This window comes from Geobacillus sp. G4 (genome assembly GCF_040327975.1).
In the GTDB taxonomy this organism is placed as follows: domain Bacteria; phylum Bacillota; class Bacilli; order Bacillales; family Anoxybacillaceae; genus Geobacillus; species Geobacillus thermoleovorans.
On record NZ_JBEPJY010000010.1, the window covers coordinates 1 to 57,671 of the forward strand.

The 57,671-nt window shown below is 50.3% G+C and carries 52 protein-coding genes and 1 CRISPR repeat array; of the genes, 10 read left to right on the forward strand and 42 right to left on the reverse strand.

Annotated elements, in window-relative coordinates; translation table 11 throughout:
* Window positions 1-399: 399 nt before the first annotated feature.
* From ABS784_RS12505 to ABS784_RS12660, 32 genes are all read right to left on the reverse strand, one after another.
* Window positions 400-1,317 carry an Rpn family recombination-promoting nuclease/putative transposase gene (locus ABS784_RS12505; RefSeq protein ID WP_352512681.1) on the reverse strand — a complete coding sequence of 306 codons (918 nt, stop codon included), beginning with the start codon at window positions 1,315-1,317 and terminating at the stop codon, window positions 400-402.
* Between the two features lie 100 nt (window positions 1,318-1,417).
* Window positions 1,418-2,245: direct repeats of the CRISPR family, unit length 30 nt; unit sequence GTTTCAATCCCTCATAGGTACGATAAAAAC.
* Window positions 2,246-2,425: 180 nt separating this feature from the next.
* Entirely contained in the window at window positions 2,426-3,586 is a 1,161-nt protein-coding gene (locus ABS784_RS12510; RefSeq protein ID WP_014196024.1) for a mannitol-1-phosphate 5-dehydrogenase, read from the reverse strand.
* The gene (locus tag ABS784_RS12515; RefSeq protein ID WP_020279061.1) at window positions 3,586-4,029 is read right to left on the reverse strand and encodes a PTS mannitol transporter subunit IIA; all 444 of its coding nucleotides are present in this window, start codon (window positions 4,027-4,029) and stop codon (window positions 3,586-3,588) included. The genes ABS784_RS12510 and ABS784_RS12515 overlap by 1 nt, the downstream gene beginning before the upstream one ends.
* A 5-nt stretch (window positions 4,030-4,034) precedes the next feature.
* A complete protein-coding gene (locus tag ABS784_RS12520; RefSeq protein ID WP_020279060.1) occupies window positions 4,035-6,125 on the reverse strand; it encodes a BglG family transcription antiterminator in 2,091 nt (696 codons plus the stop codon).
* Between the two features lie 311 nt (window positions 6,126-6,436).
* Window positions 6,437-7,885 (reverse strand): PTS mannitol transporter subunit IIBC, encoded by a 1,449-nt coding sequence (locus ABS784_RS12525; protein WP_352512684.1) that lies wholly within the window; start codon window positions 7,883-7,885, stop codon window positions 6,437-6,439.
* Between the two features lie 142 nt (window positions 7,886-8,027).
* Window positions 8,028-8,531, reverse strand: coding sequence for a PIN domain-containing protein (locus ABS784_RS12530; RefSeq protein ID WP_021322439.1), 504 nt, complete (start codon window positions 8,529-8,531; stop codon window positions 8,028-8,030).
* The gene (locus ABS784_RS12535; RefSeq protein ID WP_223813678.1) at window positions 8,524-8,799 is read right to left on the reverse strand and encodes a UPF0175 family protein; all 276 of its coding nucleotides are present in this window, start codon (window positions 8,797-8,799) and stop codon (window positions 8,524-8,526) included. The genes ABS784_RS12530 and ABS784_RS12535 overlap by 8 nt, the downstream gene beginning before the upstream one ends.
* Window positions 8,800-9,308: 509 nt before the next feature.
* Window positions 9,309-10,769 (reverse strand): CoA-acylating methylmalonate-semialdehyde dehydrogenase, encoded by a 1,461-nt coding sequence (locus ABS784_RS12540; RefSeq protein WP_069304306.1) that lies wholly within the window; start codon window positions 10,767-10,769, stop codon window positions 9,309-9,311.
* A gap of 201 nt (window positions 10,770-10,970) precedes the next feature.
* Window positions 10,971-12,158 (reverse strand): iron-containing alcohol dehydrogenase, encoded by a 1,188-nt coding sequence (locus tag ABS784_RS12545; protein ID WP_131872279.1) that lies wholly within the window; start codon window positions 12,156-12,158, stop codon window positions 10,971-10,973.
* Between the two features lie 194 nt (window positions 12,159-12,352).
* Window positions 12,353-14,068, reverse strand: coding sequence for a sigma-54 interaction domain-containing protein (locus ABS784_RS12550; protein WP_352512720.1), 1,716 nt, complete (start codon window positions 14,066-14,068; stop codon window positions 12,353-12,355).
* A gap of 241 nt (window positions 14,069-14,309) precedes the next feature.
* A complete protein-coding gene (locus ABS784_RS12555) occupies window positions 14,310-15,314 on the reverse strand; it encodes a C-terminal binding protein (RefSeq protein WP_144329576.1) in 1,005 nt (334 codons plus the stop codon).
* A gap of 217 nt (window positions 15,315-15,531) precedes the next feature.
* The gene (gene dgoD, locus ABS784_RS12560) at window positions 15,532-16,680 is read right to left on the reverse strand and encodes a galactonate dehydratase (RefSeq protein WP_131872275.1); all 1,149 of its coding nucleotides are present in this window, start codon (window positions 16,678-16,680) and stop codon (window positions 15,532-15,534) included.
* A gap of 2 nt (window positions 16,681-16,682) precedes the next feature.
* Complete coding sequence (locus tag ABS784_RS12565; protein WP_013145108.1) at window positions 16,683-17,339, reverse strand: bifunctional 4-hydroxy-2-oxoglutarate aldolase/2-dehydro-3-deoxy-phosphogluconate aldolase; 657 nt, start codon at window positions 17,337-17,339, stop codon at window positions 16,683-16,685.
* 16 nt (window positions 17,340-17,355) lie between these two features.
* The gene (locus tag ABS784_RS12570) at window positions 17,356-18,315 is read right to left on the reverse strand and encodes a sugar kinase (RefSeq protein ID WP_013145107.1); all 960 of its coding nucleotides are present in this window, start codon (window positions 18,313-18,315) and stop codon (window positions 17,356-17,358) included.
* A 47-nt stretch (window positions 18,316-18,362) separates the two neighbouring features.
* Window positions 18,363-19,529 carry a UxaA family hydrolase gene (locus tag ABS784_RS12575; RefSeq protein ID WP_096225105.1) on the reverse strand — a complete coding sequence of 389 codons (1,167 nt, stop codon included), beginning with the start codon at window positions 19,527-19,529 and terminating at the stop codon, window positions 18,363-18,365.
* Window positions 19,501-19,821, reverse strand: a complete 321-nt coding sequence (locus ABS784_RS12580; RefSeq protein WP_063192768.1) for a UxaA family hydrolase — start codon at window positions 19,819-19,821, stop codon at window positions 19,501-19,503. The genes ABS784_RS12575 and ABS784_RS12580 overlap by 29 nt, the downstream gene beginning before the upstream one ends.
* Window positions 19,822-19,869: 48 nt before the next feature.
* Window positions 19,870-20,826: a U32 family peptidase gene (locus tag ABS784_RS12585; RefSeq protein ID WP_013145105.1), complete on the reverse strand. Its 957-nt coding sequence runs from the start codon at window positions 20,824-20,826 to the stop codon at window positions 19,870-19,872.
* A gap of 49 nt (window positions 20,827-20,875) precedes the next feature.
* Window positions 20,876-21,790 carry a dihydrodipicolinate synthase family protein gene (locus tag ABS784_RS12590; RefSeq protein ID WP_100659007.1) on the reverse strand — a complete coding sequence of 305 codons (915 nt, stop codon included), beginning with the start codon at window positions 21,788-21,790 and terminating at the stop codon, window positions 20,876-20,878.
* A gap of 14 nt (window positions 21,791-21,804) precedes the next feature.
* Window positions 21,805-22,425, reverse strand: a complete 621-nt coding sequence (locus tag ABS784_RS12595; RefSeq protein ID WP_063192770.1) for an urease accessory protein — start codon at window positions 22,423-22,425, stop codon at window positions 21,805-21,807.
* A 3-nt stretch (window positions 22,426-22,428) separates the two neighbouring features.
* Window positions 22,429-23,664 carry a nickel pincer cofactor biosynthesis protein LarC gene (gene larC, locus ABS784_RS12600; protein WP_013145102.1) on the reverse strand — a complete coding sequence of 412 codons (1,236 nt, stop codon included), beginning with the start codon at window positions 23,662-23,664 and terminating at the stop codon, window positions 22,429-22,431.
* On the reverse strand, window positions 23,661-24,470 hold the full coding sequence (gene larB, locus ABS784_RS12605) for a nickel pincer cofactor biosynthesis protein LarB (RefSeq protein ID WP_096225100.1): 810 nt from the start codon (window positions 24,468-24,470) through the stop codon (window positions 23,661-23,663). The genes larC and larB overlap by 4 nt, the downstream gene beginning before the upstream one ends.
* Window positions 24,467-25,291 (reverse strand): ATP-dependent sacrificial sulfur transferase LarE, encoded by an 825-nt coding sequence (gene larE, locus ABS784_RS12610; protein ID WP_011231451.1) that lies wholly within the window; start codon window positions 25,289-25,291, stop codon window positions 24,467-24,469. The genes larB and larE overlap by 4 nt, the downstream gene beginning before the upstream one ends.
* Window positions 25,292-25,397: 106 nt before the next feature.
* Complete coding sequence (gene gucD / locus ABS784_RS12615; protein WP_013145100.1) at window positions 25,398-26,864, reverse strand: alpha-ketoglutaric semialdehyde dehydrogenase GucD; 1,467 nt, start codon at window positions 26,862-26,864, stop codon at window positions 25,398-25,400.
* A 20-nt stretch (window positions 26,865-26,884) separates the two neighbouring features.
* Window positions 26,885-27,784, reverse strand: coding sequence for a fumarylacetoacetate hydrolase family protein (locus ABS784_RS12620; RefSeq protein WP_096225098.1), 900 nt, complete (start codon window positions 27,782-27,784; stop codon window positions 26,885-26,887).
* A 70-nt stretch (window positions 27,785-27,854) separates the two neighbouring features.
* Window positions 27,855-28,631 carry an IclR family transcriptional regulator gene (locus ABS784_RS12625; protein ID WP_063192772.1) on the reverse strand — a complete coding sequence of 259 codons (777 nt, stop codon included), beginning with the start codon at window positions 28,629-28,631 and terminating at the stop codon, window positions 27,855-27,857.
* A 107-nt stretch (window positions 28,632-28,738) separates the two neighbouring features.
* Window positions 28,739-30,940, reverse strand: a complete 2,202-nt coding sequence (locus tag ABS784_RS12630; protein WP_013145097.1) for a dihydroxy-acid dehydratase domain-containing protein — start codon at window positions 30,938-30,940, stop codon at window positions 28,739-28,741.
* 13 nt (window positions 30,941-30,953) lie between these two features.
* On the reverse strand, window positions 30,954-32,222 hold the full coding sequence (locus tag ABS784_RS12635; protein WP_013145096.1) for a nickel pincer cofactor-dependent isomerase, group 22: 1,269 nt from the start codon (window positions 32,220-32,222) through the stop codon (window positions 30,954-30,956).
* Window positions 32,223-32,329: 107 nt separating this feature from the next.
* Window positions 32,330-33,388, reverse strand: coding sequence for a TRAP transporter substrate-binding protein (locus tag ABS784_RS12640; protein ID WP_013145095.1), 1,059 nt, complete (start codon window positions 33,386-33,388; stop codon window positions 32,330-32,332).
* Window positions 33,389-33,427: 39 nt separating this feature from the next.
* Complete coding sequence (locus ABS784_RS12645) at window positions 33,428-34,711, reverse strand: TRAP transporter large permease subunit (RefSeq protein WP_352512694.1); 1,284 nt, start codon at window positions 34,709-34,711, stop codon at window positions 33,428-33,430.
* The gene (locus ABS784_RS12650) at window positions 34,712-35,257 is read right to left on the reverse strand and encodes a TRAP transporter small permease (RefSeq protein WP_352512722.1); all 546 of its coding nucleotides are present in this window, start codon (window positions 35,255-35,257) and stop codon (window positions 34,712-34,714) included. It abuts the gene before it with no gap.
* Between the two features lie 80 nt (window positions 35,258-35,337).
* Window positions 35,338-36,366 carry a TRAP transporter substrate-binding protein gene (locus ABS784_RS12655; protein ID WP_352512696.1) on the reverse strand — a complete coding sequence of 343 codons (1,029 nt, stop codon included), beginning with the start codon at window positions 36,364-36,366 and terminating at the stop codon, window positions 35,338-35,340.
* 470 nt (window positions 36,367-36,836) lie between these two features.
* Window positions 36,837-37,784, reverse strand: a complete 948-nt coding sequence (locus ABS784_RS12660; RefSeq protein ID WP_138187401.1) for an aldo/keto reductase family protein — start codon at window positions 37,782-37,784, stop codon at window positions 36,837-36,839.
* Between the two features lie 248 nt (window positions 37,785-38,032).
* On the opposite strand from ABS784_RS12660, the gene ABS784_RS12665 reads away from it, so the two are divergent.
* The 6 genes from ABS784_RS12665 to ABS784_RS12690 all read left to right on the forward strand — a co-directional run bounded on the left by ABS784_RS12665 (window position 38,033) and on the right by ABS784_RS12690 (window position 43,470).
* Window positions 38,033-38,761, forward strand: coding sequence for an amino acid ABC transporter ATP-binding protein (locus ABS784_RS12665; protein WP_352512698.1), 729 nt, complete (start codon window positions 38,033-38,035; stop codon window positions 38,759-38,761).
* Between the two features lie 28 nt (window positions 38,762-38,789).
* Window positions 38,790-39,635 carry a glutamate ABC transporter substrate-binding protein gene (locus ABS784_RS12670; RefSeq protein ID WP_011231463.1) on the forward strand — a complete coding sequence of 282 codons (846 nt, stop codon included), beginning with the start codon at window positions 38,790-38,792 and terminating at the stop codon, window positions 39,633-39,635.
* Between the two features lie 88 nt (window positions 39,636-39,723).
* The gene (locus ABS784_RS12675) at window positions 39,724-40,377 is read left to right on the forward strand and encodes an amino acid ABC transporter permease (protein ID WP_352512701.1); all 654 of its coding nucleotides are present in this window, start codon (window positions 39,724-39,726) and stop codon (window positions 40,375-40,377) included.
* A 16-nt stretch (window positions 40,378-40,393) separates the two neighbouring features.
* A complete protein-coding gene (locus ABS784_RS12680) occupies window positions 40,394-41,044 on the forward strand; it encodes an amino acid ABC transporter permease (RefSeq protein ID WP_119877365.1) in 651 nt (216 codons plus the stop codon).
* Window positions 41,045-41,267: 223 nt separating this feature from the next.
* Window positions 41,268-42,521, forward strand: a complete 1,254-nt coding sequence (locus ABS784_RS12685; protein ID WP_352512703.1) for a sensor histidine kinase — start codon at window positions 41,268-41,270, stop codon at window positions 42,519-42,521.
* Window positions 42,522-42,570: 49 nt separating this feature from the next.
* Window positions 42,571-43,470, forward strand: coding sequence for a response regulator (locus ABS784_RS12690; protein ID WP_014196040.1), 900 nt, complete (start codon window positions 42,571-42,573; stop codon window positions 43,468-43,470).
* Window positions 43,471-43,780: 310 nt separating this feature from the next.
* Here the strand turns inward: ABS784_RS12690 and ABS784_RS12695 are convergent, their stop codons facing one another.
* The 4 genes from ABS784_RS12695 to ABS784_RS12710 all read right to left on the reverse strand — a co-directional run bounded on the left by ABS784_RS12695 (window position 43,781) and on the right by ABS784_RS12710 (window position 48,125).
* On the reverse strand, window positions 43,781-44,845 hold the full coding sequence (locus ABS784_RS12695; protein WP_144329755.1) for a MupG family TIM beta-alpha barrel fold protein: 1,065 nt from the start codon (window positions 44,843-44,845) through the stop codon (window positions 43,781-43,783).
* Between the two features lie 12 nt (window positions 44,846-44,857).
* A complete protein-coding gene (locus ABS784_RS12700; protein ID WP_014196042.1) occupies window positions 44,858-46,222 on the reverse strand; it encodes a PTS transporter subunit EIIC in 1,365 nt (454 codons plus the stop codon).
* 24 nt (window positions 46,223-46,246) lie between these two features.
* Window positions 46,247-47,134 (reverse strand): N-acetylmuramic acid 6-phosphate etherase, encoded by an 888-nt coding sequence (gene murQ, locus ABS784_RS12705; protein ID WP_014196043.1) that lies wholly within the window; start codon window positions 47,132-47,134, stop codon window positions 46,247-46,249.
* A gap of 133 nt (window positions 47,135-47,267) precedes the next feature.
* Complete coding sequence (locus ABS784_RS12710) at window positions 47,268-48,125, reverse strand: MurR/RpiR family transcriptional regulator (RefSeq protein ID WP_025039049.1); 858 nt, start codon at window positions 48,123-48,125, stop codon at window positions 47,268-47,270.
* A 163-nt stretch (window positions 48,126-48,288) separates the two neighbouring features.
* Here ABS784_RS12710 and ABS784_RS12715 point away from each other — a divergent pair, with 163 nt between their 5' ends.
* Window positions 48,289-48,816, forward strand: a complete 528-nt coding sequence (locus ABS784_RS12715) for a YceI family protein (protein WP_014196045.1) — start codon at window positions 48,289-48,291, stop codon at window positions 48,814-48,816.
* A 53-nt stretch (window positions 48,817-48,869) separates the two neighbouring features.
* Here ABS784_RS12715 and ABS784_RS12720 read toward each other — a convergent pair whose 3' ends face one another.
* From ABS784_RS12720 to shc, 5 genes are all read right to left on the reverse strand, one after another.
* Window positions 48,870-49,646 (reverse strand): 3-hydroxybutyrate dehydrogenase, encoded by a 777-nt coding sequence (locus tag ABS784_RS12720; protein WP_021322426.1) that lies wholly within the window; start codon window positions 49,644-49,646, stop codon window positions 48,870-48,872.
* The gene (locus ABS784_RS12725) at window positions 49,643-49,948 is read right to left on the reverse strand and encodes a 4a-hydroxytetrahydrobiopterin dehydratase (RefSeq protein WP_014196047.1); all 306 of its coding nucleotides are present in this window, start codon (window positions 49,946-49,948) and stop codon (window positions 49,643-49,645) included. The genes ABS784_RS12720 and ABS784_RS12725 overlap by 4 nt, the downstream gene beginning before the upstream one ends.
* 2 nt (window positions 49,949-49,950) lie before the next feature.
* Window positions 49,951-50,538: a Uma2 family endonuclease gene (locus ABS784_RS12730; protein ID WP_023633585.1), complete on the reverse strand. Its 588-nt coding sequence runs from the start codon at window positions 50,536-50,538 to the stop codon at window positions 49,951-49,953.
* Window positions 50,539-50,662: 124 nt separating this feature from the next.
* Window positions 50,663-51,913 (reverse strand): esterase/lipase family protein, encoded by a 1,251-nt coding sequence (locus ABS784_RS12735; protein WP_352512724.1) that lies wholly within the window; start codon window positions 51,911-51,913, stop codon window positions 50,663-50,665.
* A gap of 230 nt (window positions 51,914-52,143) precedes the next feature.
* Window positions 52,144-54,000 (reverse strand): squalene--hopene cyclase, encoded by a 1,857-nt coding sequence (gene shc, locus ABS784_RS12740; RefSeq protein ID WP_020279584.1) that lies wholly within the window; start codon window positions 53,998-54,000, stop codon window positions 52,144-52,146.
* Between the two features lie 84 nt (window positions 54,001-54,084).
* On the opposite strand from shc, the gene ABS784_RS12745 reads away from it, so the two are divergent.
* The 3 genes from ABS784_RS12745 (at window position 54,085) to ABS784_RS12755 (ending at window position 56,539) form a co-directional block, all read left to right on the forward strand.
* Window positions 54,085-55,236, forward strand: a complete 1,152-nt coding sequence (locus ABS784_RS12745; protein ID WP_062898682.1) for a DUF2515 domain-containing protein — start codon at window positions 54,085-54,087, stop codon at window positions 55,234-55,236.
* On the forward strand, window positions 55,163-55,618 hold the full coding sequence (locus tag ABS784_RS12750; RefSeq protein ID WP_033012777.1) for a CBO0543 family protein: 456 nt from the start codon (window positions 55,163-55,165) through the stop codon (window positions 55,616-55,618). The genes ABS784_RS12745 and ABS784_RS12750 overlap by 74 nt, the downstream gene beginning before the upstream one ends.
* Before the next feature lie 99 nt (window positions 55,619-55,717).
* The gene (locus ABS784_RS12755) at window positions 55,718-56,539 is read left to right on the forward strand and encodes a rhamnogalacturonan acetylesterase (RefSeq protein WP_023633580.1); all 822 of its coding nucleotides are present in this window, start codon (window positions 55,718-55,720) and stop codon (window positions 56,537-56,539) included.
* Window positions 56,540-56,678: 139 nt separating this feature from the next.
* Here ABS784_RS12755 and ABS784_RS12760 read toward each other — a convergent pair whose 3' ends face one another.
* A complete protein-coding gene (locus ABS784_RS12760) occupies window positions 56,679-57,656 on the reverse strand; it encodes a bile acid:sodium symporter family protein (RefSeq protein ID WP_352512709.1) in 978 nt (325 codons plus the stop codon).
* Between the last annotated feature and the right edge of the window lie 15 nt (window positions 57,657-57,671).

Below are 57,671 nucleotides of genomic sequence, written 5' to 3' on the forward strand. Positions count from 1 at the left end.
GAAGCAAGATATTCCCATTGATGTGATCAAAAAACAGCTCCGTATCGCGTAAGGGGTACCCTGTTTGTCTCTCTAACAATGGAAATTATTGTAATGAAAAATGCTCATCTACAGAAAATAAAATGAATTTTGTGCATTTTGTTCATGGAGGTATAATCAGACCTGATATCAAGCACCTAGCGGAACGCTGGAGTCTCAAAACAAAAAAAGACCGCCAGCCTTCAAAGCAGACGGTACATAAAACTTTGGTACAGTACATACTTTCTGACTTTCGTTCCTCATCTTTTATGCGACAGGACAATCATCCGTTTTTTTACAATCTATCACTTACGAATCAATGATTTCATCTGCCTCTTTTGTCGCCGCCAACCGTCCTCGTTAGATAGCCGCCTCTTGTGTTTAATTTCCCTGCTCTTCAAGCAATTCCCAAACATCTTGCTCTGGAAGATCCACCAACCGAGCAATATCTTCCACCTTCATTCCTTTGCGCGCCATGTTGCGGATCAGTTGTTTCATTCCTTGCTTCATTCCTTGTTTCATTCCCTGTTTGATCCCTTGTTCAATCCCGCGTTTAATTCCTTCTTCCAACCCCTGTTTTCTTCCCCTTTGCTCATAGGAAATGATCAGCTCCAACATTTTCTCTTTTTCTGTCGTTTCCATCTCCTTCACCTCTCTTTGCAGTTGTTGCTCTTCCTCCTCCGACAGCTTCACATACGTTTCAAAAAAGCCCAACAAGAGCCGTTGCCTCGCTTCATCCAGCTCCAATCGCACCAACATGCGCAAAAACTCTTTTTTCAACTCAATTTTCTCACTTTCAGTATACCCCATTTTGCCAAGGAGGGCAGCCGCAATCGGATTGTCATGCCGGATATAGTCTCTCCAATGTTTCTTGCGCAACTCCACCGGGAAAAAGCGAAACTGCAGCACGTCGCCAAAGGGAAACTCGATTGAGAACACGGACGGTTCTTCGCGGAGGGTGTCATGGCTGAAGACAGCGATCGGAACGATGCGGGTGCGGTATTTTTCAAACAAACGGCTGAAATAGATAAACATGCGCTCTGGAAACGATGGTTGCACGTAGCTTTGATTCTCCACATGAACGATGATCAGCCCATCCTCCCCTTTCAGCTTCGTCTCGACTAATAGATCGACGCGGTATTTTTCACCTGCCGTGACATCGGTAAACAGTTCTTCGGACAGAAAGGACAAATGGCTGAAATCAATGTGTTCATGCATGTCGGGAAAAAAGAGGAGAAGAAACTCTTCGAAGAACGTTTGGATCAGTTCTTTAAACAACCGGTCGTGGTCAATAGCCATTCCATCACCCCTCTTTGAACGTGTTCAATTCTATCCATTCGCAAGCAGGGGGTGAAAATCCTGCATCGGGGACAGAAAAAGTTGTACCGTACTGTATAGCGCTTCAGTCCCCCACAGGTACGATAAAAACGTATTCCTGTACCACGTGATTTAACTGTTGAACAGATGTTTCAATCCCTCATAGGTACGATAAAAACGGGGAGGGAGGAGCGCCAGCGTGAGAAAGCGGTCTAGTTTCAATCCCTCATAGGTACGATAAAAACTGGGTGTCCGACAGTGTCGGACTTGTGGCAGAAAATGGTTTCAATCCCTCATAGGTACGATAAAAACACAATCGCTAGACGGCTAAACGCCGCGACGTCGGACTGTTTCAATCCCTCATAGGTACGATAAAAACGGCATGGAAAACATGCTTGTAGGAGACGTGACGATGTTTCAATCCCTCATAGGTACGATAAAAACGCTCTTTTTTTATCCATATCTCATTGATCGGCATTTTGTTTCAATCCCTCATAGGTACGATAAAAACGGTGGGCTAGAGTTCGGGAGATACAAAAACCTAAAAGTTTCAATCCCTCATAGGTACGATAAAAACGGTCTGAAAGCCGTTCTAAACCAGTTTATCAGCTTGTTGTTTCAATCCCTCATAGGTACGATAAAAACTTACGCGCTTTTGTCACCATTTTGGTGACTACGAGGGTTTCAATCCCTCATAGGTACGATAAAAACCGACTTGCTCCTCATCCGCCGCCAGGATGATGTCGAGTTTCAATCCCTCACAGGTACGATAAAAACACTTTTTCGTTCATTGGCGTTCCTCCTTTCGCTTGATGTTTCAATCCCTCATAGGTACGATAAAAACGTATAGAATGGTTGTTCCGTCGGCACTTCTCACTTTGTTTCAATCCCTCATAGGTACGATAAAAACCCAAACCATTCGCATAAAATCAAGCTTTTCCCCTTTTGGCTGTTTTCAGAATATCACGTTTCAAAAATTCTGTCAATACTGTTGAGCCGTGTTGGTTGTAGGATTTTGACGCAAAAAAATATTGTCGTCGATCCCCCGGGGTTTTTGCACGATTGGAGGTCGACGACATTTGAAAGGCGGTCAGCTTTTGTTTTTCTCCATTCTCCCGTACTCTTCCCTCACCGCGGCCACAAGCGGGTGCGCACTCTCAAGCCCCGCGTATTGCCGAAGCGCTCCTTCGATTCCGTGGTGTGCGATCGTTTGTTGCAGAGCGGCGGCTTCTGCATCGCTCGCATCATCAAAGCGCAACAGCGCGGCAATTCCTTTGGCGAGACCAGCAGGAACGCTGCCAAATAGTGTGCAGTATTGCGTCGCCGGAGCGATGAGCCGGTCGTTCGGCCCGAGCTTGCGGATCGGCGAACGGGCGACACGGACGATATCGTCGGAAAGGGACGGGTTGGTGAAACGCCCGATCGTCGTTTTGATATAGGAACGGTGCTCTTCCTCATGCCATCCGTGCTTTTTCAATAAGACGGCTCCCGACTCACTGAGCGCTTGCTCGACATTCAATCGAATACCTTCATCGTTCATCGCTTCCTGGACGGTTTTGTAGTTTCGCAGATACCCTAAGTAAGCGGCCAACGCATGGCCGGTATTGACCGTAAACAATTTGCGCTCGATATACGGCTCTAAGTCAGCGACAAAATGAGCCCCTTGAATCGGCGGAACAGTGCCGATGACGTTTCGCGTTTCAATCGTCCATTCGAAAAACGGTTCCACCGTGACAGCGAGTGGATCGTCATTCGTCTGATTCGGCACGATGCGGTCGACCGCGCAGTTGAGAAAACCAACGTTTTCATCTGCCAGCTGCTGCCCAGCCGTGGAAAGATGGGCAAAGACGTGCATTTTCAGCGTTTCCGTGCCGCCGATCATGTTTTCACAGGCAATGACGTGAAGCGGCTTCTGATGAACCGTGAAGCGCCGCTCAAGCCCAGCGGCGATGACTGGCGCAATAGCCGGCAAAATGTGCGGGCCGACCGCGGTCGTCACCAAATCAGCGTCTGCGATCGCCTCGATGACCGCTTCCCGCTCCGTTTGGCTGTTCAGGGCCGAAACGCCGCGCACCCATTGTTCTTCGCGCCGCTCGCCGGCAACAATGACGCGATACTCCCCCCGCTCTTTCAGCAAACGGACGATTTGTTCATTGACATCAACGAACACGACGTCATATCCCGACGCCGCCAGCAGGCTGCCGATAAAGCCGCGGCCGATGTTGCCGGCGCCAAAGTGGACGGCCCTCATCAGCCGTTCACCTCATGGAGCAGCGCAAGAATTTCCTCGGCCGTTTTGGCGTTCGCCATGGCGGCCACATTGTCTGCTTCGGCGCAGACGAGTGCGAGTTTCGAAAGAATATCCAAATGTTTCCCGTCTTTGCCGGCAATGCCGATGACGATCGTGGCCATGTTGCCGCCTCCAAAATCGACGCCGTCCGGAACTTGCACGATCGAAATGCCGGACTGTTTCACGAGCGCTTTTGCCGCTTCCGTTCCGTGCGGAATGGCGACGTTGTTGCCGATATACGTTGATGTCAGTTCTTCCCGTTCAAGCATCGCATCAACATATGCCGGGGCGACATATCCTTGCTTGACCAACACCTCGCCGGCGAGGCGGATCGCCTCTTCTTTCGTTTTTGGTTGCGCATTGAGCACAATGTTTTCTTTGTTTAAAATCGAATGGGTCAACATCCGTGTCACTCCTTCATCGATATCCAATAATCATCGAAAAATTGTTCCAAATGGCCGCTAATAAGCGAATACACTTCGTCTTCGCCGCCATAAGCCAACGTGGCCGCGCTTTGCTCGTTCTTTACGAGCAACGTGCTCACATGGCTTAATACTGAAAGCACCTCTTCATCCGCATCAGCAGGACCGAGAAGCAACACGACCGTGTTGATCTCCATCGGCTCCCCGTCCATCCCCGCCACCGTTTGCGGCGAATCAAGTCGGTACATCGTCAGAGACGGACGAAGGACAGCGAAGCTTCGAGCGTGGTAAAGCGCCAGCGTCGTGCCAGGGACGCCAAGCCCGCCAAGCGACTCGCGGCGCCGCAGCTCCTCGATGACGACATCGGCATCGACAATGACGCCACTTCGTTCGAGGCGGCGGCACGCGTCCGTCAATATTTCATGAACAGAGCGCCTCTTGACCACCTCGAGGGAAAAACCGTCCAAAATGTGGACGATCGTCTCGCTGATGCGCCGAACCGCCTTCATCGTGTCGATGGCTGGCCTGTTTCGCCGTGCGGTTGACTCTTTCCTCATCCGCTTTTCAGCGGCCGATTTTCGCTCTAAACACTCGCGAATCTTCCGCGCTTCCTCCTCGGTCAGCATCGGGCTGACGACGATATGCGGCCCATACTCCTCAGGAAGCGGCACGGTCGAGATGACGAGATCGTACGCGCTGACATCTTTTCCTTTCCATTCAAACGCGGAAGCTTGTTCCAGCGAAACAATGTCCGGAATCTCTTTTTTCAGCCTCGTCGCTAAAATTTTCGCCGTCCCAAGCCCGCTCGAACAAATGACTAACACCCGCCAGCCTTTTTTCTCCCGCATGAGCGCGGCCGCAAAATGGAGCACCAAATAGCCAATCTCCTCATCCGGGATCGGAATGCCGCCAAACAGCTGCCGCGCCCCATCTGAGACAATGGCGAACAGCTCCGCATAGTCTTGTTTGATTGGATCAAGCAGCGGATTGGCGACCCCCATTCCGTGTTCGAGGCGATACAGAGCCGGCTTTAAATGGACGACAAGGTCTTCGTATAACGTACGGTCGGCGGATAAATCAACGCCGAGCTTATCACTGACAAAGCGGATGAGTTGTTGCGCCTTCATGCCGACGGCCAAGCTTGGCTCTTCCATCATTGCTCCTTGACGGCTGCGCCATTTCGCTCCCATCAAGTGCATCGTCATATAGCCGACTTCTTCGTTAGGGATGTCAACGTCAAAGACTTTTTCTAACGATTCAGCGAGCTCATGCGCGATCTCATATTCTTTCGTCGCTTGCAACGCCTGCAGATCCCGCGGATCGAAGTGGATCGCTTCTCCCCGCTTGATGCGCTCCATGGCGAGCGCCAAATGGACGACGAAGGCGATGTACGAACTGTCGGCCATCGTAAACGGAAGCTTTTCTTTCACTTGCTCGATTTGCTGCTCAATGACAGCGAGCTTTTTTCTGTCCACAAGCCCGAGCAGCTTCTCCGCCACGGTGTCAAGCGGAGCGTCCGTCCGTTTTTGGATCGTCTCTTTCATCAATGCCAAAAATTCGTGTTCATCAACATGGCGGAACAACAAGTCGCTCATCAAGCGCCGTTTCGCTGATTCCGAACCGGCAAGCTCCACCCCGTATCCGCGCTTGCGAATGAGCGAAAGCCCGTACGCTTCTACCGTTTGTTCCAATTTGTCCAAATCCAAGCTGACAGTGGCGACCGTGACGTTCAAGTCATGGGCCAATGTGACAAGTTTCACTGGCTCGTTGGCTTCCAACAGCGCAATTAAAATCATGAGCTGCCGCTCTTCGGGGGTGTATTCATGATGAGAAAGGCGAAACAGCTCTACGGCCAGCGCCTGCTTCTTTTCCTCTTCCCCGACGAGGCGGACGCCGACTCCTGCTCTTTTCGCGAGCTTAAGCCCATAGCGGCGGAAGACCGATTCCAAACCTTGCAAATCACGATGAACCGTGCGGGCGCTGACATTCAGTTCCTCCGCCAATTCGCCGACTGTTATGTCCCTATCGTCCGCCAACAACCGTTCAAGCAACTTCCGCTCCCGTGCCGATACGTACATCGCCGTTCACCTCCCATCACGGAACAGCATTGTTGACATTTTTGAAATAAATCTTTGCCTCTTCCATTCTTATTTTAAGGGCTTTTTTCTTGATTTGACAATGAATAGATGTTTCGTTTTCGTCATTGTTATTGTTGACAGATTTTAATTTTGCATGTACTTTTCTCTTTCGTCGTTTGACGAAGTTCACCGCGGTCGGGCACATCTATGCGGATGGGAGCGGAGGAAAGTGCCCCTAGCCGTCGAGGTAAACGGGAAATCACAAAGCAAAACGCAGGGGGAACGCCATTTCCCCTGCGTCTCATGCCGATTTACGCGTTCTTTTTCAATTGCTCGATCAATTCATCGTATTTCGGGCTGTTTAAGAAGTTTTCGACCGATACATGGTACGCATTGGGCAACTTCGCCTTCGCCCGGTCGGTCAAGTTTTGATGGGTGACGACGATGTCGGCGTCGGCCGGAAGCTGGTTGATCGCTGTATTCGTCACTTCGATATCGAGCCCGGCCTTTTGTACTTTGTTGCGCAAAATCGATGCTCCCATCGCGCTCGAGCCCATTCCCGCATCACACGCGAACACAATTTTCTTCACGCGGCCAGGAACCGCTTGGGCCACAGCTGCCGAAGCGGCTTCTTTCTGTTGCAATGCGGCAGCCACTTGGCTCTTTTTTCCTTTCAGCTGTTCCATTTTTTCCGTTGCTTTCGTCAACTCTTCTTCCTCTTCGGATTGTTTCGCCGCTTTTAAGAAAATCAAAGCGACGAGGAACGACACCGCTGCAGCGACGAACACGCCGGCTAGCACGCCGAAATAATTCCCTTTCGGCGTCATCGCCAGCAAGGCGAAAATGCTTCCCGGCGACGGCACCGCCACCAGCCCGGCATGGAGCACCGTAAACGTGAACACGCCGCTCACGCCGCCCGCCATGGCTGCCAAAATCAAAATCGGTCGCATGAGAATGTACGGGAAGTAAATTTCATGAATCCCGCCAAGGAAGTGGATAATGACTGCCCCCGGCGCCGATTGTTTCGCCATCCCCTTGCCAAACAGCCAATACGCCAGCAAAATCCCCAACCCTGGACCAGGGTTCGTTTCCAGCAAGAACAAAATCGATTTTCCGGTTTTCGCCGCTTGTTCGACGCCAAGCGGGCTTAAAATTCCATGGTTGATCGCATTGTTCAAGAACAGCACTTTCCCCGGCTCGATGAACAAGTTCGCCAGCGGCAACAAGTGCCAATCAATGATTTTTTCCACTCCTGCCGCTAACGTTTTACTGATCACAGAAATGACCGGGCCGACTCCTTTAAAGGCGAGCAGCGTCAACACGCCGCCGACGATCCCGGCCGAAAAGTTGTTGACGAGCATCTCAAACCCTTGTTTCACTTTTCCTTGGAAGAGCCCGTCTACCTTTTTGATCACATAACCGCCAAGCGGCCCCATGATCATCGCGCCTAAAAACATCGGGATTTCCGAACCGACGACCACGCCCATCGTCGCCGTCGCCCCGACGACACCGCCGCGGACGTCGTACACCATTTTGCCGCCCGTATAGCCAATCAACAGCGGCAGCAAATACGTAATCATCGGACCGACGAGCTTCGCAAACGTCTCGTTCGGCAGCCAGCCGGTCGGGATAAACAGGGCGGTAATCAGCCCCCAGGCGATAAACGCCCCGATATTCGGCATAATCATGCCGCTCAAATAACCGCCAAACCGCTGAATCTTCACACGGAAGCCTGTTTCGTTTCCGGTTGTATGCGTCATAAAGCTGTTCCTCCTTTTTGGCTTGACTGTACCTTTATCTTAAAACGCTTACAACCGGCCCTTCAATGATAAGTAAACGCGATTTTGTCAAGGGGGTTGTTGACAGGTTTTAAAAAGGAAAAGCCGAGCGCGGCGGGCGGGGTTACGGCGTTTCTTCTGCCAACGACAACGCCTCTCGATAGAGACGTTGGGAGAGATAAAATCCATTTTCAAGCAAAGTGTCTAACAGCGGCTTGACTTCCGCTATTTTCCTGTTTTTCTTTCCCAGAATCAAAACTCCGATTGTACCGATAGGCCGTAAAAGGAATTGTTTCGACAATGATCTGGCAGCATGCTCATCAATCACAACGACTTGAGCACCAAGTTCTTTCGCTCCAATAATAACTTCTAACTCCCCGGCATGGAATTTTCCATATAAACTTTCAACAAGGCTGCGATTTTTTACATGGTATAGCCTAAACACCCCCTCGCTGACCAATCGTTTGAGCTCCTCTTTTCCATAATGGCGTGGGGCATGGTTATGAACAATTTCTTGATAGACAGCTTCCGGAACATATACTTCATCAAATAGTTCAGACAAAAGAGTCAATTGACCAACGATCGACAGACCTATAATCGGTGTAGAATTAACCGTAACCCTACTCATTGTGATCCCTATTTTCTTTGCTCAATTTTTGCACCGTGTCCCAATCATCTTTGATGTGTTCCTCCGTATATTCCATCCAAGGAATCGCCTTCGAACGCAATACATCGATAAATTCCCCTAAGGATTTTCCTGCCAATTCAGCCGCTTTCGCCAGCGTCACCTGTTTTCCAACAAACAAACCAATCGCCAATGAAAGCTTTATTTTTGCCTCAACTGTGTTGCCTTCCAATTCATTAATGGCGGGCAAAAACTCTTTCGGCAAGTTCACCTGAAAGTAGTCCATGGCCATTGAACTCACACCCTTTTTTATTTTATTCTATCACACTTCGCGCCTTTTGGATGCTGTCACGGAACGAATAGCATTTCCAAATTTTTTACTACACGCTCAACACGATAGAAATGAAACCGACTCAATTGAACACTCCCCACCCGCGCTCACGTAGAGAAGTAGGGGATTCTCGGGAACACCCTAACATACGGTAAGCTGTCAGCTAAGCCATCCCTGTGCATCCCACCGTTGAGCTTCCTCAAAAAGATCGCAATCGAAGCCCTTCCTTTGTTCTTTTGGTGCAAGGGGAAGATCGTTGGTGGAAGACGCCGGTTCATCCCCCACTTACGCTCATGCTTGGAAGTTGAGGCCTTCTCGGTTCGAGGTGATAAAAAGGGGACTGACCCAAAAGGGTAATTTTCCTTAACAAAACACAACATATTGTCTATATACGGTAATAAGAAAGGGTGTCCCGATCCTTTTGGGACACCCTCTTACAGCCTATTTTACTAATATCTCGCCGTCACCATTTTCTTTCTCGTGTAAAATTCGACGCCGTCGCGGCCGTTGGCATGGAGGTCGCCGTAAAACGAGTTTTTGTAGCCCGAGAACGGGAAAAACGCCATGGGCGCCGGGACGGCGACGTTGACGCCAAGCATGCCGGCGTCGATTTCTTCGCGGAACTGGCGGATCGCTTTGGCGCTGTCGGTGTAGATGCAGGCGCCGTTGGCAAATTCCGATCGGTTGGCGATCTCAATCGCTTCGTCCAGATCGCGGGCGCGGACGACCGACAAGACCGGGGCGAAAATTTCATCCGTCCAAATCGCCATGCCTGGTTTGACATGGTCAAAAATCGTTGGACCGATGAAATACCCTTTTCCGCTTGTCGCCGAGTCGCGGCGTCCGTCGCGGACAAGGAGCGCCCCCTCTTTTTCGCCGATTTCGATGTATTTGATCGTCCGCTCTTTATGCGACTCGCGGATGACCGGGCCTAAAAAGACGCCTTTGTCGAGCCCATTGCCAATTTGGATGCGGTCGGCGGCTTCTTTGAGCCGTTCGACCAACTCATCGGCGATATCGCCGACTGCAACGACGACCGAGCACGCCATGCACCGCTCGCCCGCCGAACCGAACGCGGCGTTGATGATGTTCGTCACCGCCATATCGAGGTCGGCGTCCGGCATGACAATCGAATGGTTTTTCGCACCGGCGAGCGCCTGCACCCGCTTGCCGTGGGCGGCGGCTGTTTTGTATACATACTCGGCGACCGGCTGCGAGCCGACGAACGAAACGGCTTTAATATCTTTATGTTCTAAAATGCCGTTCACGACCTCGTGCGCTCCGTGAACAATATTCAACACTCCTGCAGGCAGTCCGGCTTCGGTGAACAGTTCAGCCAAGCGGTTGGCCAGCATGGGCGTCCGCTCAGACGGCTTCAACACAAACGTGTTGCCGCAGGCGATCGCGAGCGGGAACATCCAGCACGGCACCATCATCGGGAAGTTAAACGGCGTAATCCCGGCGACGACACCGAGCGGGTAGCGGTACATCCCCGATTCGATATCGGTCGCGATATCCGGCAGCTGTTGGCCCATCATGAGCGTCGGAATCCCGGCCGCAAACTCCACGCATTCAATGCCGCGCTGCACTTCACCGTAGGCGTCCTCATAGACTTTGCCATTTTCTAGCGTCACAAGTCTAGCGAGTTCGTCCCAATGTTCGACCAACAGCTGCTGATAGCGAAACAAAATGCGGGCACGGCGTGGAACCGGGACTTTGCGCCATTCGCGGAACGCTTCTTTCGCGGCCGCCACCGCTGCATCCAGCTCCTCGCGCGAGGAAAGCGGCACTTTCGCCAATACTTCCCCCGTTGCCGGGTTCGGCACGATTTCTTCTTTTCCGGATGTCGAGGCGACCCATTGGCCGCCAATAAAGTTTTTCAATGTTTTTGTTTCGGTTACAGAGCTCATGAATGAAACCACCTTTCTAGTCGATCTTTCAAAAGATTGGTTCATGAACGCACACAAGAGCTATGGATGATCGGCGAGCGCTTCCTTTCGCGGAAACGGCCGGCGGGCTGAACGCTTCCAAAAAGCGGCATTCTTTGCTGTCTGTTTGCTGCTGGTCGCTGTCATGCGTCCTGCAATCGCCATCCCAGCCGCCGGACTCATTTACGAACTTACGGTTTTGGTGTCGTACTGATAGTCGTAACAATAATGGTACAATGCCACAATTTCCTCATGCGTCGGCACTTTCGGGTTGTTGGCGGGGCTGCCGCTCGCAAGCGCGTCAGCCGCCATTTTGTCCACCACCTTGTCAAACGCTGTTTTGTCAATGCCCCACGTTTTCATATTCGGGATGTGCAAATCGCGGCAAAGCTGTTTCACTTCCTCAACGAGCGCCTCAGCCGCTTCCGTATCGGAAACGTCTTTGAGCGGCGGCTTGATGATTCGGGCGATCACCGCCAATCGTTCGATGGCGCTGTCTTTTGTAAACTCAAGCACCCCCGGCAGCAACATCGCGTTCGATACGCCGTGCGGCACGTGGAAAAGCGCTCCGATCGGCCGCGACATGCCGTGCACGAGCGTCACCGAGGCGTTGGAAAAGGCCATGCCGGCCTTCATGGCCGCGATCGCCATTTTCTCCCGCGCTTCGATGTCTTGACCGTTTTCGTACGCCCGGCGCAAATGGCCGATGATCGCCTCAATGGCGGATAGAGCTAACACATCGGTCACCGGATGGGCGCGTCGGGAAATATACGCCTCAATCGCGTGACAAAGCGCATCGACACCGGTCGCCGCGGTAACGGATGGCGGGCATGAGATGGTGAGAAGCGGATCAACGATCGCCACGGCCGGAAGCAGCGCCGGCTGGGAAATCATCATTTTGACGTCCGTCTTTGTATTGATAATGACCGTTACTTTCGTCACTTCTGAACCCGTTCCGGCTGTCGTCGGGATGGCGATGAGCGGCAGCGGTTTTTCGGTAAACCGTTTCTGATTGCCGACATAGTCGCTGATCGTTCCTTCGTTCGTGATCATCACCGCCACCGCTTTGGCGGCGTCGATGCTGCTGCCGCCGCCAAGAGCGATAATGACATCGCACTGCTCGCTCCGGCAGACGTCAAGCGCTTCCTTCACATGGACATCCGTCGGCTCCGTGTCAACCCCTGTGTACTTGGCAAACGTCATCCCCACCTGTTGCAAGTATTGCTCGCAACGGGCGACAAGGCCGATTTTCTCCATCACCGGGTCGCTGACGATCAGCGCTTTCGTCCCGAGCGCTTTTGCCTGTGGGCCGACTTCGGCGAACGTATTGCGCCCATACACAACCCGGCTGGGCACCAACAATTCGTACATTGTTTCCCCTCCTTTTTTGACAACGGTTTCATTTCCTTATGAAGCAAATTCCGTGCCAACATACAAAAGACGCCATGATAAGGGGGCTGTTTCGAAACAAAAACGCGTTCACCGACAGTAAGCAGACATTTCTCCTACAATACCAGACACTTATCCAACAGAGCAACAAAAAACAACGGCTTTGCCGCCGTTGCCTACAATCCGTATTTTTTCAGCTTCTCATATAACGTCGAGCGGTGAATGCCGAGCCTCCTTGCCGCTTCCGCCTTGTTTCCGCCCGCCGCCACCAGCGCCGCAGCGATGCGCTCACGTTCCGATTGATAGACCATTTCTTTCCACCGATCAGCCATCTTCACACCACCGTTTGGCAAAGACGAGGCTGCCGGTTGAACGGTCGACAAGTAAGACGGCAAGTGTTCGCGTTCTACTTTTTCCCCTTCGCCCATGCTGATCAGCCATTCGACGACGTTGACCAGCTCGCGGACGTTCCCCGGCCATGAATAGTGGACAAGCACTTCCATGGCCTCTTTGGTAAACGACTTCAACGCGACGCCAAACTGCCGGCACATCCGATCCATATGGTAAGCCAACAGCGCGGGAATATCCGTTTTCCGCTCGCGCAATGGCGGAAGATGAATGCGAATGATATTCAACCGATAAAACAAATCTTCGCGAAAGGTTCCATTCCGCACCATCTCCTCGAGCGGCTTGTTCGTCGCGGCAATAATGCGCACGTCCACCTTGGTTTCGTATAGTCCGCCGACTTTTTCCACTTTCTTTTCTTCCAAGACGCGCAAAATTTTCGCCTGCATGGCAAGCGGCATATCGCCGATTTCATCCAAAAACAGCGTCCCTCCATGGGCGAGTTGAAACTTGCCGGGCTTGCCCCCTTTTTTCGCACCGGTGAACGCCCCATCTTCATAGCCGAACAGTTCCGCTTCCAACAACGACTCAGGAATGGCGGCGCAATTCACGCTGACAAACGGTCCATCCGCATGCGGCCCAGCTTCATGGATCGCCCGCGCCACCACTTCTTTTCCTGTCCCGCTTTCACCGGTAATCAAGACCGTCGATGGCACGCGCGCCGCCCGACGAATCATCTGCTTCACAGCGGCGATCGCCGGGTGGCGGCCGATGATGCGCTCGATTCCTTTCGGGGCGGAGGCGATCTCCTCCTGCTTTTTCGCTCCCGTCTCTTGCTTCTCCTTCCGGCTTGCCTCGCGCGACAGTTCCTGCAGGCGCCGAAAAATTTCATACACTTCCGATACTCCTTGGAAAATAAGCATCCCGACCGCCCCGATCACTTTACCATCACGCCAAATCGGAATGCGGTGCACGACCATCGGCTGGCCGTAAATTTTTTGAATATATCCTCTTTCTGGAATGCCCGATTGAACGCAAATGTGCAGACGGGTGTTTTCGATCACTTCCGTCACATGTTTGCCGATTGCCTCTTCCCGGCGGATGCCAAGAAACTGGCAATACGCCCGATTGATTTCACGAACCACGCCGTCCTCATCGACAACGACCACCCCTTCGTACGCCGCATCCAACACCGTTTTCATCGTCTCAGCCAGACGGTGCGTTTCCTCCAACTCACGCCGCAGTCGCTCGAGCTCATTCGTTGCTTTGGAATCGCTTTCGGACATTGGCATTGCAGCGCAGACGCCTTCCTGTTTCGTTTCCCCCTCGTCAGAAAGCACCGTCAATGCCTCGCCGATCGTCATAGAACGATCGAGCCCATCCGCTGCCGCCCACAGCATCAGCCGCCACGTGCACCGCCCCACCGTCCGGCCGTGCTCATCGATCACGTTCACCGACCCAAGCCCAAGAGCCGCCATCCGTTGCATGACTTCTTGCAACGTTTGGCAGCGGCTGACCATCGGCGAGGTGTCGCCATTGCTCGTCATCGTCATCCCCCTTTTCGCCATCTTTTCCTTTTCGTATCGTTCGTCGTTGGCATGGAAAAATCCTTCTGTTTGCTTTTGCTTGAAAATCATCCATGGGAGCATACGTATATTCCAAAGTACAGTGCGTGTTGACGCCCGCAAAAATAAAGGTAGGCCTTCGCCTACCTTGATCGTACCGTGTTATCAACATCTTTTTATCATATACACCAAATGGTCCCAAACGCGGACTCCCCAAGACTGTTTATACATAAAGCCCTTTCTCTTTCAAATGCATCTTTTCCTTGACGTTATGGTTGACAAGATAGGTGGGATAATATCCCGACAATACATCGGCAACGTTTTGAGCGGTTTTCCGTTTTAATTCTTTTTCCGATTCCTCAGAATACCAGGCTACATGAGGAGTAATGACCACGTTTTCCATTTTCAGGAGAGGGTTGTCCGGTTGGATTGGCTCACATTCCGTCACATCGAGCCCAGCGCCGCTGATTTTTCCCTCTTGTAAAGCGCGAATTAAAGCGGATTCATCAATGACCGGGCCACGAGCCGTGTTGACGATGATCAATTCCTTTTTCGCCAAGTTAAATTGTTCGTCGCTGATCATTCCTTTTGTTTCTTTAGTCAACGGGGCATGAACGGAAATGTAGTCCGACTGTCGGAACACATCGTTCAGTCCAAGCAGTTGAACATTGAGCTCGTCAGCCACCTTAGCGGGGACGTACGGGTCATAGGCAATAACGCGCAGTCCAAAAGCTTGGGCCTTTTTTGCCAACGCTTGCGGAATTCTTCCCAATCCCACAAGACCGAGCGTTCTCCCCCGCAGCCGGTAAATCGGCTTGCCGACATTAAAATTCCATGTACCACTCTTTACTTCGTGATTCAATTTGACGATTTTGCGAGCTAGCGAAAGCAACAGCGCCAGCGCGTGATCCGAGACCTCATCGATCGAATAGTCCGTTACATTGGCTACAATAATACCCTTTTCGGTGGCAGCGTCTACATCAACTGTATTGACACCGACTCCATATCGGGAAATGATTTTGCACTTTTCCAGTTGTGCGATTACCTCTGCAGATATTGGAGCATACTGGTTGATAATGGCGTCGGCGTCCCTGCACGCGGAAATGACTTCCTTCTCTGTACGACACTGAGTGGCGACAAACTCCACATTGAGAGATGAAAGCACTTCTTGTTCAGGTGCCAACGTTTGAAATTCGTAGTCTGTCACCACAACTTTAAATCTATCCATATCGTTCTTCCTCCATTTCGTGAAAAATTCGGATTTATCGCTGAAAGACGTGCTTGGTTTTTAGACAATCATGATTGCAATGTTGCTCCAAACAAGATAGATGGAACAAAAAGGAGAAAATCCATTTTGATTTTCTCTATCATCGAGTCTTTGAGTCTGTTTTTGTTAAGCATATTTTGTGGGTGAAGAGCCGAAATCCCAAAAAACTGCTTTATATCTACCATTCAGCAACGGAACCGTCAGCATGACGCCAAACGGGATTTTTCCAATTATGTCCAACTTTTGCCATTTCTCTCACATACTCTTCGTTAATCTCTATTCCTAAACCGGGGCCCTGTGGAATTTTGACATACCCGTTTCGATACTCAAACACAGAGGGGTCCACTAAATAGTCAAGAAGATCATTCCCTTGATTATAATGAATGCCAAGGCTTTGTTCTTGGATAAAAGCGTTGTACGACACAGCATCCACTTGTAAAGAGGCTGCCAATGCAATCGGCCCCAACGGACAATGGGGAGCTAAAGCAACATCATACGCCTCAGCCATTGCAGCAATTTTTCTTACCTCGGTAATACCGCCGGCATGAGAAAGATCAGGCTGAATGATATCGACGTACCCGTCAGATAAAACCGTTTTGAAGTCCCAGCGTGAAAACATTCGTTCGCCGGTTGCGATCGGAATATTGGAATGTCTAGCAATTTCTTTTAACGCTTCATTATGTTCGGGTAATACTGGTTCCTCAATAAACATTGGGTGATATGGTTCAAGCTCTTTCGCTAAAATTTTCGCCATCGGCTTGTGAACACGCCCATGGAAATCGATTCCAACCCCAAATTCGTCACCTGTCACTTGACGTACCGCGGCCACCCTTTCGACCGCTTCCTCAATCTTTTTAAACGAATCAATATATTGAAGCTCCTCTGTTGCATTCATTTTTACTGCCGTAAACCCTGTTTCTTTCGCTTTTTTAGCCGCTTCGGCAACGTCGCTTGGACGATCGCCACCAATCCAACTGTAAACCCGAATAGAATCGCGAACCGGGCCGCCAAGCAATTCATGAACCGGGGCGTTGAAGTATTTCCCTTTAATATCCCAAAGCGCTTGATCAATTCCCGAGATGGCGCTCATTAAAATGGGGCCTCCACGGTAAAACCCCCCCCTGTAAAGAACGGTCCAATGCTCCTCAATTGCCAGTGGATCTTTGCCGATCAAGTAGTCGCTGAGCTCCTCCACCGCTGCTCGTACGGTACCGGCTCTTCCTTCGACAATCGGCTCCCCCCACCCCGAGATTCCTTCATCCGTGCTGATTTTTAAAAACAGCCACCGCGGCGGGACAAGAAACGTCTCGAACTTCGTTATTTTCATGTTCATTCTCCCTCTCTTGATAAAGCGTTTCTGACCGTTTCAACAAATTTTTGCGCTGTTTCCCTAATTACATCAAATCTCTCTTCTTCAATAGCCCGTTTATCTAATAAAGCGCTTCCTACCCCTACAGCGACCACACCGTTGCGGATAAACTCCGCCGCATTATCCAACGTTACACCACCTGTCGGCATCAGTGGAATATGTTCCAGCGGACCGCTTAGCTCCTTAAAATATTTCGGGCCTAAAGAACCGGCTGGAAATACTTTCAACAGGTCAGCTCCCATTTGATACGCCTTAACGATTTCCGTCGGGGTCATCACGCCAGGAATAGAGATTTTCCCGTATCGATTGGTTAAAGAGACCATTTCTTGATCGAAAATAGGCGAAAAAATGAAGTCTGAACCAGCTTCTATCGCCCGTTTGGCTGTCTCCGCATCGAGGACAGTCCCCGCGCCAACGATCGCCTTGTCTCCGAACGTTTCCTTCAGTGCAGCGATCATCTCAAAACTGCCAGGGCTATCCACCGTCACTTCGAGCACCTCGACTCCCCCGTCGATAAGAGCCTCAGCAATCTGAAAAATTTGCGACCGTTTCGGTTTTCGAATTACCGCGACCAATTTAGATTGCTTCAGCCGGTTTAAATGCTCAAGCTTATCCATACTTGTCTCTCCCCCTTTATCGTTTTACATCTCGTTGGTACGCGGCACCTTGCAAAAATTCATCGAGTTCTTCTCTAGTTGGCAACCCTTCAACATCTCCATTCGTCCCCACCACGATCGCACCGACTGCATTCCCTCGCCTAACCGCCTCAGAGATTGGCACGTTCTGCAAAAGTCCACTAATAACCCCAGCAGCGAAGCCGTCGCCCGCTCCCACCGGATCCACGATCTGTGTCACAGCAAATCCTTTGACATATCCTTCTTCGCAGCCAAACTGATAATACGCCCCACGCTCTCCCAGCTTAATGATGACCAGTTTTTCCTCTCCAAAAAAACGGGCAATATCCTCGGGGGTATTTCGACCGGACAGCAATTCTCCTTCATCAAGACCCGGCAAGATAATATCTGCCTCTGCCGCGATTTCCATAAGCACCTGTCTTGCCTTTTCAATCGTCCATAGCTTCAGTCGAATGTTCGGGTCAAACACAATTTTGACACGATGCCGTTTCGCTATTTCTATAGCTTTGAACACCGTCTCTCGGCACGACGTGCTGAGGGCGGGGGTAATTCCCGTAATATGAAGAAACTTTGCATTGGCGATATACTCTTCATCCAAGTCGTCAGGAGACAGCAAACTAGCTGCCGAGTTCCTGCGATAATAATAGACTTTTATATTCGAAGGCGAACGTTTCTCTTTAAAGAAAATCCCTGTTGGAGCTTCATCCGTATAAATGCATCGGGATGTATCAACTCCCTCGCCCCTCACAAATTTATGGATATACCTTCCAAACGGGTCATTTCCTAACTTGCTAAACCAGCCGACGGAATGGCCGAGTCTTTGTAACCCGATGGCGACGTTCGATTCAGCTCCCCCAATTTGTTTCGAAAAATGACTGCTGTACTCAAGCGGAGTCATGGCTTCGGATGTAAATAAGACCATCGTTTCTCCAAATGTGACGACGTCGAGCGTTTTCATGATGAGCCCTCCAAGCGTTTGCTTTCATCATCGACCGAAACATCGGTTTAAAATGTCGGTCCAATTCTCCAAATACCAAAGTCGTGCTGTTTTAAGATCTCAGATTTGGTCAGCTTTCCCGAGGCAGTAAGGAGCAATTCATCGAAAATTCTCCTCCCTACGGATTCAAGCGACTCTTTTCCTTCGATAATTGTGCCAGCATTGACATCCATATTTTCCCTCATCCGCTCAAACGTTGGGGTATTCGTAGCGATTTTGATTACCGGTGCAATCGGCGATCCGGTTGGCGTGCCGCGCCCACTCGTAAACAATACGATCTGCGCCCCGCCAGCAACCATTCCTGTCAGCTGCTCAATATCATGCCCCGGAGTGTCCATCCAAACGAGCCCTTTTTTTGTCGGACGCTCAGCATAATTGATCAGCTCTTGCAAAGGTCTCGTTCCAGCTTTGGCTGCTGCTCCAAGCGATTTTTCTTCGAGAGTGGTGAGTCCCCCCTTTCGGTTTCCAGGGCTTGGATTCCCAGTGCGGATGTCCACTCCCATCATAATGGCCCGTTTCTCCATGGCTTCAATGACTTCATAGACCCTTTTCGCCACTCGATCATTAACGGCACGGCTGGCTAAAAGGTGTTCGGCTCCAATCAGTTCAGTCGTTTCCGCTAAAACGACCGTTCCCCCTCTATCGACAATCATGTCGCTGACATACCCAACCGCCGGGTTAGCGGAAAGACCGGAGCATGCATCGGATCCACCGCACTCCGTTCCAACAATCAATTCGCTGACATCAAACGGCTCGCGCATGACTGTTGAAGCGTCTTGCACCATTTTCGTGGCGATTCTCGCCGCTTCGGCAATCGCCCCGAGTGTTCCACCATGATCTTGAATAGATACAAGCTCAACCGGCTTGCCGCTTTTTGCAATTTCTTGAGCCACGCTTCTTCCTTGATGGGTTTCACAGCCAAGCCCCATCACCACGACGCCATATACGTTCGGATTTGTTCCCATGCCGACATACGTACGGAACGTCTGTTCATAATCCACTCCTACTTGGGCGCATCCGTGCTGATGAATGAAAGTGACCGTGCCATGGACCAGCTCCGTCACTTGTCTTGCCGCCTGAGTAGCACACACAATGGTCGGTAAAATGAGCACATGGTTTCGAACTCCCACCCGTCCATCAGGACGTCTATACCCCCAAAATTGAGCGTTTTCCATGCTTTCGATCTCCCCTTCCCCTTTTTCCTTCCACGTTATGGACGTGAACGTGCTCTCCTTCGGCAATATCATTCGAAGCAACCCCGATTACTTCCCCATACTTTAAAACATCTTCTCCTTGTTTGATTGGCACAATGGCAAACTTGTGCCCAAACTCAATAGGTTGCTTTATGGTGATGTCCTGTTCCCGGTTTTGATAGGTAATTTTTACGACGCTTCCAGCTGGAATAAAATCCAAGGCAGTGGCGACGTTGTCTTTTGGGTTTAAGATTACGAAACGATAGGGCGACATTGTATCCCTCCCTCTAGAAATGTTGATCTATCAAGGCTCCTTTCCTACTTAGACCTTGGCATTTTGCACGCCTGTCACTGGAACGCCTAACCCTTCAGCGCCTAATTTTGACGTAACCGCTTCCGGATAATATTGTTCAACGATCCGCATTCCTAGCGCCGCCCGACGCACTCGTTCCCGACATAATTCAATGTTCACCGATTCCAAGTGTTTCCCGGATGGATAGACGTCTGGATGGTTGCGCAAACCGAACTTAATATAAACAGGCGCCAAAATACGGATGATCTCAGGGATCTCATAATGTCTAATGAATCCACCGAATCCGTCGGGTACTTCTACGTACACATCAAGAGGAAGGTTAACCGTCTGGCGGATCGCTGCCAGCTTCGGCAAAGTTAAGGCAGTCGGAACGTTATATGTGTCAGCCCCCAACTGCTCCATCAGCTTAATTGATACCGGATTTGAGGCCATCATTTGTACCGACACCTTGATGACAAAGTTTTGCGGCAATATCCCTCGATGTTTCATTTCTTTTGTTAAAAGCAACAACCCTTCATCTGCCACTAAAGCCCCTCTTACTCCTAACTGGGCTGCTCGTTTCAGGTCCTCAATAGCATAAACTAGCTGATCCATTCCTTCATGGCGAAGCCCAGCCGCTTTTCCAGAGGAAGTGAACGGCAACGCACTGATGTCCCAAGTGCCCCTCGGGCCGACGAACAGGCTGAGTTCAATCCCCCGGCTCGCGCACATTTGACACATATCGCTGATCTCCTCATCTGTCAAGAGCATGATTCCACTTCCCTGCGATACTCGGTGAATCGTGACCCCTAGACGATCCGCTTCCTCAAGCACCGCCTCAAGCGCCCGCGGCCCTTCAACGCTCGGAATCTCCACGCGATATTGTGCCCCATCGGGGAAGCGTTTGGCGGAAGTAGGAAGATCGTAACAGTCACCACCTGGATAACCTAGCGATTCAAGAAACTCTCGTGTTTCCTTCATAAACATGTTGACCACCCCTTCATTTTCTATGTAGCCATTCTGAAAACGCTCTTTTCTATTTTCTTACTTTGTTTATATGAAGATTATGTTTATTCAGAAACATATGGACACGTTCTTTCAAATCCGCGCACTCTTTTAAAGGCAGCCTCAGTGCTGTCTGCCGACCTAAAATCAACTGATGAACGGCCTCTTTAATCGCAAGAAACAGCGGTTGAGAAAGCTCGTAAATCTCCATAAGCTGCAAAATCGATGCGTTTACCCTGAACGTCTCTTCATATTGTTGGGCTTGAAAGCTCTCAAACAGCCTGACGGACAGCTCAGGACAAAACACAGCCGTACCGTTGATAGCGCCGGCAGCCCCCATTTGCAAGGATGGAAAAAGAAGATCGTCAAAAGCGGCAAACACGACGAAATCCTTTCTCTGTTCCTTAATGCGGATCAACTGGCGAATATGTCCTAGTTTCTCTGTCGTGTCTTTAATTCCAGCAATATTTTCCTGATCCAATGCGAGCCTCAACACAAGATCCGAAGACAAATCCTGCCCAGTCAGCAATGGGATATTGTAAATCAACAAAGGGATACGAATGCTTTGAGCCACGCTTATATAGTAGTCATATAGCTGGCGCTCCGTATATTTCCAATAAAACGGGTTAACAACGAGTACACCGCTCGCTCCGATCGATTCAGCATGTTGTGATAAAGAAATTGTCTCCTTTAGCGATGTCGACCCTGTGCCAATGAGAACTGGAACACGTCCATCTATGTATCGTATCATCCGCTCCGCAAAATTTTTCCTCTCTTCGGTCATCAAAGTGGAAAACTCCCCTGTGCTTCCCATATAGAGCAATCCGTGAACGCCTCGCTCAATCAAGTAGTCGGCGAGAAGATAATTTGCTTCCCAATCAAACTCGCCTTTCTCATTGAATAAGGTGACAACTGGAGGAATAATACCTTTCAAGTCATAAGACATTTTTGTTTCCCCTTTCATATATGGCAGTATAAATAATATCCTCCAAAACAAAGGCTGGCCAATGCTGTTGTAAACTCCAGCGCTTTCCCTATATTGAGACGCGCCCTGCCCAGCACAATAGGAAGCGCTAAAGCAGTAGTAAAACAAGCCATTCCAATAATGGTTCCTGCACCAAAAACCAAAATGTATAAAGCCGCGACAGCAACATTATCTACTGTTGACAAAACGAGAATGGTTAAAGCTGCACTTCCTGCTAGGCCATGTATTCCGCCAATCGCGATCGATTTAGCGTAGATCATGTTATTTACTTTATCCAAAGAAAGATAACCACTTCGTCTATTCATGGCAAACAACGAGCTTCCCCCTAAATAAACAAGCATCATCCCAACCGCGATTTCAAAACCTGATTCAATTTTCGGAGGAATTTGAAATTTGAGCACAATAACCAACAAACCAACCATAATCAAAACGAAACTATGACCTAATCCCCAACATACACCCGCTAATAAAGAACGAAACAAACTTTTGCTTTTGCTTGCAATAGTTGAAACGGCTATCACGTGATCCGGCTCGAAAGAATGCTTTATCCCCAACAACAGACCAGCTATTAACGTTGAAACGACCCCTGCCTCCATTCGTCATTCCCCTTTTATCCTTCTTCTAGCCTGTTCCGCAGCTTCTGCATAAACGTCTAAAAATGCTACCTGATGAGTGAGGGCTGCTTCCTTCACATCCTCATACTCCGGCATCTGCCTGATCACCTTTCCCTTGTGTATAGCCTGTTTAACGCGAATATTTCCGTACAATGTAGCAACGGTCACAACGTCTCTTTCTAAAACCTCTCGCACCCAGATATCTTTTCGAATGCCAAGAGTCGTTGTCTCTTTCAGCATAAATTGCTCGCACTGCTCTACATGAGTTGCTGAAGTCAAAACCGTCAAAAGAACACCGGGACGGTTTTTCTTCATAAAAACAGGAGTATAAAATACATCAAGCGCTCCTTTTTGAAAGAGCCCATCCATCACATATCCAAGCGCTTCTCCTGGCATATCGTCCAGCTGACACTCAAGAATATAAACCGTCTCTTCTTTCGAATGGGATAACGGCAGACTATCCAATCTTGTATGAATCCTCTCCCCGATTACTACCCGCAACACGTTTGGTTGATCGGGCAAGTCACGTGTTCCAGCACCGTATCCAACTGCTGATATTTTCATTGATGGAATTGGTCCGTATGAATTCACTTGACTTTTGATAATCCCAGCCCCAGTCGGAGTCGTCAATTCAAACGGCAAATGGTTAGAAATGACTGGCACGCCCTGAAGAATTTCTAACGTTGCCGGGGCTGGAATGGGATATATGCCATGTGCACAACGAATGGATCCGTATCCTAACGGGACAGGTGCAGAAACAATATAGTCGACATGAAGTTCCGTGAGTGCAATCGCTGTAGCGACAATGTCAACAATAGAGTCAACAGCTCCAACCTCGTGAAAATGAACTTTTTCAATGGGAATGCCATGGATTTTTGCCTCTGCAACAGCAATACAATGAAAAATTTGTTCGCTTCGTTTTTTGACTTCCACGTTTAATTCCGAACGCTCAATCATATCGACAATATCTGAATAATGCCTATGAGCATGATGTCTTTCATGATCATGACTATCCTCGATGTTCTCTAGCATAATGACATCGAATTTCGTAGCAGAAATCCCTTTTTTCATCACCTTGCCCCATTGCAATTGATAACCTGACAGAGGTAATTTTTTCAGTTCCACCTCAATTTTCTCCGGTGGCACGCCCGCATCCACGAGAGCGCCCACCATCATATCGCCGCTGATTCCGGAAAAACAGTCCAAGTACAAAATCTTCATTTTTCTTCTCTCCCTAACGTTTTGGCCTCAGCAACAGCCTGCTCAATAACGGCCATGACTGTAGCAGCATAATACCCCGCACCAAACCCGTTATCAATATTCACGACGGAAACACCGCTTGCACATGAATTCAACATAGTAAGCAAAGCTGAGAGCCCTCGAAAGTTTGCACCATATCCAACACTTGTAGGAACAGCGATAACCGGTTTGGAAACAAGTCCACCGACCACACTCGCGAGTGCTCCTTCCATCCCAGCAACTACAATGACGACACGGGAACGTTCAATCATCTCGATTTTGTCGAGTAATCGGTGAATACCCGCAACGCCTACATCATATATTCGCTTTACTTCGCACCCTAATAACTCAGCCGTTACCGCCGCCTCTTCAGCAACAGAAAAATCTGATGTCCCCGCGCTAACAACCGCTATATAACCTGGTTTTTTTATTTCGACATAATCATGAGAAATCCAATAAAAAATATTGCAATCATTCCGATACTCAAAATGTTCCGTTGGATAACGTTCCTTGAGGTTGGCCGTCAGGTAAGAAGCTTTCTCTTGATCAACGCGTGTAGCAACCACCTTTTTATGAAATCTCATTAATCGTTCAAAAATACCAAGTAAATGCTCCCTTGATTTCCCTTCTCCAAAAATGATCTCCGGAAATCCTTTTCTTCGCTCCCGCTGAATATCTAATGTGGCATATCCGAGATGATCATAGGAGGCTAGGGTTCGATATGCTTCCTCTACCGAAATGCTCCCTTCTTTTAACTTGTTCAGCGTTTCTTTTATAACCTCGCTCATTTCACCATTCCCTTTTCTAACATCTCATTCATACTTCCAGATTTATATCCTCTAAGATCAAGGGTCACATATAAAAAACCTAACTCTTTCAACTTGTTATAAATCGTTTGACGATGCCTGATCACCATTTCCATCTCTTCAGGCAACACTTCGATTCTCGCTATTTCTCCATGGTGACGAACACGAATCTGACGGAAGCCGAGATTGAAAAGGAATTCTTCAGACTGGTCCAGTTGCTCGATTTTCTCTTTTGTAATTTTTTGTCCATAAGGAATGCGAGAAGATAAACAAGCGAACGACGGTTTATCCCATGTTTCCAGGCCCATTTCTTTCGATAAAATTCGAATCTCTTTCTTGTATAGCTCCGCTTCTTGAAGAGGACTCCGAACCCCGAGCTGCCTAGCCGCCTGAAGCCCTGGACGATATTCCCCTAGATCATCCATGTTGGAGCCATCAACAACAGTGTAAGTCTCACTATATTTTCTAGCTAATTCTCCTAAATGGGTGTATAAATTGTTTTTGCAGTGGAAACAGCGATAAAGATCATTTTTGACAAAGTCCTCATTCTTGAGTTCATTAATTTGAATTTTTATATGTTTAACCCCTATTTGCTCCGCCAGTTTAGTTGCATGTTGCACTTCACGAGTTGGAAATGTTTCCGAAACAGCAGTCACGGCAAGCACCTGATCGCCCAGTACCTCTTTTGCCATTGCCAATAAAAACGTGCTATCTACCCCGCCGGAAAAAGCAACTAATACATTTCCCATTCCCTTAAGAATATGGATGAGCTGCTCTCTCTTCTGCAATAAATGTTTCTCCAACCCACTCTCCCCCTTTCCGTTGTCATTGTCCATAAAACTATTCGGTGAGAAGGTGTCCCCTAGTAATGGGACACCTATGTGCTATTCTGTAAAACCTATTGCTTAATTAGGCTTTCACAAATACAGTTTTGATTGTTGTGAAAAACTCAATGGCCGCCTGTCCTTGTTCCCGAGAATGTGAGCTTGATTGCTTCATTCCGCCAAACGGTGCTTGGTACTCAACCCCCGCTGTTTCTGCGTTGACTTTGACCATTCCCGCCTCAATATCCTTAATGAAGTCAAGAATATTCCCAATGTTTTTCGTATAGATCGAGGCGCTCAGCCCATATTCTGTATCGTTGGCCAATTCAATCGCCTCCTCAATGCTGTCGACTGGAATCAACACCAATACTGGGCCAAAGATTTCTTCGCGGGCAATCGTCATTTGAAGGTCGACCTCTTCAAAAATCGTCGGCTCGACGTAAAAACCATTGGCCAGTTCGCCTTCTGTACATCTATTGCCTCCATAAATCAATTTGGCGCCTTCAGCTTTTCCCTTTTCAATATAGGATAAAACCGTATTAAGCTGCGATTCACTGGCGCATGGCCCCATCCACGTTTCAGCATCCATGCCATTCCCGATTTTCAGCTGTTTCACCCGTTCAAGAAGTTTTTCTTTAAACGGTTCGTACACTTCCCGCTCAATAAAAACGCGGCTTGTGGCTGTACATTTTTGCCCCGTTGAGCGCAAACCACCGCTGATCGTCCCCTCAACAGCGAGATCCAAATCGGCGTCTTTGGCCACAATAACCGGGTTTTTCCCCCCCATCTCGAGCTGGTATTTGGCCCCGCGCTCAAATGCCGCTCTTCCGACTTGTTTTCCAACCGTGTTGGAGCCGGTAAAGGTGACGCCATCAACATCTGGATGGTTCGCGATCCCTTGACCAATGACGGATCCAGAACCGCACACCATATTGACGACCCCTTTCGGGAAGCCCGCTTCATGGAAGCATTCAATCACTTTCGCCGCTGTCACAGCTGTTTCGCTTGCCGGTTTGAGCACGACCGTATTTCCGTACACAAGCGCCGGCGCCATTTTCCAAATCGGAATCGCGACGGGGAAATTCCACGGTGAAATGACGCCAACCACACCAAGCGGAACGCGGGTTGTGAACATGAGCCCTCCACTGTCGCTCGATGGGATGACATCGCCAATTTTCCGCGCTCCTTCACCCGCATAGTAACGCAATATATGAACGCCCCTCATCGTCTCCGCTTTTGCCTCGGCCAAAGTTTTTCCCATTTCTCTTGTCATCGTTTCGGCAATGTCCTCAAGGCGCTGCTCTAAAAGAAGCGCCGCTTTATACAAGTACTCTCCTCTCTCGATCCCAGATCGCTTCCACCACGATTTCTGCGCCTGTTTGGCCGCAGCTACAGCCGCGTTTAAATCTTCCAGTGTCGAGCGCGGAACATACCCGACAATGTCATTTCGATTTGCTGGATTGATGCTCGGTTCGACGTTCTTGCTCACCGAACCGACCCAACTACCATCAATGTAGTTTAAATACGTTTTGATTTCTGTTTGCACAGCCATCTTTTCTCCCACTCCCTCTTTTATTTATTAGCAATAGTTTGTTTTACCGGCGATTTTACTGGATTGGATAACACCCCGATCTCAGGAACCTCAATTTCAATTCGATCCCCGTCTTCAAGCGTGAACTGATTCGGTGGAACAATGCATGTTCCTGTCAATAATACTGTGCCGTCAAACACCTTATTGTCGCGAAGCAAGAAAGACACTAACTCATCGTATCTTCTTTTCAACTGTCTTGTATTGGCACTTTCCTCAACAACAAGTTGGTCGTTGCGGTAAATGCGACAAATAATTTGCAAGTTATATGGGTCTTCCACTGTCTCCGCTAATCGGATCGCCGGTCCAATGGCGCACGAATGTTTCCATATTTTTGCCTGCGGTAAGTATAATGGATTTTCTCCCTCGATGTCTCGGCAACTCATGTCGTTTCCAATCGTATATCCTACGATTTCCCCTTCTCCGGTGATCACCAATCCGAGTTCGGGCTCAGGGATTTGCCAATTTGAGTCGCTGCGCAAATAAACGGGGGCATTCGGGCCTACTGTACGGGCAGCAGTAGATTTAAGGAAGATTTCCGGCCTTTCTGCATGGTAAACCCGGTCATAGCACGTCTCTTGACCGTCTATTTTTTCAGATGTTTCGTAGTTCCTCGCATCCCGACTTTTCTCATACGTGACTCCGGAAGCCCATACTTCAGGAGCGACGATGGGAACGAGAAGATGCAATTCGGCTAATTCTTTTTTCACCCCCTGTTTCCCACTGATTATGGTTTGAATGTAGCAAAAAACGGACAGTTGATTCTTCTTGGCCTCGCGGACGACATCCATTAAATCGGCAAATGGCAGTGGATATATAGTACGATCGTCCGTCATGGCAGCCAATACAACGTGCGAATCTTCAATATAGCGGATAATTCTCATAGTCCTCTCCCCTATCGTTTTATATTAAAAAACTAGGTTTTATCATATTGTCAAAAAGAAATCGCACAGTTTAGACAGAGAGATGTCCGTGCTGAACGTATCCCATTTCTCGTGAAATTTGTTCAGCAGCGCTTTGAAGCAGACGAATTTCCGTATTAAGGACAAGATCGTCCACTTTAGCGGAAGGCTGGGATATGCTGATCGCTGCAATGACATTCCCTGAATGGTCACGGACAGGAACAGCGACGCATGTGATGCCCGGCTCGTTTTCCTCTCTGTCTAAAGCATAACCGTTGCTTCGCACCCGCTCGAGCTCCTGAAGAAATTCCTCCTCGCTTGCAATGGTATTGGCGGTATGTCGTTTATACACATACCCTCGCAAAAGTTCTTTCAACTCTTTCTCGCTTTTGAAGGCGACGAGCGCTTTCCCGACCGCACTGCTGTGAATCGGAACCCTCCGTCCAATTCTTGAATACAATACCGTCCCCGATGTTCCTTCGACTTTATCGATATAGATTCCTTCTTTACCATCAAGAATTACTAAATGGACCGTGTTCCCCGTTTTGATAGAAAGATCAATCAAATGCTTTTTGGAAACAGAGCGAATATCGAGATGACGGATGACTAAATTCCCGCGTTCAAACAACTTCATCCCGAGTCGATATTTACCATTTTCTGGATTTTGTTCAATATAATGGTGGTGTTGCAACGTTTTCAACAGTGAATGCACCGTGCTTTTATGAAGCTGCATCCGTTCGCTGATATCGGTAATTTTAAGCTCTGTCTCATACTCGTCAAATAAATCTAAAATACGGAGAGCACGGTCCACAGCTTGAATCAATGGCAATGCCTTCACCCTCTTCTCTAGAAGTTTTCTGCATCATGTTAGGAAATCAGCTATAGTTCTATTATAATACGTGAGGGTGAAAAGCACGAATCCCTTTGGTCCACCCTTTATATTTTTTTTACTGTCGGAAGAACGACATCCTTTTTGTAATCATATACCGCCTCTTCGGCAATATGGAGCGGGACAACCCCATGGGCAGCATCGGTATGCCCGATCAACCGGTTGCTCGCCGCGATGCGCCGTTGCCGTTGGCGCATGTTGGCCATGCGTTGATTGGCTATTTCCGCTCTCTCTTGTTTCACACTTTCAAACTCGAATACCAGCTTTCCATTTTGGAACAACCATTCATTCACGAATTCAATTTTCCGCTCGCGAAGCCCGATATATAAAAGATCGCCTGTTTTCAAGTACAAAATTCCCCCGCCGCGGATGGCCTCAGGAGTCATATGTCCGATGGCCGCTCCGTATGTGACGCCTGAATATCGTCCATCACTAATCAAAGTCGCGATCCGTTTCAATTGCCGATTTGCGTTAATATGTTGCATCGGGGTAAACATCTCCGGCATTCCGAACGCCTCCGGCCCTTGGCCGGCAATAACCACTGCAATTTTCAACACACCTTCTTTGGCCATTGCATCAAACAAATCATCATATTCTCGGTCTTTCCATTCGTCAAACAAGTGCGGAGCATTGTGCTGCAATGCAGCCAATAAGCTTTGATGTCGGAAACAACGGCTGTGCTTTAGCTTTTCCAACAAGTGAACATCAAGCAGCCCTTGATTCGCCTCATCCTCGTTTTCGTAATACAAGACAAAGGCCACTTTCTTGTCAAACTCATCGATTTGCTTTGTCGACATACCGCTGATTTTGACAACCGCACTTTCAAAGAAGTTCCCCGACAAAACATCAACACCACTGAATGGTCGTCTCGGCTTGGATAAGATGATTGGATTGTTTTTGACGTTTTCAGCGGGCAACTGTTCCTGATTGACAGAAAGTCTTTCTCTCCACGTCGTCCCCGTAACGGTCGGGGCATCGACATCCATCGGCACCCCATTGCTTAGTAATTCGTGGAATACCGTTTCCATCCCTCTGATTTTCCCGCTGCAACATTGAATCGCTAATGCAAAAATGTCTCGTCCTTCCGTTAAACTGTAATCAAATAAATCGGGCACCGGCACTTCATGATGGATATTGTCATACTCCCATAAGTCAAATTGATATCCACCATAAAGCATCGCCGCAACAATATGCATCATAATGTTTGTCGATCCACCGGTAGCGCTGTGAATGCGAATCGCGTTTTTAATGTTCGCCGCCATAATATTGGCTACCCCGTACACCGGATCATTCATTAAAAGCGCCAAGCTATCTAAGGCAGCATTAACTTGCTCCTGCGTCGGCGGGGCGGTCAATAATTCCAAGGCAGGATGAATTAATCCTAACCCAGCAATCAAATGCCGCGAACTGTTGCCAGTCCCATTAAAAGCGCACACTCCTCCTTGGCTGTCGCATGTCGCTACGGCTAGCCGTTTTTCATAGTCTTCGTGTTGTTCTTTTGTGATAATTCCTTTCCCTCTCGCCCGTTCGAGAACTCCTTGAAAAGCCGTATTAGAAGAACACTGCAAAATGTACGATAATGCATCCCGCAAATCGTAGGCAATATCTTCTTCACCTGCCAACTCCGCTCTACGGGCAACCTCCTCCAGTTCGGCATATAACTTAGGAGGAATCGTTCCTCCTTTTAACACATGTGCGGGTGCAAACGTAGCGAAGAAAGGCGGCTCTCCCCGCTCCCGACGAACGCGGTCAAGGTGTGCCAACGCGCTGACTACTCCAAGCGGTTGCTTGTCGCATCCTTGGATGACAAACGCTCCGTGATAGCTGTGCGCTTCCAGCTGGTTGACGATCATTTGTGCTACGGCGTTGCGGCTTTGCAACGAATAACTCATCCCTTGGTTGCTCTGCGCCGTTCCATCACACATCACCGGTGTTGAAAACTGAAACGGCACACCTCCGTTTTGCCAAATGCGAATCGCTGCTCGAGCGATCGTCTGATAATCCATAATGTGCGCCGGGTGGTCTGATGAGCCACCGATAATCGCAATCCGCGGAGCGTTATGGTGCAACCGATCGTAAATTTCCTCGAGCGTCCAATCTGGTTGCATCCCCTTTAACTCGGAACCTAAAATTTGCTTCGAACGGTCAAGCAGCCCAGCGACACATATCGGCTCATTAGCCTTTCCTTGCACATTATCCCGGTATGGGTTGACCTGGCTTTCAATTCGTGGATAAACAACCGCTGGCATTATGAATCTCCCCTCATCCCCATGTTTGTTCGTTTGAAAAATCCATCTCCATCGGCGCCGACAAAATCTCTATCCCTTCTGTTTGGCGCGCTTCATCTAAAAGACTTTCGGAAATCCAAATTTCTCGAAGCGCCAGCGTATTTTTGATTCTGACCATTCTCACCTTTTTGAGATCAAACGCATTGCATGTTTTGATCGCTGCTTTCACCGCCAGCTCTTCTGTTTCCAAAAACATCGGCAATTTGACAACAGAAACGACAGTGCTTGTCAAGGCGTTTGCAAAACCTTTTTCCCAAATGATCTGTTCTTTCACTTTCTTTGTTGTAATATCAGCTAAGCCGATTCCATTAGCATTGCCATCCGTTTTTTCTGACAGACCCAGCACGACGATTCGTGTGACGTCCGGACCGCCGCTCGCATAAGGGGTCGCGTACCTTCCTGTAATGTTCGGGTCCATCCCGTCACCGGAAATATCTTTTCCAATTTCATCGACGACAAGCACATCAATTGGGTTAAACATGATTCTCGGCATGAGCGATTTCGCCTCAACCAACAGTTCAGGTTCCACCGTTTCAAACTGCTCGGCTGGCACTGCTACAATTTTGGCGGGACGGTCGTAGGCATTTTCTAACACAGCGACACCGAAAATAATCGGCGCTTGTTGAATCACAATCTTCGCCATATCGACTACGTGCCGGGCCATGTATTTGAAACTGTACTGATGGGCTGCTTCCGCCCCTTTTTGCTTGCCGAGCCCGATCGTAATCATTTTCATTAATCCGCTTTCCACCAGTCCGCGAAACGCCGTATGGGGCTTAACTCGATTGATGACAATGATTTTGTCTGCCTCATAAGCGAGTTTGTCTATGTAGACCGGCAATCCGTTGTCCAGCCTCCCCACTTCAACAACATCCATATTCGAGTGAATCGGCGCCCCGACAAATTCTTCTGTTACCCCTAAATGAGCGAGTACCTCTTTCTGTCCTTCCGCTGTCGCCCCTCCATGGCTTCCCATCGCCGGCACGATAAACGGGATGCCCCCCGCTTGCTTTACCGCATTTACGACTTCCCGGACAATCACCGAGATATCGGCAATGCCCCGGCTTCCAACAGCGATAGCGACTTGGTCGCCCGGGGAAATCCGTTCCAAAACACCTGCTTGGTTGATGCTTTGATGAACTGCTTTAGGGACATCGGCAATTTCCGGGGCGTAAAAATTTTGCCTTACCTTTATCATTTTAGGAATGGGAATATTTTTGAGCATATCATTAATGATTTTCATCTGTATCTTCCCTCGATCTCTAATTGATCGCTTAATCCTCAGTGCATTTCGGAAGGAAGAGGGCAAACGCTCATTGCCCCCTCCTCTCAACTGTCGGCCTATTGTTTTCACTGCCGTACTTTATCTAATTCGCTGTAAAGTTCATTCACAAGATCTTCACCAAATTCTTTCGCGTATTTCTCAACGACAGGTTTAATGATTTCAGCCATTTTTTCACGTTCTTGATCGCTGACTTCATTGATGTTTATACCTGTCTTTTTCAACTCTTCCAATGCCTTTTGATCTTCTTCCCGACTCAGTTGACGTTGATATTTTCCGGCTTCAACCGCAGCGTCCTGCAAAATCTTTTGTTCTTCAGGTGATAACTGATCCCAAAACTTCTTGCTGACAAGGAACACGAATGGAGTGTAAACGTGCTTGGTCAAGCTCAAATATTTTTGTACTTCGTAAAACTTATTTGACTTAATCGTTGCCAATGGATTTTCCTGACCATCAATTGTGTTGCTTTCCAACGCTGTGAACACTTCCGAGAAAGGCATTGGCGTCGGATTGGCGCCGAGCGCTTTAAACGCATCAATATGCACTTCATTTTGCATCGTCCGCAACTTTAATCCTTTAAAATCGTCGGCTGTCTTGATGGCATGTTTGCTGTTTGTTACGTGCCGGAATCCGTTTTCCCAGTAGCCAAGTCCAATCAGCCCATGTTCCGGCAACTTTTCCAATAATTTTTTACCGATTGGCCCGTCTAAAATGGCGTCAGCTTCTTCAGGTGTATTAAAGAGGAACGGAAAATCGAAAATACCAAACTCTTTGATCATCCCAACAAGCGGTGAAGTCGATGGGATCGTAATCTCTTGCGTTCCGCCTTGGAGCGCTTCTGTCATCTTTAAGTCATCGCCTAAAGTAGCACTGAAGTATGTTTGAACTTTCATTTTGCCGCCGCTTTTTTCCTCAACAATCTCTTTGAACTTGAGCAACCCTTGACCTTGCGGATGATCTTCGTTTAGGCCAATCCCGGCTTTAATCACTCGTGGTTGAATTCCTTTCGATTCGGTCTTGTCGGTATTTCCCCCTTGAGTCGTCCCTGAACTGCACGCGGTCAGGAAAAGCAAGCCCATAGCTATGCAGCCGGTCATGATCTTTCTGATCACATTTCTTTTTTTCATAGCCCTCGCAACCCCCTTAATATTTAATAGGAATATTCATCAACTGCCCGTAAACCATCCGAGCGGCACAGTCACAAGAGACGGGAAGAAAATCAACAAAAGCAACAGAAGCGTCTCCACAAGCAAAAACGGCCAAACCCCTTTCATAATGTCTTCCATGTTGATTTTCGCCACCCCACAGGCGACGTTCAGCACTGTGCCGACCGGCGGCGTGAGCAGCCCGATGCAGTTGTTTAGGATAAACAGAACCCCGAAGTACACCGGGTCGATTCCCGCTTTTTGAATAATCGGCATCAACACCGGCGTCAAAATGAGCACCGTCGGCGTCAAATCCATCGCCGTTCCGACCAACAGCACCAACGCGTTAATGGCCAAAAGCAGCGCCAACGGATGATCGATAAACGGCGCAAGCACATCTGTAACGATCGCCGGAATGTTGGCGACCGTAATGAGCCAGGCCGACACCATGGCCGCCGCCACCAAAAACATGACGACGCTTGTCGTTTTCGCCGCGGCCACGAGCACGTGGAACAAGTCTTTCACCTTCAGCTCACGGTAAATACACAAGCCGACAATCAAGGCGTAAAACGCGGCCACCACCGCCGCCTCGGTCGGCGTAAACACCCCTCCGCGCAGCCCGCCGACAATGATCACCGGCAGCAGCAGCGCCCAAAATGCCTCGCGGGTCGCCCGCCAAATGTCTTTCGCCGATTGGCGCGGAAGCACGTCCACTTGATCTCTCCGGGTCACCCACCACCAACAGAGGGCCAGTGAAATTCCAAGCAGAATCCCCGGAACAATGCCGGCCATAAACAGTTTCGTAATCGACACGCCGCTCGTCACCCCAAAGATGATCATCGGGATGCTCGGCGGAATGATCGGCGCGATAATGCCGCCGGCGGCGATGAGGCCAGCCGACCGGTTGCGGTTGTATCCAGCTTTCACCATCATCGGGATGAGAATGGCCCCAAGCGCCGCCGTATCGGCCACCGCCGACCCCGACAAACCGGCAAACAGCACGCTTGCGATGATCGCCACATATCCGAGCCCGCCGCGGATATGGCCGACAAGCGCCATGGCAAAGCGGATGATCCGCTTCGAAATGCCGCCGGCGTTCATCAGCTCCCCAGCGAGCATAAAGAACGGAATCGCCATCAGAGGAAAGCTGTCCGCGCCGTTGATTAAATTTTGCGCGATGATTTGCGTATCAAAAATATTCAAGTAAAACATGAGAGCAACGCCGCTGACAAGCAGCGCAAACGCGATCGGCATCCCGAGCGCCATCACGCCAAGGAGCGATCCGATAAACACGACTAACGCCATCTACCGTTCACCTCCCGCGGCGCCTTGCTTTCGCCCGAGCGCCAGTTCTGTCGCTTCGTGTTGCACTGGAGCGGCCGCCATGATTGCTTCTTCGGATTCTTTCATTCTCGTCAACTCGTCAATCGCCCCGGTGCGAAACAGCGCCTGATACAGATGAAACAAGATGATGAGGCCCATGCCGATGCTCACGACAAGCCCAGTTCCGTAGATGAACGCCATCGGCAGCCCGGTCGCCGGAGCCCGGCTTCCGACACTGCTGAGCGTAATTTTCCAGCTTCCGTCAAACAGCAAATAGAGCACGTAAAGCACGATGGCGTTGCTGATGACAAACACGATGCGCTTGACGCCGGTCGGCAGCTTTTTCACCAATGTGTCGACGCCTAGATGGTCATTGTCCTTCAAAGCACCAATGGCTCCAAGAAACGACATCCAAACGAAGAGAAAGCGCGACATTTCTTCCGACCACGTGATGCCGGAGTTAAATGCGTAGCGGAGCACGACGTTGCCAAATACTAAAATACACATGAAAGCAAGCGTCGCGGCCATCAATACATTCAGAGCGCCATCCAAAAATTTCCCTGCCTTTTTGAACAATTCTCCATCACCCTTTTGACTTTTGGCTTATCTTATTCCGCCTCTGCTTTGATTCTCTTATACAAGTCTTCGGCCCAGTCATATTTTTTGAACAGCTCGTCATAGAGCGGCTGCACAGCTTTTTCCATCTGCTTCACAAACTCATCGTTAGGAGTGGTGAATTTAATCCCATGCTCTTGCAAAAACTTCTTGTCTTCTTCGTAACTTTTTTCCATCAGCTCAAATTCATAGTTGGCTGCCTCTTTAGCTGCTTCTTGAATAATTTTCCGTTGTTCGTCCGTCAAGCTGTCCCAAAACTTTTTATTGACCACATACACATTTGGGCTAAACATATGCTTGGACTCTAATACATCTGTTTGAACTTCGTACCACCCGGAAGCCCGCAATGTCGCAATTGGGTTGTCTTGCCCATCTACCACTTTTTGCTCTAAAGCAGTGAACACTTCCGAAATCGGCAATGGTGTCACGTTAGCTCCCAACAATTTTCCAATCGTAATATAGTTCGGGATATTAGGCATCCGCAGGCGCAATCCTTTAAAATCGTCGATTGAGTCGATCGTTCTATTTGAAGAAAACATCCGGAACCCATTTGCACTCCACGCCAGCGGAACAACACCATGTTTCGCCTCAAGCTCTGCAGTAATTTCTTTCCCGATCGGACCATTCAACACTTTTTTAACATGTTCAAAATCTTTGAATAAGAACGGCCATTCAGGAACTCCCATTTTGGGGATGTCATTTTGCATGATCAACCCCGGAATCCCCATCTCAATCGTGCCATTGCGAACACCGTTGTAAAACTCCTGCTCTGCACCTAAAGCACTATTAGGATAAATCTCGACCTTAAGACTGCCGCCAGATTTCTCCTCAACGATCTTTTTAAACTTTTCACGCAACGCAACATTTTGCGGGTGACTTTCGGCAAAATAATTGGCCACCTTGATTACCCTAGTTCCACCTGTTTTCCCTCCGGCCGTTGATTTGGATCCGGAACCCCCGCAGCCGGAAAGCAGCAGAAGCAACAGGGATAAGATCACCGAAAAAACTGCCATTCGTCTCATGATACCATCAACTCCTTTTGCAACGCTGTTTTTATTAGAGAAAAAATATGAGGGTTAACTACTACTAAGTTGGAGATTAAGCGCTTTCAGAAAACACTTTCAAAAGACGAGTTTCTGACCTGTTTCTAAACGTCGGAAGATGCCTGTTTAAAAAACTGCCATCGTGTGGTTTGATATAGTAAAACTCAGTTTTGAAAACAATGAAAAAAATTAAAAACATCTAAATCGATTTTGTTTTATATTATAAAACATCGTTTATCAATGTAGTTCATCAGGCCTGATATTTTTATGTTAATCAAAATTTTCCGAACAGTCAATATAAAAAATAAAATTTGCCCTTATTTTTGTACAATGGCGCTGTTTATTTCAACAAAGGCAAATAAAAGTCCTCCTGGACACAACCAACAGCCATAAAAAATGCCATCCTCCCGACGCAAACCTCATCTTCGGGAGAACGGCTCGTTGGCCTGCTACGCCAAAACCCCCTCAATCTTCTCCAGCACCTCATCGCTGAGCACGACATCGACCGCCTTGACGTTTTCTTCGACTTGTTCCGGACGGCTGGCGCCAATTAAGGCGCTGGCGACGTTCGGCTGGCGCAGCACCCAAGCGAGGGCAAGCTGGGACAACGTAATGCCAAGCTCAGCCGCGATTTTTTCGAGTTGTTCCACTTTCGTTAACACTTCGTCATTGAGCAATCCTTGGATAAACGTATTCGCTCTTGGATCAGCGGCGCGGCTGTCAGCCGGCAACGCTTGACCTCGTTTGTATTTGCCGGTCAGCACCCCTTGGGCGAGCGGCGAAAAGACGATTTGACTGATGCCGTTTTGTTCGCACACCGGGATGACTTCCTTTTCAATATAACGGTGAAACATGTTGTATTGCGGCTGATTGACGACGATCCGATCGAGCAAGTAGCGGTCGGCCACGCCGAGCGCCTCTTGAATTTGCTGGGCCGTCCATTCGCTCACGCCGACATACAGCACTTTTCCTTGGCGGACGAGATCATCGATCGTACGCAACGTCTCATCGACCGGCGTTTCTTTGTCATAGCGGTGGCAGTAGTAGATATCGACATAATCCAGTTGCAGCCGCTTTAAGCTCGCATGGAGCTGCTCAAACACATGCTTGCGCGACAGGCCGCGGTCGTTCGGGCCGTCGCCCATCGGCCAAAACACTTTCGTCGCGATGACATACGATTCGCGCGGATATTTGCGCAGCGCCTCGCCGACGATTTTTTCCGCTTCCCCGCGCGCGTAGACGTTCGCTGTGTCAAACGAGTTGATGCCAAGTTCGTACGCCTTGTCAATGACGCGGATCGCGGTTTCTTTTTCCACCGAATTTCCATATGTAAGCCAGCTGCCTAAACTAATCTCACTGACTTTCAGCCCCGTGCGGCCGAGTTTTCGATACTTCACCTTCGCTCCCCTCTCCTTTTGACGGCAATCAATGCCAAATTCTTCATGTCCTCATTATAATCCTCGATCGCTGATTTGCAAAGAGATTTGCCTTACTATTCAAAAAATGACTTCCCCTTTTTTGCGTCCATCATCGTCTTTTTCAATCGATTCACAAAATTTTTGTAGATTTCCGTAGATTTTCGTAGATGCGCATTTACAATCAATTCGAAAAACATTCACAAATTTGTCACAAAGGAGGGGGGCTATTGATTTATTTCCACCAAGTTAACAAATACTACGGCGATTTTCATGTGTTGAAAGACATTAATTTGACGATCAACCAAGGGGAAGTCGTCGTCATTATCGGACCATCCGGCTCGGGCAAAAGCACGCTCGTGCGCTGCATCAACCGGCTCGAGACGATCTCAAGCGGCGAATTGATCGTCGACGGCATTAAAGTGAATGACAAACAGATCAACATTAACGAACTGCGGCGCAATATCGGCATGGTGTTTCAACATTTCAACTTATACCCGCACATGACCGTCTTGCAAAACATCACGTTGGCGCCGCGCAAAGTGCTCGGCATGTCTGAAAAAGAAGCGAACGAGATCGCCATGTATTACTTGGAGAAAGTCGGCATTCCGGACAAAGCGAACGCCTATCCGTCCGCGCTGTCCGGCGGCCAGCAGCAGCGCGTCGCCATCGCCCGCGGATTGGCGATGAAACCGAAAATCATGCTGTTTGACGAGCCGACATCAGCACTTGACCCGGAAACGATCGGCGAAGTGCTCGATGTCATGAAGCAGCTGGCGAAAGAAGGGATGACGATGGTTGTCGTCACCCACGAGATGGGGTTTGCCCGCGAGGTGGCCGATCGCATCGTCTTTATGGATCAAGGGCGCATTTTAGAGGAAGCGCCGCCTGAGGAGTTTTTCGCGGCCCCGAAAGAAGAACGGGCGCGCGTCTTTTTAAGCCGCATTTTAAACCATTAATTCCGGTCAATCAAAGGGGGTTTTGTTCATGAGAAAGAAAGCATGGAAATGGTGGATCGCCGTCGCCTTGACGGCCTTATTGAGCGCTGTTGCTTTAACGGGCTGCAGCACAACGGACAAAGGAGAAGGCGGAACATCGTCAGAAACCGCCAAAGCGACCAATACGCTTGAAAAAATTAAACAACGCGGCAAACTCATCGTTGGCGTCAAATATGATTTGAACTTATTCGGGTTGAAAAACCCGGAAACCGGAAAAGTCGAAGGATTTGACATTGATATTGCCAAAGGGTTGGCGAAAAAAATTCTCGGCGATGAAAACAAAATTGAATTGAAAGAAGTGACGTCAAAAACGCGCATCCCGATGCTGAACAACGGGGAAATTGACGCCATTATCGCCACCATGACGATCACCGAGGAACGGAAAAAAGAAGTGGATTTCTCGGATGTGTACTTTATGGCCGGGCAATCGCTGCTCGTCAAAAAAGACAGCCCGATCAACAGCGTGAAAGACTTGAAAAAAGGCATGACCGTTCTGACAGCGAAAGGATCGACATCGGCGGAAAACATCCGCAAAGTCGCGCCGCAGGTCAACGTGCTTGAATTTGAAAACTACGCGGAAGCGTTTACCGCATTGAAAGCCGGCCAAGGCGATGCGCTTACGACCGACAACGCGCTGCTTTGGGGGATGGCCAAACAAGATCCGAACTATCGCGTCCTTGATGAAACGTTCACCGAAGAACCGTACGGCATCGCCGTCCGCAAAGGAGACAAAGAACTGCTGCAAGTCATTAACGAATACTTAAAAGAAATTAAAGAAAACGGCGAATACGATAAGATCTACGAAAAATGGATCGGCAAAAAGCCGCAACAATAACAGGCGAAACGGTGGGCGGAACAATATCCGCCCACCTGTTTGCCCAAAGGACAGGCCATGAGTCAGCGAGGAAAGGAGGCGTTTAGCCTTGTTGCGCTATTCTATTTTAGTTGAACATTGGGATTTGTACATGCAAGGGTTTGGCCATACGATCAAGGCCAGCGTGCTGGCGCTGATCGGCAGCTTGGCCCTGGGGACTATCATCGCCATTTTCCGCATCGCGCCGATTCGCCCGCTCAATTGGATCGGAACGGCGTACGTGGAATTTATCCGCAACATCCCGCTTGTGTTGATCGTCTTTGTTTTTTTTATGGGCTTGCCCGCCGTCGGCATCCGGTTTGACTCGTTTACCGCCGGAACGCTCGGACTGATGGTGTATACCGCTGCTTTTATCGCCGAAGCGATCCGCTCGGGCATTCAAGCCGTTCCGAAAGGACAAATGGAAGCGGCCCGTTCCTCCGGGTTGACCTACTTACAGGCGATGCGTTACGTCATCTTGCCGCAGGCGGTGAAAATCGTCATTCCGCCGCTTGGCAACCAGTTCATCAACTTGGTGAAAAACTCTTCGGTGCTTGGCGTCATCGCCGGATTGGATTTAATGTATTACGGCGACTTGATTTCCTCGAAAACGTTCGTCACCTTTGACGTTTATATTTTCGTCGCCTTGTTTTACCTCGTCTTAACGATCCCGCTCAGCCTTGGCGTCGGCTACTTAGAGCGCCGGATGCTCAAGGCGCGGTAGGAAAGGAGGCCAAATGATGGATTTTGCCGGTGCTTACGCGCCCGCCCATTTGAAGTTTTTGCTTCAAGGGTTTCTCGTCACATTGGAAGTGGCGTTCATTTCGATTGTCTTGAGTTTTGTCTTTGGCATTATCATCGGAGTCATTCGCTATACGAAAATCCCGGTGCTTTCCCAATTTCTAGCTGTAATGGTCGAAACGATTCGGAATTTGCCGCTGTTGTTAATCATTTTCTTTACGTATTTCGCCCTTCCGGAAGTCGGACTCAAGCTGGATAAACTATATGCCGCCATTGCGGCCTTGGTCATTTTTGAATCGGCCATGTTGTCGGAAATTGTCCGCAGCGGCCTGCAGTCGATCGATAAAGGGCAAATCGAGGCGGCGCGCTCATCGGGGCTTACGTATGTGCAGACGTTATGGTACATCATTTTGCCGCAAGCGTTGCGGCGCATGGTGCCGCCGATCGTCAGCCAGTTTATTTCCTTATTGAAAGATACGTCGCTGGCCATTGTCATTTCCTTGCCGGAGCTGATGAACCATGCGCAAATCATTAACGGACGCAACGTCAATTTTGTCATCCCGATTTTCATTCTCGTGGCATTCATGTATTTTATCGTCAACTATTCGCTGTCGTTATTATCTCGCCGGTTGGAATACCGTCAGCGATGATGGAACCGTATCCCCTTCTTCAGCCGGGGCATACGGTTTTTTCTTGCCATCTCTTTTCGTTAAAAAAGATCCGTTGTTTTCGCTTCCCTGTTATATAATAGAATTATAGATTAGGCCATGACTTTCACAAAGGCGGTGACGTCCACTGTTCCAAACGAAAAAAGAACCGCTTTGGCTTCTTTTGCTTTTGCTTTCTGCTGCTGCGTTTCTGGGCGAAATGAAAATGAATCCGTTTGACAGCCCGTTTCGCGTCTCACTCGGCAGCGCCGTCTTTTTTCTCGGGCTTGTCGCCTTTCGCTCCCTTCCGCCGCTTGTGATTGGTGCAAGCACCGGAGCGGTGGTCGTTGGGTTTCGCGTCTTTCTTGACTCATTGACGGGCGAAATGTCCGCTTCAGAAAGTGTGCTGACCCACATTCCGGCAGCCGGGTATTATATCAGCTTTTCAGCGATGGCGGCTGCCGTTCGTTTTCGCCATCGAATGGCCGCACCGATTCGAGCTGGAGTGGTTGGAGCGGCGCTCGACTTTTTTGCTAACGCCTGTGAACTAGGGATCCGGTATTGGATGGGGGAGCCGTTTGCCTTCAGCGGCCAAACAGTCATCGTCTTATGGTTATTCGCCATTTTGCGCAGTTTCTGCGTGATTGGCGTTTACAATATGTGGGTGACGAAGCATGTCCGCTCGCTCGCTGAAGCGAGAAAGCAAGAACTCGAGCGTCTCATTATGGTGAGCAGCGGATTATACGAAGAAATGTTTTACTTGCAAAAATCAATGGCTCTCATGGAAGACATGACGCGCCAAAGCTATGACCTTTACTCGCGGCTGATCGAAAGAAAACACGTTGAACCGCGCGTCGCCCTGGAGCTTGCCGAACATATTCACGAGACGAAAAAAGATATGCAACGCATTTTCGCCGGCCTTTCTAAGCTTATCGGCCGCCAATCGGTGCGCGGGCGCATTTCGATTGCCGAACTGTGCGCCATGGTCATTCGCGCCAATGAAAAATACGCCAACTTATCCGGAAAAACGATCACATTTTTGTACAACGGCCATATCGATCTCATGACCGACCAACTGTATCCGCTTCTTTCCGTGCTTAACAACTTGGTATCGAATGCCGTCGAGGCGATTGAGAAAACGGGCGCCGTCACTTTGCATGCACGTCTTCGCGGAAACGAGTTAATCATCGAAGTGGAGGATACCGGCCCCGGCATTGCGGCTGATGACATCACTTGGATTTTTCAGCCCGGATTCACAACAAAATACGACCGCCAAGGCAATCCGTCAACAGGCATCGGTCTTACCCATGCACGCGATATCGCCCAAACACTTGGGGGGCATCTACAGCTCGTCAAAAGCGAGCCGGGGCAGACGGTGTTTCGTCTTGCCGTGCCGACAGCCCACCTCCTGCAAAGCACGCCGATCACAGCCGAAATGTCCGATCACGAGGCTGACCAGCAAGAAAATGCCGTGATGTAGGCAATGGCACCCATTCTGGAACTTCCAAAGAAAGGAGAGAACAAAGGACATGGGGCTTCGCTTTTTTCTCATCGAAGACGATCCCGCCGTAAGGAAGATGTTGGAAAAGTTAATTGATGAATCCGAACTTGGCGAGGTGGTCGGCTGTGCCGAAGATGGACTGCACGTTCGCGCGGCCGACTTGCTTCACGTGGATGTGGTGCTCATTGACTTGTTAATGCCGGGGCGTGATGGCATTCAGACGATCAAGGCGTTGCGGGAAGAAGGATTTGCCGGAACCTTTATCATGATTTCTCAAGTTGAAAACAAAGAAATGATCGGCCAAGCCTATTTGCATGGCATTGACACGTACATTCAAAAACCGATCAACCGCTATGAAGTGCTGTCCGTGCTGAAACGCGTCGCCGATCACATGTCCGCCGTCCGCTCGCTCGAGTCGATCCGCCAGGTGCTCAAAGGGTTTGAGACGCAAACGGCCGATGCCGCCGTCTCCAAACCGTCCGCCATTGAGCAACAGGCGCAACAGCTTCTGCTTCTTCTTGGCGTCGCCGGCGAGGCGGGCAGCGCGGATGTGCTTCTCGTGGTGCGCTGGTTGGCCGAGCAAGAAGCAAAAGGCCTTCCCGTCCGCGAACTGCCGCCGCTGAAAGAACTGTATGCAGGACTCGTCCAGCGGGAATACGGCCTGTCCCCGACTGAAACGGCCAAGGAAGCGCGGGCGATGGAACAGCGCATCCGTCGGCTCGTCTTGCAGGCGTTCACCCATCTCGCTTCCCTCGGCCTGACTGACTACACGAACCCGACGTTTGAGCATTTCGCACCTAGGCTGTTTGATTTCGGTGACATCCGTCGACGGATGAAAGAGCTCGAACGCGGCCAAGCTGAGACGGAATGCCGGATGAATGTGCGGAAGTTTTTAACGGCTTTTTTTCTCGAGCTGAAGCGCGTCTAGAAAGCTGGTGATTTAGTGAAGAAGGCTGATGGCCCCGCCTATTTTTCAATTAGAGAAACCTTGCCGGACGGACTTGCGATTCTGATCCAACGCCGTTGATTTGCGCGCGACGCCCCGTTTTTCACTAGGCTTCTAGGGGTGGGGAATCCACCATCCCCTTCACTTCACGACCCGCAAATGCGAAAAACTTGGAACTCGGGATGATGAAGTTGCGTTTCCTGTTAAATGGCCAGTCTTCTACATGATGATGGGGCTGCCTTTAGGACAGGTCAACCTTTTTCATTCCTTATGCCAACTGCGCCGCTCTTCGCTAGCAACGAATGAGACAAAACGGACGGCCGCCATGGATGTGCTGAAGCAGCGGCACATCTTCCTTAATCACCCTGCCGATGACGTTGACTTTGTCATCAGCGGGAAGATCCGTTAAGGTGATTTGCAGTTCCCCAGCATAACGACCGTAGCGTTCGTTGTCAATCGTCACGCTTCCGATCGGCCGCGGCGCCGGATCGATGGAATGCAACGCTTCCTGCGGCCATGCAAGGGTGCAGCGAGATTCAACTGAGCGAATCACATCACGGGCAGCGTCACGCCGATTCGTGTGCACTGTTTCGATAAGAGACAGCCAGCGGGCTGATACGATTGGCCGGTAGCGAATGGGAATGATTTCTTGCCGCACCCACTCCATTCGCCTAAGCACATCGTCCGACACCGATAAGTCTCCAACAAACACTTTTTCCACCTTATACGTTTTGATCGACTCGATATAGGCGTAGACCGGATCAGCTTCCCGATGATCCTCTAACGTTGGCAGCCCTTTGTAAAGCGGACCGCGCTTTTGGGCATTGCCAGGGACAAAGGTGCCGATTGATGCTATGCCGCATTGGCGCAACATTCGGTTTTGTTTCATGAGCGTGTCGCCCGAAAGACCAGTTTCCGGGCGCGGGTAAAAGTTATGCCATGCTTCCACCCCCGCCCAGTCGATTTGTCGCGATGTCAACTCCTGAATTTCGCTTTCTGTGATCGTACTGGCGTTCAATACGACTTTCATCTGCTTGGAAAGCTGCACCGTTTCGTCCCACGAGAAGCCGTCGTCAAGCCGCAGCCCGACCATCCCCCACTCGTTGAGCGCCCTGGCAACGCCAACGCCGGTTGGCAAGTACGAAAGCACGGTGGGGGTGGCGTCTGCTACCACCCCCACCCCGTAGTGGCGGGCGAGCCGGCCGATCCATTCCAACTTCTCTTGCTCGCCTAGTTCTTTTCCCTTCAAAAGGTGCAGCGAAGTAAACAGTTCCCTCGCTCCACAACTCGCCGCTTTCCGAAACGCTTCTTCGATTTGTTCAAACGGTTGAAAAAGATAAAAGGAAAAGGAAAGCATCGCCATCCCTCTCTATATATTTTCTGCCATTTCCTCTTTAAACCCGAACCAATAGGTAAACAGGAACCCAAACGCATAGGAAATGACCAATCCGATGAAATACGTCATATATTTCGCATCAGCAATGAGCGGGATGAGTGACAGCCCAGACACGCCAATGCCAAGCGCCGCTGTTTTCATCACCGCTTGAAATGCACCGCCGACCGCCGCTCCCAAGCACGCGGTAACAAACGGCCGCCCAAGCGGCAATGTCACCCCGTACAACAGCGGCTCCCCGATGCCTAAAAATCCAACCGGCAATGCCCCTTTGATAATGTTGCGAAGCCGCTTGTTTTTTGTTTTGACATACACGGCCATCGCTGCTCCAACTTGACCGGCTCCAGCCATCGCCAATACCGGCAGTAGAGGTGTCGAGCCTAATTTTTGAATCAATTCCATATGAATCGGGGTTAATCCGTGATGCAGTCCGACCATCACGAGCGGCAAAAACGTTCCGGCCAACACAGCGCCAGCGACTACTCCACCGATGTCAAGCACCGCTTTCAGCCCGCTTGTAATCGCTAACGACAACCAACCGGCAAGCGGCTGTACCGCGATCAAAGTGAATAGACAGACGATTAATACGGTAACGAGCGGCGTGACAATAATGTCGACCGTATTCGGCACAAACGAACGCACCCGTTTTTCGACCGCCGCCATGAGCCAAGCGGCAAGCAAAACGGCAAACAGTCCTCCCCTCCCAGGTGTAAGCGCTTCCCCAAATAGTTTTATATCAGCCAATGCCGGGTTGAAGACGAGAATACCGGCAATCGCTCCTAATACAGGAGTGCCGCCAAACTCTTTCGCTGTATTATATCCGACTAACACGCCAAGTGAGGCAAAAATCCCCCCGCCTATCAACAATAACAGCTGCAGCCACGTCGTCTGCGGATCAACGCCGGCGTTTTTCGCAAAGTTGGCGATTCCGTTAATAATCCCCGATGCAACCAACCCAGGAATAAGCGGAATGAAGATGCTGCCGATTTTACGAAGCAATCGCTTTAGCGGCGTTTGCTGACGCGCTTTGACTTCCGCTTTTGTCCGCTCCGCGATATCCTCCATCCCATCTTCAATTACTTCCCCAAGTTCTAAACCGGCAAGCTCGCATAACGCAGCCGCTACTTTATTGACAACGCCCGGGCCAACAACGATTTGCAAAGTCTCATCCTCAATGACTCCCATGACCCCTTCGATCTGTGTTAAGGCGTCCATGTTCGCTTTGCCCGGATCGCGCAACGACACGCGCACCCGCGTCATGCAATGGGCAACGCGGGTGATGTTTTCTTTTCCCCCAACGTACTGAAGTATCGATATTGCTATTTGTTGTTCTCGAGTCATGATATTTCTCTCCCCCTTATTTCGTTATTCAAGCGCTTTACGCACAAACCCTTCGGCTTGCTGCAGTCGTTTTTTTGCCTCTTCATAACCGCATTGGCGCAAAATCATCACGATCGCTGTTTTCACCTCCCCTTTAGCCTGTTCATAATAACGGGACGCCTCTTCGGCGCTGACTCCTGTCGCCTCTATTAAAATGCGCTTTGCCCGCTCTTTTAACTTTTCATTTGTCGCTTGTACATCGACCATCCAGTTCCCATACACTTTGCCGATCCCGACCATCGCTGCCGTAGAAATCATGTTGAGCACCATTTTTTGTGCTGTCCCAGCTTTTAACCTCGTTGAACCGGCCAACACTTCCGGCCCTGTTTCGATTTCCACCGCCGCATCGGCATACTCGCTAATGACGGCTCCTTTATTGCAGGCGATGCTTCCGGTCGATGCCCCGATTTGTTTGGCGTAACGAAGGGCGCTAACGACATATGGCGTTCGACCGCTCGCTGCAATGCCAATAACGACATCGTTTTCCGTCAAGCCGACTGCCTGCAGATCGCGAACAGCAGCCTCTTCATCATCTTCCGCTCCTTCCACCGCCTTCGCAATCGCTTCCAGTCCTCCGGCAAGAATCGCCTGCACCATGGACGGTTCGGTTCCAAACGTCGGCGGGCATTCGACCGCATCAAGCAATCCGAGCCGGCCGCTCGTCCCCGCCCCGACGTAAATCAACCGCCCCCCACGCCGAAATGCGGCGATGACAAGATGGACGACTTTTTCAATACAATCCAGTTGCTTGGATACTGCAATGACCGCAGCCTGGTCTTCTTCATTCATGACGTCTAAAATTTCTCTTGTCGTCATTCCATCCAAATGTTTCGTCTTTTCGTTTCGTTGCTCTGTCGCAAGATGTTCAAGCAATTTTGTCACCTCTTTGCATGTTTTAAGAAATTATATTTCATAATTATATTATAAATTTATGAAATAAAATATCAATCTATTCTTTTTTGTTTGAAACATTCCTACAAAAAAGCGGGCCCGTCACAGGCCCGCTTTACCTCCGCAACCGCACCACTTCTTCTCTTGTTTGATGAAATCGTTCAATGATCCGGCTTCCCACTCGATGGAACGTAATCAAATACAAGGCATCGATCACGTTGAGCTGCACCATTCTCGATGCCATACTGCCAATGCGATGGTCTTGCTCAACATCCGGCAGCGCAAGTCGAATATCCGCTTCCTTATATAACGGTGATGAAGGATCAAGCTTTGTAATGGCAATGACTGTCGCCTGCTGCTTTTTTGCAAACCGGGCAATCTCCAATACATCTTTCGTCCGCCCTGACGTCGATATGGCCACGAACACATCTCCTTCTTTCAAATGGGCCACCAGTGGCAGCATCATATGAAAATCAGGCGATGTTGCCGCCATGTAGCCAAGTTTCGTAAACTTATAACTAGCATCCACCGCTGCCGCTGCCGAGCCGCCTACTCCGTAAAAAACCACCTTCTTGGCTTTGATCATCGCCTCAGCGGCTTTTTCTAACTCGCGCTTATCGAGTGTTGTCGTCGTTGCCTCAATGGCCGCCTTATTCACATAGGTCACTTTCATAAACAGCTCATACGGCGCATTCGGCTTGTCAATGATGGAAAAATCGTTAATGTTCATATCCGCCATCGCCAACTCGCGAACAAGCGCCAGCTTCAATCCTGGAAAGCTGCCGATGCCGATCGCCTTGCAAAAGCGAACGACACTCGCCTCGCTTGTATCAGCCGCCCGCGCCAGTTCTTTGGTGGTCATCGTTGGAATCAGCTCGGCATGGCGAAGAAGATAGGCAGCCACTTTTTGTTCCGCTGGCGACAATTGCTCGAGCTGCTGTTCGATTTTCGCTAAGATCCCTATTTCATTCATCATGGATCCCATCCTTTCCGGCCGCTGTTGCTATCCCCATCTTATCACGGATATCCCTTTGGACTCTACACTACAAAAAACTTGAATAAAAAATGTTTGAATTCAAGATATATATCTGCTATGATAATGATGTGATCATTACGTGAACAAGAGGAGGAGAACCATGACGACCTTTCAACTCGACAAAGCGCACAGCTCTGTCGCCTTCCAAGTGAGACATATGATGATCTCCAAAGCGAAAGGGGAATTCACCAACTTTGACGTTGAGGTGCAAGGCGACATCAACGAACTCGAGTCGCTGAACGTGAAAGCGACGATCGACGCCGCCTCGATCGATACGAAAAACGCCGACCGCGACAATCATCTCCGCTCGGCCGACTTTTTCGATGTCGAGAACTATCCAACCATTACGTTTGTCAGTGAGTCCGTGCGCAAGCTTTCCGACACGGAATATGAAGTGACCGGGAAGCTGACGATCCGCGGCGTGACGAGAACGGAAACGTTCAAAGTCGAATACAACGGCCAAGTGAAAAACCCGCTCACCGGCGGCATCTCGGTCGGTTTTGATGTCGAAGGAACGATCAACCGCGAAGACTACGGGTTGGTATGGAACGTCGCGCTCGAAACCGGCGGATTCCTCGTCGGGAAAGAAGTCAAAATCCTCGCGAGCTTTGAATTCGCTCTCAGCTGAACGACCAAGCAACAAGCCCTTAGCCATTTGCGAGGCTAAGGGCTTATTGCGCTTCATTGCGCCGTATACCCGCCATCGATCACGACCGCCTGGCCGGTGATTCCTTTCGCTTGTTCGCCTGCCAAAAAGAGAACATAATGGGCGACTTCTTCAACGGACAAGAGCCGCCGCTGCGGCACGAGCGGGTAAATCACTTCCTCGAGCACCTTCTCAAGCGGCACCTTTCTCGTCGCCGCCAAATCAGCGAGCTGATTGCGGACGAGTTCTGTGTCGACATACCCCGGACAAAGTGCGTTCACCGTAATGCCGTACGGTGCCCCTTCTAGCGCCGCCACTTTCGTTAAGCCGATCACCCCGTGTTTTGCGCTGTTGTAGGCGGCTTTTCCGGCAAACCCGATCAATCCGTTAATCGACGCCATGTTGATAATGCGGCCGTAGCGCTGCTCCTTCATCAGCGGAAACGCATGCTTAATGGCCAAAAACGGGCCGACGAGCATGACGCGGATCAACTGCTCGAACTTCTCGGTCGGAAAGTCTTCAATATTGGCGACATATTGCAAACCGGCGTTGTTCACGACAATATCGAGACGCTCCCACCGTTTGACCGCTTCATGGATCGTTTGTTTCACCTCTTCTTCCGCCGTCACATCACACTTGACGCCGACGGCCTCGCAGCCTAGCTGCCGCAACGACTCTGCCGCCTGTTCCACCTCTTCCTGCTTCAAGTCGGCAAGCACGACGTTCACGCCGTTGGTTGCCAACGTTTTCGCCACTTCATAACCGATCCCCCGCGCCGCTCCGGTGACGAGGGCTGTGCGATGCGCCATCATTCCCCTTCCCCCTGCTTCATCTGGTTATACACCTCATCATACTGCTTCGCCAAGTCAAAATCGAGCTTCGTCAGCCCTTTCGCCCGCCATGAGGACAGTTTCACTGTAATGAGCTTGTAGTCGATCGAAATGAACGGGTGGTGGTTTGTGTTTTCCGAAATCGCGGCGATTCGCCGAACGAACTCGATTCCTTGCAAGTAGTCTTGAAAACGGTATTTTTTCACAATCCACCGCTCATCGACCAGCTTCCAGCCGTCCGCTTTTTCAAGCAGTGCTTGCACTTCCTCTTCCGTTAACCGCACCGTTATCCCTCACCCTCTATATTTTGAAATATGCCAGCCAGCGAAACCGTCAAATCAGCGAACAAAAACGAGACGAGCACATCGCCTTCGCCAAAGACGCTCCGCTTCTCATACCCTTTTTCGCCGCGGCCGTACACTTCCACCGTTCGATGCAGCGGATCCACGATCCAATATTCCTTGACGCCAAACTGTTCGTACAACATATACTTTTCGTTTCGATCTTTCAACGCTGTACTTGGCGAAAGCACTTCCACTACCAAGTCAGGCGGACCATCGCAGCCTCGGCTGCCAATTTGGCTTTGATCGCAAATGACGGAGATATCTGGTTGCACGACATGCTTCGCCTGTTCATAGTCCGCCTGCTCATCAAGGCGTACATCAAATGGCGCCATGACAACCGTGCATCCTTTTTCACGAAAAAATGCCCGCAAAGCGACATACAATTCACCGACGATAGACTGGCGGACAAATGAAGGGGCCGGTGCCATGTTGTAGGGCACGCCGTTGATCAGCTCCCACCGTCCGTCCCACTTGACATAATCTTGATACGTATACCGTTCCTTTTGCCGCTCGGTCGGCTTCACGTCCATTCCCCCACCCGCTTGCTTTGCCCCTATTATACCATCGGACATCCGCGGCCGTCATACAACTCAAGAGCTTGCTCCTCAAAAAAGAGCCATCCGATCGAGATGGCTTTTTCGCAAAATACTAGTTTTAAGGCCGCAAGCTCGCCAACTGCTCGGCAAGTCGCAAATAAAAGGCGCGAATATCAAATGACGGATTCGGGTCAACGCCGATGATTTCCAAATGGTCGACATTGTACGTTCCCATGTCATTCCAAACCCCTTTTTTCAACGCCCCGTCATACGGTACGATCCGATCGCTTGATCCACGCTTTGGACCGTTCATGGAAACCGTATTGACAATACCATCGTTTTCAAGCCAGCGGTCGTCAATGCCGAGCGTCGGATTGCGGTACGAACCGAGAAACGGAGCGCATACGACCGCGCTGAATGCATTCATTCCGAGTTCGGGATAATAGTTGCCTGTGAGCGCTCCGCGATACGTCCGTTCTGTGGCAAAGCTCAAATAATACGTATTCGGGCTTGCTTGCACCCATTGATTCAACTTCTCAGCTCCGGAAACGGATAAATCGTAGCGGGCGGTATCTGTGGACGTCCAAACAGGGGAGCGCTTGAGCCGTTCAAAATAATGGTCGAACGATTCACCCGGCTGGCGGCGCAGTCCCCATTGGTCGAGCTTAAAATCGTATACTTGACTCGTGTACGGCACGTTGCTGGCGACAGCCGCCGCTTCCAACACCGCTTTTTGCAAGTCAAAAAAGCGATCGGTGAAATCAACCATGTTGACAAGCGTCGTCCCGTCATGAGGAGTGGCGATGGTCGTCACACTCAACACAAAATGATGTCCACCTTCAAACAACGGTGACAACGACACGTTGTGCGCCTTGGCGTACTCCCGCTCTTCTTGGCTTCCGTTCTCTAGGAGCGAGACAAGCATGCGGGCCGTCTGCCCCCCTTGGCTGTGGGCGATGATATGGATGCGGCCACCCCTTTTCAATTCCGGCAACAGGCCGGGATAAGTGCGGCCAAACCGCGCATGGCCGTGCTTTGCCGCATGGGCTGCCCCATAATCGACCGTCCCGCCGACAAGCTGAGCATACGCTTCACACGCCCGGTCCCAGTTGCTCGAGAGCGGTCCGACCGCCAGCGTATAAGTTCGATAACCGTTGTCGTTCAGCCATTGTTCGATATCGCCGCGCACGCCGCCCCAGTACTTGAACCCAAACATTTCTTCTCTTCCCCAGCCAGTAAAGCCATGGAGAAGTACAATCGGCGCATCGTTGGCGCGTGAAACTGCCGCTTCAGCTCGCCCTCCCGAGACCGATAGGCCGAACACAAGCCATAATCCGAGCAACACAAACATAACCCGACAGCATTTCATCACGCTCTCCTTCTCCTCCCCTCGAATCGACTGAACCCCTTTATTCCGAATTACCTGAATATTCTATACTAAATAACCAGGCTATTCAATCCCGGCAATTGTCGGGTTTTCTGATGAGGGAAAGAGAAAAATGCACTTTTGTGCCGTCATATTTCGTTTCTCGCCGACAGCGAGAGGGTGATGCACTATGTCATGGCAGCGTTCCATCACCGCCTCGTACGGACGGTTGGCTAATCCACAAACGGTCCGAACTTTTGCTCGTAATGGGCGAGCGCCAACAGCGGAAAAATGTAGCGGTAGCCATGGTAATGGATGTAAAAGGCGCCGGCCATCCCTTGTCCGACCGGGTACGAGGCGGTCCAATCCGGGTGATGAAGCATACGGACTAGGGCGCGAACGCCGGCTTTTATTTCCGCGGTCGGACGATCGGCAGCGGCGACTAGCGCATCAAGCGCCCAGGCGGTATGGACCGGCGTGCTGGCGCCAAGCGGCACATACGTCTTGGCTCCGTCACTTTTGCACGATTCACCCCAGCCGCCATCAGCATTTTGGATGCTTAAAAGCCAATGAACAGCTTTTTGCATCGCCGGGTGATCGGCTGGGATGCCGACAGCCGAAAGTCCCGTCACCGCCGCCCATGTGCCGTACACATAGCAAATCCCCCAGCGCCCATACCACGAACCGTCGGCTTTCTGATGGTCAAGCAGCCAGTCGACGGCGCGGGCGATGGCGGAGTGGTCTTTCGTTAATCCAGCGAACGTTCCGAAATATTCGAGCGTCCGTCCGGTCAAATCGGCTGTTGACGGATCCATCAATAAAAACTCCGCCCCTTCGATCGGCAAATACCGCCAAAACCGTTTGCCTACGTTCTTTTCAAACGCCGCAAACCCGCCGTCATTGTTTTGCATCGAAAACAGCCATCGATTCGCCCGGTCCCACGCATGGCGAAACGCCGTCTCTTTGTCCGCCGCCCGACGGATGGCGCGCAGCGCGGCGGTCGTATCGTCGACATCCGGGTTCATCGTATTCACATCGGAAAATCCCCAGCCGCCCGGTACGCCGTACGGGTTGTGCACCGCCCAGTCGCCGTAGCGAATGTGCTGGCGCGACAACAAATAGCGGTTCGCTTTCTCAATCGTCCGGTCGGTCGGCGGCACGCCCGCTTCCTGCAGCGCATAGCTCGCCAACGCCGTATTCCAGACGGAAGCGGTTGTATATTGCATATGCGTATGCCCATCGATTTCGGTTCGCAGTGAGCGCAAACCGCGAACAGCTCGGACAATATGCGGGTCGTCTTTTGGATAACCAAGCGCGAGCAGCGCAAAAATGAACAAAAACGTCGAACTGAAGTAGCTGTACAACGTTCCGTCCGGCTCAATATGATCAAACATATAACGGACGGCGCGTCGTTTGGCGGCATCGTGCAGTTCAGCCGGAAAACCGATCAACGCTCGCTTGATGTATGACCATAGCGCCCGGTTTTCCGGCAGCCGCCAACCTCCACGGGAAGCGGCCAAATCACACAAGTCTGGGCTTTTCGCCGTTTTCCTACTGTACCGGCGCTCCGCGGCGACGAGAAGCGGAATCATGTTCGCCCTTCCATACACGGAAAGGTCATACATATTAAGCGGAAACGACGGGGGGAGAAGGAAAAAGGCAAGCGGCAGCGGAAACCGCCTAGGCCATGGGTACTGTCCAGTCAAAGCCAGCATCACTTTTGTAAATAGATGGACGTTCTCTAAACCGCCCATTTCCAAAATGCGCATTTTTGCCTTTTGCATGTGCGGATCGGTTTTTTTTCGGTAGCCGGAGTAAAGCAAGGCATAATACGCCTCGGTTGTCGCTGTCACATTGCCGTCACCTTCATCCGCAAACAGCTTCCACGCCCCGTTTGCCCCTTGCCGGCTCTCGATTCGCTTGACGAGCGCTTGAATCAACGGTTCATCATTTATTTCAAGCGTCCGTAATAAAATGATCATATAGGCGTCTGTCGAAATGCCTGTTTCAAACGGAAACCGCCACGATCCGTCGGCCGCTTGCGACCGTTTGAGCACGGCAATCAACGTGCTTCGTTCGTCGGCCACCATGCATCGCCTTCCTTTTTCACAAAATTCCGTTTCCTTCCATATTTATTCGTCTGGTGGGCGGTCGATGCACCAAAGGGGGTCACTATGCGTTGCCTGAGGCCGAAAGCGTCATCCCTTCCCCTTTCCCTTGTTGACGTCTATCGGGAATTAAAGAAAAAGCAAAAGAAAGGGTACACGATCGTATCTGAACGTGACTTAACCGCCAAAGAGCGGCAGCTCATCCGCCGCATCCGGGCGGTGACCGCGGAACACAACGAAAACAATGTGACCCGAACGGCGGCGTATCTCGATTTTTACTTGCGCCATCGCGAAATTCATTGGGCGTTTTTAGGACATATGGTGTCGCGCAACGGCGGCTGGAACATGACCGACTTAAAAGGGGAGCTGCTCATGCGGCTGCTCTCGGAAGACGAGCGGCAGTCGTTTTTCACCTTTTTGGAGCGCGGCAACTGGCTGATTTTCCAAGATATTTATCCGCAGTTTTTGCTGTATGAAGAAAGCCAAAAGTACGGCCGACCGCTCTTTTATTTATTGCCGTATGTTGGCGTTTCGACGTTTATGGAAACGATATGGAATCATTTTTGGCACCGCGGCGATCTGTACACGTTGGCCATCGCCCTCGTGATTAACGAACAAAGCTATTTGGAACGACGAGTCATTCAACATCCCGTATTTCAGCAAACCGTTTTTCAGACGCTCAAATTTCAACTACAAGAGCTGCTCCATTTCAATCACATCTTGTTCCCGCATGACGACGGCCAAGGCGGCACCGCTTTGATCGGTCAAACGCTTCATCAGTTTGAGTCGCTCCATGAACGCATTTTGCTTGGCAAACGGCTGTACTCGATTTTGTTTGACAATGAAGAAACGCTGGAAAATGCGGTGCGCTGGGCTGTCAGCCATCCGCATACCGGTTCGCGCAAAGATTATTGGCCGCACTTGTTTAACGATGTGTGCGAATCGTTTCCAAGGGAACCGTACCGCCGCCGCGTCCGCGACTGCCAAATCGTTCCCGGCGCCCCGCGCCTGTACAGCCCACAGCTTCGTCACGCGTGGAAAAACGTCGTCCATGAGGCGGCCGAACCTGGCGATTGGTTTACAGATCCGCACGTCGTCCGCTATCTTGTTAAACCGGAACAACGGATCAATGGGGAGATCGTTCATGCGTATTGTGAAACACTTGAAAAAATCGAACTGGCGATCATCGCCAAAAACGCCTTCTTCCACGCGCGCTAGGCGCCGCGCCTATCTTGCCTCGGCGCTGCTTTCCTCTTGGGCCGGGACGTATTTGGATTTGTATTTCACCGGAAAAGGGGTGTACGTCTTTCCGAAGCGCCCGTTTCCATCCCTCTTTTCGATCGATATTTTCTTTACGATGGTGGTTCTTCCGCTATGCACCGTCTTGTTTCTTTGCCTGATGGAGCGGCTTGGCCGCCTCGGACGCATTGGCTTGATCATCGCATCGGCCGCATTGATGGCAACATTCGAAACGAAAGCAGAAGCGTACGGCTTGTTCGTTCACGCCGCTCTGTGGAGGCATTCGTATTCTTTTGCTGGGTATGGCGTATTTCTCGCCGTCATCTGGAGCTTTTATCGCCGGTTTCAACGGATTGACTAGCATCGATGCGCATAAACAAGCGGCTGACAAGCCACGATAACAACGAAACGAACTGTTGGCGAAAATAGGACGAACTGTTGTTGAGTAGGAGGAACCTGTTTGAAAAGAAAACAAGCCGCTTTCTTGTGCTCCGTCATCATTGCCATCGGCGCCGTTCTAATGGCTAGGACAGCGACGAACGGAGATGCAGCCAAAGCAAGACGGGGGACGACCATTGTCATCTATTTGGCCGGCGACTCGACGGTCGCCGCCGCTCCCCGCTCCCGCGCACCGCGAGCCGGATGGGGGGAAATGCTTGACGGCTGGTTTGACGATCACGTAGTGGTCAAAAATATGGCCGCTTCTGGCCGAAGCGCGAAAAGTTTTATTGAGGAAGGGCGGCTCGAGCGCATTTTGCGGGAGCTCAAAAAAGGCGATTATTTGTTCATTCAGTTTGGCCATAACGATGAAAAGGCGAACGATCCGGCGCGTTACACCGAACCGTTCACCTCTTACCAAGCGTACTTACAACAATATATTGACAGCGCCCGGGCCAAAGGGGCGATTCCCGTCCTCATCACCCCGGTCGAACGGCGGCGGTTTTCTGCCGACGGACGGGCGCTCGATTCCCACGGACGCTATCCTGCCGCCATGAAAGCGCTCGGAAAACACGAACGTGTCCCAGTGATCGATTTGACAACGAAAAGCAAACAACGGTTTGAACAGCTTGGACCGGAACGGACGAAGCGGTGGTTTTTATGGCTTGAGCCGGGCGAACACCCCAATTATCCGAAAGGCATCAAAGACAACACCCATTTTCATCAGCGCGGGGCGAAAGAAATCGCCCGTTTGGTCGTCGAAGGCATCGTCGAACTGAATCTCCCTCTTCGCCGCCACCTCATCCGTTCGCCATACGAGACCGTTCAGCCAGGCGGTCACTAGACCGCCTCAGCGGCGAAACATCGTGACACCGGCAGCGCCTCGCCTGCTTTTTCCCGCCCCCGTCCCACCTAGGGCGGGTGTGTGCTCCCTTTTTACTCCCGCTAGGCGCTGTCCGACAGCCGGCATACCGCCTGCCTCTCTACCGGGCGCTTCCGACGTATGGCGCTCTGCCGCTCGTTGGTGAATGGTACGTTTTGTTCAACAAGCGGTGGTATATGGACGCGAGCACTTGTTGAAACAGCATGCCGAGAACGACCGGCACGCTGACTGCCGGCGGAAAATACGTCATCGCGAGCACCGCGCCGGCGCTGATGTTGCGCATCCCGCCGGTAAACGTCAACGCGATGATGTCCGCCGGGGCAAATCTGAGCCAACGGGCGGCCATCCAAGAAAGAAAATAGCCGGAGCTTGCGATCACCAAGACGAGCAACGCCATGAAAAACAGCCGGGCGTCAACACGGCCAAAATACGGGGCGACGACCGCGCTGTTGATCATGACGACAAGCGCCAGCGCCAGCTTGGAAAACGGCGACAATACCATGGCAAGCCGTTCATTCACCTGATTGGACAGCCGTTCGCTCACGAACATGCCGCCTAGCGACGGCAAAATGATCATAAAAAACAAACCAAGCATCATCTGGCCCACGTCGAGCTCGACCGCGCTTCCGGCCAATACAAGCAACGTCAGCGGCACAACGACCGGCGACAAAAACGTATCAATCAAAATGACGGACAGCGCCAACGCCAAGTTTCCCCGTCCGATCGACACCCAGATGAAGCTCGTCACCCCGGTCGGAATGGCCGTTGCCAACACAAATCCGATCACCGTCAACCGATCGCTGCCAAAAAACAGATGCCCAAGCCCAAACGCCCAAAGCGGGACGACAAGGTGAAGCAGACATAGCGCCGCAGCGATCGGACGAGGATGGATGAGCGCCTCTTTCAAATCAGCCAAACGCAGCCGCAAACTTCCACTAAACGTCATAAACGCAAACAGCCATGGCACAAGCGCCGCATAGCCGCGCAACTCCTCAGACAGCCATAAGCCTGCCGCCACACTCGCCGGCGTGAGAAACGGGAGCGTCTTCTCAAGCCGGCGATTGATCGTTTGCCACATCGGTTTCATCTCCCA

Coding starts and splice junctions, on each gene's coding strand:
- ABS784_RS12595 (WP_063192770.1), bottom strand. CDS start 22,425: ATGGAGGCAGGGGTCGTTTCAACGTTAATAGCTGGTCTGTTGTTGGGG.
- ABS784_RS12520 (WP_020279060.1), bottom strand. CDS start 6,125: ATGTACGTATCGGCACGGGAGCGGAAGTTGCTTGAACGGTTGTTGGCG.
- ABS784_RS12655 (WP_352512696.1), bottom strand. CDS start 36,366: ATGAGACGAATGGCAGTTTTTTCGGTGATCTTATCCCTGTTGCTTCTG.
- ABS784_RS12700 (WP_014196042.1), bottom strand. CDS start 46,222: ATGACTCGAGAACAACAAATAGCAATATCGATACTTCAGTACGTTGGG.
- ABS784_RS12670 (WP_011231463.1), top strand. CDS start 38,790: ATGAGAAAGAAAGCATGGAAATGGTGGATCGCCGTCGCCTTGACGGCC.
- ABS784_RS12690 (WP_014196040.1), top strand. CDS start 42,571: ATGGGGCTTCGCTTTTTTCTCATCGAAGACGATCCCGCCGTAAGGAAG.
- ABS784_RS12635 (WP_013145096.1), bottom strand. CDS start 32,222: ATGAAAATCATTAATGATATGCTCAAAAATATTCCCATTCCTAAAATG.
- ABS784_RS12510 (WP_014196024.1), bottom strand. CDS start 3,586: ATGAGGGCCGTCCACTTTGGCGCCGGCAACATCGGCCGCGGCTTTATC.
- ABS784_RS12540 (WP_069304306.1), bottom strand. CDS start 10,769: ATGAGCTCTGTAACCGAAACAAAAACATTGAAAAACTTTATTGGCGGC.
- ABS784_RS12645 (WP_352512694.1), bottom strand. CDS start 34,711: ATGGCGTTAGTCGTGTTTATCGGATCGCTCCTTGGCGTGATGGCGCTC.
- larC (WP_013145102.1), bottom strand. CDS start 23,664: ATGAAGATTTTGTACTTGGACTGTTTTTCCGGAATCAGCGGCGATATG.
- shc (WP_020279584.1), bottom strand. CDS start 54,000: ATGGTGGCCGACGAACGAAGCACGTTGATTGCCGTGCTCAAACGGTCG.
- ABS784_RS12640 (WP_013145095.1), bottom strand. CDS start 33,388: ATGAAAAAAAGAAATGTGATCAGAAAGATCATGACCGGCTGCATAGCT.
- ABS784_RS12685 (WP_352512703.1), top strand. CDS start 41,268: ATGAATCCGTTTGACAGCCCGTTTCGCGTCTCACTCGGCAGCGCCGTC.
- ABS784_RS12750 (WP_033012777.1), top strand. CDS start 55,163: ATGCGTATTGTGAAACACTTGAAAAAATCGAACTGGCGATCATCGCCA.
- ABS784_RS12745 (WP_062898682.1), top strand. CDS start 54,085: ATGCGTTGCCTGAGGCCGAAAGCGTCATCCCTTCCCCTTTCCCTTGTT.
- ABS784_RS12720 (WP_021322426.1), bottom strand. CDS start 49,646: ATGATGGCGCATCGCACAGCCCTCGTCACCGGAGCGGCGCGGGGGATC.
- ABS784_RS12735 (WP_352512724.1), bottom strand. CDS start 51,913: ATGAAATGCTGTCGGGTTATGTTTGTGTTGCTCGGATTATGGCTTGTG.
- ABS784_RS12555 (WP_144329576.1), bottom strand. CDS start 15,314: ATGGATAGATTTAAAGTTGTGGTGACAGACTACGAATTTCAAACGTTG.
- ABS784_RS12650 (WP_352512722.1), bottom strand. CDS start 35,257: ATGGCCGCGACGCTTGCTTTCATGTGTATTTTAGTATTTGGCAACGTC.
- ABS784_RS12680 (WP_119877365.1), top strand. CDS start 40,394: ATGGATTTTGCCGGTGCTTACGCGCCCGCCCATTTGAAGTTTTTGCTT.
- ABS784_RS12585 (WP_013145105.1), bottom strand. CDS start 20,826: ATGTTTATGAAGGAAACACGAGAGTTTCTTGAATCGCTAGGTTATCCA.
- ABS784_RS12575 (WP_096225105.1), bottom strand. CDS start 19,529: ATGGAAAACGCTCAATTTTGGGGGTATAGACGTCCTGATGGACGGGTG.
- dgoD (WP_131872275.1), bottom strand. CDS start 16,680: ATGAAAATAACGAAGTTCGAGACGTTTCTTGTCCCGCCGCGGTGGCTG.
- larB (WP_096225100.1), bottom strand. CDS start 24,470: ATGAGCGAGGTTATAAAAGAAACGCTGAACAAGTTAAAAGAAGGGAGC.
- ABS784_RS12530 (WP_021322439.1), bottom strand. CDS start 8,531: ATGAGTAGGGTTACGGTTAATTCTACACCGATTATAGGTCTGTCGATC.
- gucD (WP_013145100.1), bottom strand. CDS start 26,864: ATGGCTGTGCAAACAGAAATCAAAACGTATTTAAACTACATTGATGGT.
- ABS784_RS12760 (WP_352512709.1), bottom strand. CDS start 57,656: ATGTGGCAAACGATCAATCGCCGGCTTGAGAAGACGCTCCCGTTTCTC.
- ABS784_RS12715 (WP_014196045.1), top strand. CDS start 48,289: ATGACGACCTTTCAACTCGACAAAGCGCACAGCTCTGTCGCCTTCCAA.
- ABS784_RS12505 (WP_352512681.1), bottom strand. CDS start 1,317: ATGGCTATTGACCACGACCGGTTGTTTAAAGAACTGATCCAAACGTTC.
- ABS784_RS12710 (WP_025039049.1), bottom strand. CDS start 48,125: ATGAATGAAATAGGGATCTTAGCGAAAATCGAACAGCAGCTCGAGCAA.
- ABS784_RS12550 (WP_352512720.1), bottom strand. CDS start 14,068: ATGACGAGCAATGGCGACACCTCGCCGATGGTCAGCCGCTGCCAAACG.
- ABS784_RS12525 (WP_352512684.1), bottom strand. CDS start 7,885: ATGACGCATACAACCGGAAACGAAACAGGCTTCCGTGTGAAGATTCAG.
- ABS784_RS12695 (WP_144329755.1), bottom strand. CDS start 44,845: ATGCTTTCCTTTTCCTTTTATCTTTTTCAACCGTTTGAACAAATCGAA.
- ABS784_RS12630 (WP_013145097.1), bottom strand. CDS start 30,940: ATGCCAGCGGTTGTTTATCCACGAATTGAAAGCCAGGTCAACCCATAC.
- ABS784_RS12590 (WP_100659007.1), bottom strand. CDS start 21,790: ATGTCTTATGACTTGAAAGGTATTATTCCTCCAGTTGTCACCTTATTC.
- ABS784_RS12580 (WP_063192768.1), bottom strand. CDS start 19,821: ATGTCGCCCTATCGTTTCGTAATCTTAAACCCAAAAGACAACGTCGCC.
- ABS784_RS12570 (WP_013145107.1), bottom strand. CDS start 18,315: ATGAAAACGCTCGACGTCGTCACATTTGGAGAAACGATGGTCTTATTT.
- ABS784_RS12545 (WP_131872279.1), bottom strand. CDS start 12,158: ATGTACGAATTGTTGGTGCCCAGCCGGGTTGTGTATGGGCGCAATACG.
- ABS784_RS12515 (WP_020279061.1), bottom strand. CDS start 4,029: ATGTTGACCCATTCGATTTTAAACAAAGAAAACATTGTGCTCAATGCG.
- ABS784_RS12620 (WP_096225098.1), bottom strand. CDS start 27,784: ATGAGAATTATCCGCTATATTGAAGATTCGCACGTTGTATTGGCTGCC.
- ABS784_RS12730 (WP_023633585.1), bottom strand. CDS start 50,538: ATGGACGTGAAGCCGACCGAGCGGCAAAAGGAACGGTATACGTATCAA.
- ABS784_RS12565 (WP_013145108.1), bottom strand. CDS start 17,339: ATGGATAAGCTTGAGCATTTAAACCGGCTGAAGCAATCTAAATTGGTC.